Origin of the sequence: Pseudomonas sp. P7758 (assembly GCF_013386485.1) — a bacterium.
Classification (GTDB): Bacteria; Pseudomonadota; Gammaproteobacteria; order Pseudomonadales; family Pseudomonadaceae; genus Aquipseudomonas.
In genome coordinates this window covers 1-57671 of the sequence record NZ_JACARS010000066.1, presented here as the reverse complement: position 1 = coordinate 57671, position 57671 = coordinate 1, and the positions used below count along the sequence as shown (strand labels likewise).

The following is a 57671-nucleotide window of genomic DNA, read 5'->3' as shown; positions in this document are numbered from 1 at the left end:
AGGCCGTTCTCGACCGTGCCTACGCCGCCGGGGTGAGCCAATTGGTGCTCACCGGTACCAGTGTCGACGGCAGCGAACAGGCCCTGGAGCTGTGCCAGCAACTGGACGAAAGTGGCCAACGCCTGTTCGCCACCGCCGGCATTCACCCCCACTCTGCCAGTGACTGGAACGCCGAAAGCGCCAGGCGCCTGCGCGGCCTGCTCAAGGAAAGTCGCGTGCGTGCGGTGGGTGAATGCGGGCTGGATTTCAACCGGGATTTCTCCCCGCGCCCCCAGCAGGAAAAAGTCCTTGAAGAACACCTGGCCCTGGCCGTGGAGTTGAAGCTCCCGGTATTCCTCCACGAACGTGACGCCAACCAGCGCCTGCTGGAAATCCTGCGGGACTACCGCGATCACCTGTCAGCCGCCGTGGTGCACTGCTTCACCGGCGAGCAGCGGGCGCTGTTCAGCTACCTCGACCTGGACCTGCATATCGGTATCACCGGCTGGATCTGTGACGAGCGCCGTGGGACGCACCTGCATCCGCTGGTCAGGGAAATCCCCCGGGGCCGCCTGATGCTGGAAAGCGACGCGCCCTACCTGCTGCCTCGCACCCTGCGGCCCAAGCCGAAAAACGGTCGCAACGAACCCGCCTATTTGCCGGAAGTCCTGCGGGAGGTCGCGTTGCACCGCGAAGAAACCGTGGAAGACCTGGCGCAACACAGCACCGCCTGTGCCCGCGCCTTTTTTGGATTGCCTGTGCCGGATTGACGCGGCGCATTGACCCATATCAAAACCCGGCATCCCGATAGCGGCACAATAATGGCACCTTGCCAATGCTGTTTCCGCTATCAGAGAAAACCTTCCATGGGTGCCTGGCTTAGCAACATCTCGCTGAAGTACAAATTCTGGGCCGTGAACGCGGTCGCCTTCATCACTACCCTGCTGCTGGTGTTGTACGCCGTGCAGCTCGAACAACAGGCCCGCAGCCAGGCCGCGCAGGCGTCGGCGCAAGCCCAGGGGCGCTTGCTCGGTGCCTGGCCCGCCGGCCAGCCACTGCCCAAGGGCGAGCACTGGCTGACGTTTGCCAGGGGCAAAGTCCCACAACTGGGCGACGAAGATCTGTCAGCCCTGGCCAACGCCAGTGGCTGGGTGGATTTCAATCACATGCCACTGTTCGGCGAAAACCCGCTGATGGGCGCCGAAGTAATCAGCCGTGCCGACGGTCAACAGGTCGCCGTGCTGGCCTACGGGCCCAGCTTGAGCCAAGTGTTCGAAGAACGCTTCGCCAACTACGCCGTAGCGGTGATGATTCTGATGCTGGCCATGCTCGGCGCCTCACAGCTGCTGATCCGCTTTCTCCTCAGCCAGCTCAACACCTTGAAAGACGTGATGCTGCACGTCGAGAAAACCGGCGACCTCTCGGCCCGCGTCCCCCTGGCCTGCAAGGATGAAGTCGGGCAGATGGCCAGCGCCTTCAACGCGATGCAGGCGGGTTATCAACGGGTGGTCAACACGGTTGCGCGCACCGCCAGGCAACTGGACGACGGCGCCGCACGCCTGGCCAGCAGCATGAACGAGGTGCAGCACGGCATGCTCGGCCAGCAAAGCGAAACCGACCAGGCCGCCACGGCGATCAACGAGATGACCGCCACCGTCTACCACATCGCCCAGCACGCCGGCGCCACCCGCGACCTGTCCCAGACGGCCGACACTCTCGCCGGCAGCGGCCAGGAAGTGGTCAGCCGGGTACAGCGCTCGATTGCCGGGCTGTCCACCGGCGTGCAGCAGACCGCCGAAATGATCCAGAAGCTGGCCGAGGACAGCCAGAAAATCAATGGCGTGGTCGGGGTGATTCACAGCATCGCCGAACAGACCAACCTGCTGGCCCTCAACGCCGCCATCGAAGCCGCCCGCGCCGGCGAAATGGGCCGGGGTTTTGCCGTGGTCGCCGACGAAGTGCGCAACCTGGCCAAGCGGGTGCAAAGCTCCACCGATGAAATCACCCGCATGGTGTCCGCCCTGCAAGCCGGCACCCGGGACGCGGTGGATTTCATGCAGGAAAGCTCGTTCAAGGCCGACGACTGTGTGCAACAGGCTCAAGAAGCCGGGATTGCCCTCGCCGAGATCACCGGCGCGGTGGCGCAGATGCGCGAGAGCAACACGCAGATTGCCGTGGCTGCCGAGCAGCAAAGCCATGTGGCCGAGGAAATGAATCGGGCGGTGGTGAGCATTCGGGACGTCACCGAAAACACCGTGCAGCAGACGGTAGACTCGGCGACCACCAGCAATGAGCTGGCGACCCTGGCCGGGGAACTGAGCAAGGCCATCGGCCAGTTGCGGCTTTAACCCCTGAAGGGGTGGCTATGGCCCCCATAGCCATCCTTGATTCGCGGCCCCACCCTGCCCGACCTAAACTCTGCTCAAGATGTTTCAACGGACAGAGGAATCACGATCATGGGCAAACGTCATCCGAATATCCCCGCCTGGCAATGGCGCACCCACCCGCAAAATCACCAGCACGGGACCAATCAAGTGTTGCAGCTGATTGCGCTGCCACTCCTGGTCATCGGTTTTCTGTTGATGGCATCGGGCGTGTTCAGCGAGAACCTGGCGAGTGCCGCCATCGGTATCGTCGGCATTCTGGCAGCCCTTGCATTGCAGCATCACGGTCGTCGCCTGGAGGCACGCGGCAGCGACGCCTCCAGCGATCAACACTTGCTGGTCTGAGGACTCAGGCGAACACCACCACCGACTGGCGGCTGATAGCGATCAACTGGCCGTCGGGGCTCCACAACTGCGCAGCCGCATGGCCATAGCCATCGCGGGCGTGCTCGATGTGGACCAGGTATTGGCACCAGTCCAGGGTGCTCAGGTTTTGCAGCGGTTGGACAAATTCGATGGTCCAGGTCAGGGTGCTGCCGGCCGCCGGTTGTTTCAGGTGCGGCAACACCGACGGTGGCCACGCATCCACCAGCGCGAGGATGTGCGCTTCGGTCAGCGGCTCTTCTTTTACATCGCCACGCAAGCGCACCCAGCCGCCCATCTCCCGGGATGTATTGCCGGTGAACGGCAGGCCACCGACGCTCCAGCGCATCGCCAGGTGGCGCATGAACTCCGGCGTCACGCCTTTGATGTAGGGCAACTCCTGGCATTCATCCCAATGCTTGAAGGTGGGCGCCGGTTCGGCGGCGACGTCAATCTGCGAAGGCCGTGATGCGCCAAAACTGGCCTGCACCAGGGTCATCGTTTCACCGTTCTGCACCACACGTCCCAGCACTTGGCTGACGGCCTTGCCTTCGCGCAGCACTTCGACTTCGTAGCGGGCCGGCACGTCCGGCGCCACCGGGCCCACAAAGGTGATCGCCAGTGAGCGCAACGGGCGATCCGCCGGGACCTTCGCCCGCAAGGCCTCGTACTCCAACGCCGCAACCAGCCCGCCAAAGCTGGCGCGGCCCTGGGCCCATTCGGCCGGGATCGAAACGTCCAACGGGTGGCTGCGGGCAGCGTCGAGCAAATCACTAAAGCGCATGGCGGTCTCAACTTGAAAAAGGAGTTGAGGGATCTTAACCAGCCGGCCTACACCATGCAGCGCCTATTCCGGCCAAAATCCCGGACAGATAGGTCGCAGGGTCAAGCGAAGCAGTCGGCGTTCAACTTATCCAAAACCCGATCCGCCTGCCCTTCCGCCTCGGCCATGGTGCGGTGCCAACCAGGCACGCACGGCTGCAAATCGGGCTCGTGCCCGGCTTGCGCCAGCCATTGCCAGCAATCGTGCCAATCACCCAGGGCGCCCTGGGCCGCCTTGAGACGCGATATGGCTTTGGGCGGTAGCTTGTTCAGCTCGGGATAAGCCTCGGCCGCATAACGCACGCGCTTGATCAACAGGCGCAGGCGATGACGGTCGTGGTTGGGGTCGTGCAGCGCTTCGCCGAGCTTCTTCCATTGCTTGGCCAGGCGTTTTTCAATGCGCGTGCGCAGGCCCTTGAGCAATTTCTGCCGTTGGGAGGCGCGGATAAAGCGGGGGAATGCTTCGAGGATCAACAGCAGTTGCGCCAGCTCAGGCCCTTGTGCAACCGAGCGGTAGGTGGCCGGCTGTTGCCGGATACGCCGCTCGGCCGCCTCATGATGGCCGTGTTGGTGGAGGTACGCCGCCAGCACTTCGCGGTCGCGAAATGGCGTGGTCAGTTGGCCGACGGCACTGGCGGCCGCCTCGAGCTGCTCGACACCGGGCAACCCACGCAATGGCCGCAACAGGCTGCGCAAGCGCCGCACCGTGGTGCGCAGATCATGCAGGGCCTCGTCGTCCGTGACGGCGGCGAGGCGCGCCTGGCAGCTCAGTAACCCAACTTCCAGGCCGATGACCTGCGCGACTAGCTGATCGACCAAGGCTGACATCCTTTCCTCCTCAATGATTAAACCTTCGGGCTTGAGGCCGCCGACGCAACCTCGTTGCACTCGACAACTGCTACGCGGGGTTAGCGCCCGGCGCGCGACTCACGAATATAGAAGCGGGCTTTCTCGGCCTTGGTCGAGCAGCCTTCGAAGGCTTCGAACTGCTGCTGGGTCTTGGCGCCAGTCAACAACGACAGAGCCTTGGAGTAACTCACGGTGCCGGCGAAACCTTCGGCCTTGGCCAGGTCCAGCTCGTGCCACGCAGCATCCAGTTGCGTGCCGCAGCTGTCGCGATAAGCGGTTTTCCCGGCACAACCGGCCAGGGCCAACACGATCACAGGCACACACATCCAGGCTTTCATCAAATGACACCTCAAGAAAAGAAAAAACAGTCACAGGTGTAGACGTTGCCTACACCGAAAAGTGCCTTATCCGACTGCCTGAATCCGCAGTCCCGATTGCCAGAGCATACCCGAGCGTGGTGGCCCGCTCGCGAAAATAATCGGTTGTGACAGTGATGATTGAAGCGCGCCCCTCGATGGGTGCATTGTGGTCACCTGTTTTGCGAAGGATCAGGTCATGAAGAAACGTGTTGCATTGGTGCTGGGCTCCGGCGGCGCCCGGGGCTACGCCCATATCGGCGTGATCGAGGAAATCGAAAAACGCGGCTACGACATCGCCTGCATTGCCGGTTGCTCCATGGGCGCCGTGGTGGGTGGGATCTATGCCGCGGGCAAGCTGGAAGAGTACCGAAACTGGATCGAAAGCCTCGACTACCTGGACGTACTGCGCCTGGTAGACGTGAGCTTTCGCCTGGGGGCGATCCGTGGCGAGAAGGTGTTCGGGCAGATCCGCAAGATCGTCGGCGAGATCAATATCGAAGACCTGCGCATTCCCTACACCGCCGTGGCCACCGACCTGACCAACCAGCAGGAAATCTGGTTCCAGGAAGGCTGCCTGCACCAGGCCATGCGGGCCTCGGCGGCGATTCCCAGCCTGTTCACCCCGGTGATGCAGGGCAATCGCATGCTGGTGGACGGCGGCTTGCTGAACCCTCTGCCGATCGTGCCGGTGGTGTCGAGCCACTGCGACCTGATCATTGCGGTCAACCTCAACTCCACCAACCAGAAGCACTACAAGCTTCCGGTGATCCAGCGTCCGCCGGCGTTCAGGAGCCGCTTCGACAACCTGGTGCGTTCACTAGGTTCGCACTTGCCGTTTCGGCGCAAGCAGGCCGAGCAGTTGTTGATGCTGGAACAGGAAGCGCTGCTGGCCCAGGCTGCCGACATCAACCCGTGGCTGGACTCTGCCGAACCCGAGGCGCAACAACCGGCGGCGGCACCGGAAAAGGCCGGGGCGCCAAAGTCGGCGACCGGCTCGTTCATCATCGATAACGTGGGGCCTGCATCGCTGCTGGATTTGATCAACCAGAGCTTTGAGGTGATGCAGACGTCATTGGCGCAGTACAAGATCGCCGGGTATCCGCCGGATATTCTGATCAACGTGCCGAAGCGCGTGTGCCGGTTTTTCGAGTTTTACAAAGCGCCGGAGTTGATCGCGCTGGGGCGGGAAATCGCGAGCGATACGCTGGATCGTTACGAGAGCGAGCAACACTGAGGTTTGATAAGCAGGGCTTGTGTGGCGAGGGAGCTTNNTGCGAAGCGCTCCCAGGATTCTGGGGCTGCTGCGCAGCCCAGCGGGAGCAAGCTCCCTCGCCACAGGTGAGCTAACGCTTCAGGCTTCGGTGTTCAATAGCCGATACCCAACACCGGCCTCAGTCACGATAAACCGTGGCTGGGTCGGATCATCCGCCAGTTTCTGGCGCAGATGCCCCACCACAATCCGCAGGTAATGGCTGTCTTCGGTATGGGTCGGGCCCCAGATATCCTTGAGCAGTTGCTGCTGGGTGATCACCCGCCCGGGATGCCGCGCCAGTTGCGCCAGTACCGCGTATTCCTTGCGGGTCAGCGCCACTTCGACACCGTCCAGCAGCACCCGCCGATAAGCCAGGTCTACCGTCAGCGGGCCAAAGCGCAACGCCGCTTCCTGGGCCTCCCCCGCCGGCGCCTGGCGCAACAACGCCCGCACCCGTGCAAGAAACTCCTGGATGCCAAATGGCTTGGTCACATAGTCATTGGCGCCGTTGTCCAGCGCCTCGACTTTTTGCACTTCACTGGCTCGCACCGACAACACCAGTACCGGTACCGTGGACCACTCACGAAACTCGCGCAGCACCTGCTGGCCGTCCATGTCCGGCAGGCCGAGGTCGAGCACCAGCAGGTCCGGTTTACTCAAGGCGGCCTGCGCCAGGCCTTCGTTGCCGGTGCCGGCCTCGATCACTTTGTAGCCCTGGGAGGCCAGGCTGATACGCAAGAACTTGCGGATCTGCGGTTCGTCGTCAATGACCAAAATCGTCGCAGTCTGGCTCATGGTGTCCAATCAAAATCCGTGAAGAAAAGAGGGTAGCTCAAGGTTCGCTTTCCAGGCCAGGCTGGGCCTGCAATGGCAGGAATAAAGTGATGCAGGTGCCACGGCCGTCAATGCCGTCGGCCACGCTGATATGCCCGCCGTGGGCGCCGACCATGCCCTGGCAGATCGCTAGGCCGAGCCCGGTGCCCTGCCCGCCGCGATCCCCCCTGGCGGCGGTGTAGAACATATCGAAAATTTTCGCCCGCTCCTCCTCGGGAATCCCCGGTCCCTCATCGGCAACAGCAAAAAACAACTGGTTATCCTGCACGCCCGCGCTGAGTTTCAGCCGGCCTTGTGGCGGCGAGAAGCGTGCGGCATTTTCCAGTACGTTGACCAGTGCCTGCTCGATCAACGCGGCATGCACGTAGAGCAGCGGCAGCTCGGGCGGCACGTCGGTGATCACCTGCAGCGGCGCCAATACCGCACGCAAGCGGCCCAGGGAGCTGCCGACGATATCGCCGGGTGACACCCAGTCCCGCGCCAGCTTCAGCGCGCCGTGGCCCAGACGAGTCATGTCCAGCAGGTTCTGGATGTAGCGATCCAGGCGCTCAGCCTCATCGCGAGTGCCTTCCAGCAGCTCCCGGCGATCTTCCAGGGGAATCGCCTCGCCGAGGGCCAACAGGCTGTCGATGCTGCCACGCATGGAGGTCAGCGGTGTGCGCAAATCGTGAGACACCGAAGCCAGCAAGGCGCTGCGCAATTGCTCGGTTTCACCGTGCAGGCGTGCCGCTTCCAGTTCCTGGCCGAGCTGCGCACGGGCCAGGGCCTGGGCCAATGGCTGGCTCAAGGCCGTGAGCAGGCGACGGCGCTGGCCGCTCAGTTCAAGCCCGGCCTTCGGGCTGACCCCCAGCAGGCCCAACGGGCCTTCTTCGCTGGACAACGGCCACCACCACCAGCGCCCGAACGGCAAGGTGCCGGTGCCCATGCCGGCCGGCTGATCGTGCTGCCAGGCCCAGTCGGCGGCGGCGCGTTCGGCTTCGGTAAAGGTGATCGGGCCTCCGGTCTCGACCTTCCAGTCGCCCTGCCCGTCGCGGTTGAGCAGGCACAAATGCAGGTCGCTCCAGCCTTCCAGATGATGCGCGGCGGCACTGATCACTGCCTGGCGATCGGTGGCGGCGGTGAGTTTGCGGGACAGGTCGAGCAGCTCGGTGGTTTCTTCCTGGGTATCGCGCAGCGCCTGCAACTGCCGGCGCTGGCGTGCAGCGAGATTACCGGTGAGCGCCGCCATCAGCAGGAAGAACAACAGCGTCAGCACGTCTTCTTCACGCTGGATCGCGAAGGAGAAATTCGGCGGGATGAACAGGAAGTCGTAGCTCAGGAATGACAGCGCCGCACACGCCAGCGCCGGCCCCAGGCTACTGCGCACCGCCACCAGCAATACGGCGGCGAGGAACACCAGCGAGATATTCGGCAACGGCAAGGCACTGGCGACACCCCATGCGACTGCGGCCGCGATCACGGTCGCCACCACCGCCAGGGCATAGTCAAACCACACCAGCCCACGCACATCCGGCAGGCGCGGAGGGGCCGGAACTTCGTCGCTGTCGAGGACGTTGATTTCCAGGCCCCGTGCATTGCGCAGCAGGCGTGCCGCCAAGCCGCCACCAAACAGATTGCGCCGCCAGCGCGGCCGGGACTGCCCCACCAGAATCAAGCTGGCGCGACGCTCGGCGGCGTGCTGGATCAGGGTCTTGGCCACCTCCCCCGCTCGCAGCAACACCACTTCACCGCCAAGACGCTCGGCCAGTTGCTGGGCGTTTTGCAGACGCAGGCGCGATTGTTCATCCCGCACCCGGCCGTTATCCACATGCACCAGGCTCCACGGCAAATGCCGACGCTGGGCTACGCGGCTGGCATGACGCACCAGGCGTTCGGCCTGGGCATCGCCGTCCACGCCCACCAGCAAGCGGCCACGCACAGCCGGTGCGGCCTGGCCCAATTGGCGATAACCCTGGGCCAGGTCATCGTCGACATGGGCCGCCGCGGTTTGCATCGCCAGCTCGCGCAGGGCCATGAGGTTGGTCTGGGTGAAGAAGGCATCGATGGCAGCACGGGCCTGTTCCGGCACGTACACCTTGCCGTCCCGCAGGCGCTCCAGCAGTTCCCGGGATGGCAGGTCGATCAGCAGCAGTTCATCGGCTTCCTGCAAGACCCAGTCGGGCAAGGTCTCGCGCACTTGCACGCCGGTAATGCCGCGCACCTGGTCGTTGAGGCTTTCCAGGTGCTGGACGTTGACCGTGGTGAAGACGTTGATGCCCGCCGAGAGCAATTCCTGAATGTCTTGCCAGCGTTTTTCGTGGCGGCTGCCGGGGGCGTTGCTGTGGGCCAGTTCGTCCACCAGCACCAGTTTGGGCTTGGCGGCGAGCAGGCCGTCGAGGTCCATTTCCTCCAGCATCACGCCGCGGTATTCGGAGCGCAGCAACGGCTGTTGTGGCAAGCCGCTGAGCAAGGCTTCGGTCTCGGCGCGGCCGTGGGTTTCCACCACGCCGGCGATCAGCCGCACGCCCTGGCGCAGCTGGGTGTGGGCAGCCTGGAGCATGGCGTAGGTCTTGCCCACGCCGGGCGCGGCGCCGAGGAAGACTTTGAGCCGGCCACGGCCGTCCCGGGGTAGATCGGCTAACAGGGCATCGGCGCGGCCGGAGTCGCTCATGCGGGCGGTCTTCCTTCAGGTGTTGATGTGGGTTTCTTGAGTCCGCCTTCGCGAGCAAGCCCGCTCCCACATTTGACCGCATTCCAAAGGTGAAACTCAGTCGAATGTGGGAGCGGGCTTGCTCGCAAAAGCGTCGCCACGGCTTACAGTTTTTCCAAGGCCATGTTCAACGCCAGCACGTTCACCACCGGCGGCCCCACCAGCGGGCTTTCGATGTGCTCATCCATCAAGCGCTGCAGGGTCGCCACCGGCAGATTACGCGCGGCAGCTACCCGGGCCAGTTGATAGGCAATTGCCTGCGGTGGCAAGTGTGGATCAAGACCGCTGCCGGAGGTAGTCAGCAATGCCATCGGCACCGGTCCCTGGTCTGGCACCAGCATTTTCTTGGCATCGTCAAATACACGAGCGGCCAGTGCTGGGTTGCTTGGGCCGAGGTTGCTGGCGCTGCTGGAAACCGTAGCAAACGCACCAGCAGATGGCCGTGGGTGGAACCAGCCGTCACCGGTGAAATCCTGGGCAATCAGGCTCGAACCACGCACCTTGCCGCTGGCATCGTGTACCAGGCTGCCGTTGGCCTGGTCAGGGAACGCGACTTGCGCCACGCCGGTAACAACCAGGGGATAGGCCACGCCGGTGATCAGGCTCATCAACACCAGCAGGCTCAGGGCCGGGCGGATAATGTTGGACATTTCAAATTCCTCAATTCGGTCATTGCAACCTGCAGGCACCGGTTTGCCGGTACCTGCGGGCATCGAGTCAAACCAGGTGCAGCGCGGTCAACAGCATGTCGATCGCCTTGATGCCCACGAACGGCACCACGATCCCGCCCAGGCCGTAGATCAGCAGGTTGCGACGCAGCAATGCCGCCGCACTCGCCGCCTGTACGCGCACACCGCGCAGCGCCAGCGGGATCAGCACCACGATGATCAGCGCGTTGAACACGATGGCCGAGAGGATCGCGCTCTGCGGGCTTTGCAGGTGCATCACGTTGAGCACACCCAGTTGCGGGTAGATCGAGGCGAACAGCGCCGGCAGGATCGCGAAGTACTTGGCCACGTCGTTGGCAATGGAAAAGGTGGTCAGCGCACCACGGGTCACCAGCAATTCCTTGCCGATCTGCACCACGTCCAGCAGCTTGGTCGGGTCGCTGTCGAGGTCGACCATGTTGGCCGCTTCACGGGCGGCTTGCGTGCCGTCGTTCATTGCCATGCCGACGTCAGCCTGGGCCAGCGCCGGGGCGTCGTTGGCGCCGTCGCCGCACATCGCAACCAGGCGACCATCGTTCTGTTCGTGACGAATGCGCGCGAGTTTTTTCTCTGGGGTGGCTTCGGCGAGCACGTCATCCACACCGGCTTCAGCGGCAATCGCAGCAGCGGTCAGCGGGTTGTCGCCGGTCACCATCACGGTGCGGATCCCCAGCTTGCGCAGCTCGGCAAACCGTTCGCGGATGCCGGGCTTGACCACGTCCTTGAGGTGAATCGCGCCGAGCAATTTGCCGTCGGCACACACCAGCAATGGTGTGCCGCCGCTCTGGGCGATCTTGTCGATTTCCCGCGACAGCGCCGGTTGCAGGTCGCGGCGTTGCAGGCCAATGAACGCCAGCAGCGAATCCACGGCCCCCTTACGGAACACACGGCCCTGGTAGTCGACGCCGGACAGGCGGGTTTCCGCGCTGAACGGTACCGAGGTCAGCTCATCCGTCGACGGCTCGGCTTGCGGGTGCTGGCCGCGCAGGTATTCGACGATGGACTTACCTTCGGCCGTGTCGTCCGCCAGGGATGCCAGCAGCGCGCCCTCGGCCAATTCCTTGCCGCTGACACCCGGCGCGGCGATCACGTTGGTGCAACGACGGTTACCGAAAGTGATGGTGCCGGTCTTGTCCAGCAACAGCACGTGCACGTCCCCCGCCGCCTCCACCGCGCGACCGGATTTGGCGATCACGTTGAGGCGCACCAGGCGGTCCATGCCGGCAATACCGATGGCCGACAACAGGCCGCCGATGGTGGTCGGGATCAGCGTGACCAGCAGCGCCACCAGGAACACCAGCGGCAGGTTGCCATTGGCGAAGTGGGCGAACGGCTGCAGGGTCACCACCACCAGCAGGAAGATCAGCGTCAGTCCGATCAGCAGGATGTCCAGCGCGATTTCGTTGGGGGTTTTCTGGCGCTTGGCGCCTTCCACCAGGGCGATCATGCGGTCCAGGGTCGACTCGCCCGGGTTGGCGGTGATGCGAATCATCAACCAGTCCGAGACCAGGCGGGTGTTGCCGGTGACGGCCGAGCGGTCGCCGCCGGATTCACGGATAACCGGGGCCGATTCACCGGTGATGGCCGCTTCGTTGACCGCGGCAATCCCTTCGATGACTTCGCCGTCACCCGGGATCATTTCCCCGGCGACCACGCGTACCACATCACCTTTGCGCAGGCTGGTGGCCGGCACGACCTTGAAGCTGCCGTCGGCTTCCTTGCGGCGGGCGCTGAGGCCCTCGCTGCCGGCCTTGAGGCTGTCGGCGCGGGCCTTGCCGCGGCCTTCAGCCAAGGCTTCGGCGAAGTTGGCAAACAGCACGGTGAACCACAGCCACACGGCGATTTGCACGGCGACGTAGGTCGGTACGGCCACCTCCGGCACGAAGCACAGGATGGTGGTGAGGATCGCGGTCAGCTCGACCACCAGCATCACCGGCGAGCGTTGCAGCTGGCGCGGGTCCAGCTTGACGAACGCCTGGACCAGCGCCGGGCGCCACAGGGCCGACATTGCGGTTTTGGCCGGCTCCTGGGTTTTCACGGGAGCCGCGTTTTTTGCAGGCAAGTTCATTTTCATATCCCCTAGGCTCTTCATTTAAAAAGCAGCCATGCTCAAATGTTCAGCGATAGGCCCAAGTGCCAGCGTCGGCAGGAAGGTCAGGCCGCCCACCAGCAAAATGGTCACGGTCAACAGGGTCACGAACAGCGGGCCGTGGGTCGGGAAGCTGTTCTGGCCAATCGGTGCGGTCTTCTTCATCGCCAGGCTGCCGGCCAGGGCCAGTACCGGGAGGATGTAACCGAAGCGACCGAGCAACATCGACAGGCTCAACATCAGGTTGTGGAACGCGGTGTTGGCACTGAAGCCGCCGAACGCCGAACCGTTGTTGGCACTGGCCGAGGTGTAGGCGTACAGCAACTGGCTGAAACCGTGGGGGCCAGGGTTACTGATGGCACCGGCCGGGCCAGGCAGGCTGGCGGCGATGGCACCGAGTACCAGGGTGCCGACCGGCATCACCAGCAAGGTCACGACCAGCAACTGCACTTCCTTGGCCTGGAGTTTCTTGCCGAGGTATTCCGGTGTACGGCCAATCATCAAGCCGGCGAGGAACACCGCAATCAACACGTTGAGCAACATGCCGTACATGCCGGCGCCGACGCCGCCGAAGATCACTTCGCCGACCATCATGTTGACCAGCGACACCATCCCGCTCAGGGGGTTGAGGCTGTCTTGCATACCGTTGACCGAACCGTTGGACGCGGCGGTGGTCGCCACCGACCACAACACGGTGCCAGTGGTGCCGAAGCGCGCTTCCTTACCTTCCTGCGGTGCCGCCTGCTCAACCGCCGGGTTGTTCAGCGCCGGGTTGGGTTGGTACTCGGCCCACATCGCGGTAGCACCGCCGATGATGAACAAGGCCAGCATGCAACCGAGGATCGCCCGGCTCTGACGCAGGTCTTTCACGTAGTGGCCAAAGGTGAACACCAGCGCCACCGGAATCAGGATGATCGCGCCCAGTTCAAACAGGTTGGCCCAGGCAGTCGGGTCTTCGAACGGATGCGCCGAGTTGACGCCGAAGAAGCCACCACCGTTGGTGCCCAGTTGCTTGATCGCAATCTGGCTGGCAGCCGGGCCCAGTGGGATGACCTGGTCAACGCCCTGCATGGTGACCGCGTTCACATAGTGAGCGAAGGTTTGTGGCACGCCCTGCCAGACCAGGAACAACGCGAACACCAGGCACAACGGCAACAGGCCGTAGAGCGTGGCGCGAGTCATGTCGACCCAGAAGTTGCCCAAAGTCTTGGTGGATTTGCGACCGATCCCACGGCACAACGCGACCAGTACGGCGAGGCCGGTGGCGGCACTGACGAAGTTCTGCACGGTGAGGCCGATCATCTGACTGAGGTAGCTCAGGGACGCTTCACCGCTGTAGTTCTGCCAGTTGGTGTTGGTCATGAAACTGATGGCGGTGTTGAACGCCAGGGTCCATTCCTGACCCGGCAATTTCTGCGGGTTCAGCGGCAGGTATTCCTGGAACAGCAGGATCGCGAACAGCAGCACGAAACCGGCAAGGTTGAACGCCAGCAACGCCAGCGCGTATTTCTGCCAGCTCTGTTCCTGGTCCGCATCGACACCCGAAAGGCGATAGCACACGCGCTCGACCGGGCCGAACACCGGCGTGAGCCAGGTTCGCTGCCCTTCCATTACCTTGTAGTAGAACCGCCCCAGGGCCGGTGCCGGAATCAGCACCAAGGCAAAGAAGGCGATGATCAGCCAATAGTCATAACTGTGCATAGCCTGCTCCTAGTTCCGATCCGCGCGTAACAGCGCAACCAGCAGATAAATGAACAGCGCCACAGCCAACAGCAGTGACACCCCGTCCAGAACGCTCATGGAAGTTTCTCCGTCGTGCGGCGACTGCCGCGTGTAGGAGGATTGTCCGCAGGAGTGGCGTAAAGGAACGAGAGCGACGGTATGGGTGGGGCGTAAAGACGGCGTAAAGAGTGGGTTTATGCGGGGTTTACGGGGGGTATGCACTTCAAATGTGGGAGCCGGGCTTGCCCGCGATAGCGTCAGACCAGACACCAACGCCCTTATCTGGTGCAGCGCTTGAAATGATTCAAACGCCAAACCGTTCCCTCGGCGACAGTTCGGCGCCTTTACGACACGGCTTTGGTTAATGGCATGTCCGCTGCAATGCCCTGAAACATTCCAAACCGTTCAGGGAGAGCTACACGATGAACACACAACTCAAACCCACCTTGGGCACTCTGCATTTGTGGGGCATCGCAGTCGGGCTGGTGATTTCCGGAGAGTATTTCGGCTGGAGTTATGGCTGGGGCGTGGCGGGAACATTGGGCTTCCTGGTGACCTCGTTAATGGTCGCCGCCATGTACACCTGCTTTATATTCAGTTTCACCGAGCTGACCACCGCGATTCCTCACGCTGGCGGCCCGTTTGCCTACAGCCGCCGGGCGTTTGGCGAGAAAGGTGGCTTGATTGCCGGGCTGGCGACGCTGATTGAGTTCGTCTTCGCCCCGCCCGCGATCGCCCTGGCCATCGGCGCGTACCTGAACGTGCAGTTTCCGGCCCTCGATCCGAAACATGCGGCCGTCGGCGCCTACATTGTGTTCATGGGCCTGAACATCCTCGGGGTGAAGCTCGCCGCCACCTTTGAATTGGTGGTCTGCGTGCTTGCCGTGGCCGAGTTGCTGGTGTTCATGGGCGTGGTCGCTCCCGCCTTCAGCTTCAGCAACTTCGCCCTCAACGGCTGGGCCGGCTCCGACACCTTCGGCGCACCGGCGATCGCCGGAATGTTTGCGGCCATACCCTTTGCCATCTGGTTCTTCCTCGCCATCGAAGGCGCCGCCATGGCGGCCGAAGAGGCGAAAGATCCCAAGCGCACTATTCCAAAGGCCTACATCAGCGGCATCCTCACCCTGGTGATTCTGGCCATGGGCGTGATGTTCTTTGCCGGTGGCGTGGGTGACTGGCGCACCCTGTCGAACATCAACGACCCGCTGCCCCAGGCGATGAAAACCGTGGTCGGCGACAGCTCGGGCTGGCTGCACATGCTGGTGTGGATCGGCCTGTTCGGCCTGGTGGCCAGCTTCCACGGGATCATCCTGGGTTACTCCCGCCAATTCTTCGCCCTGGCGCGCGCGGGCTACCTGCCCTCCTTCCTCGCCAAACTGTCGCGCTTCCAGACGCCGCACCGGGCAATCATCGCCGGCGGCATCGTCGGCATCGCCGCCATCTACAGCGACGGGCTGATCAACCTGGGCGGCATGACCCTGACCGCCGCGATGATCACCATGGCGGTGTTCGGTGCCATCGTCATGTACATCATGAGCATGCTCAGCCTGTTCAAACTGCGCAAGACCGAACCGCTGCTGGAGCGGACCTTCCGCGCCCCGGGCTATCCAATCGTGCCGGGGATTGCGCTGGTACTGGCCGTGGTCTGCCTGGTGGCGATGGCGTGGTTCAACGCGCTGATCGGGCTGATCTTCCTGGGCTTCATGGTGGTGGGTTTTGTGTACTTCCAACTGACCGCGCAAGACCGCGCCGATGCACCGGCGGACGCTATGTTGACCGGGCTGTAAGGCTACCGGGGCAGAACGGGCCTACAATGAACTACTAAGAAAGCCCGTTACTCAAAGCAGTCATTACCGTGGGAAATTTCCCCACGGTTTGCTGCCTCAAGGAGAGCCCTATGCCGTGGTATGCCTGGTTGATTTTAGTGGTCGCGATCGGTTCGATCGTCGGTGGTTTGTTGATGCTGCGAGACAGCGCCAACAAGGTTGAATTGACTGATGAACAACGTAAGCGCGTGGCAGAACGCAATGCCCAAGCGGACGCCAAGGATGCGCAGGATCGCTGAGACTGAAGCGGCTCCCCGTTGAGCCGCACAATTTTGTAAACACCCGCGTATGCCCAGCGAAGCTTGGTTAATATGGCCTGATGTTTCGGAGGCCTTCCCATGCGCTATTCACAAGACCACAAAGCTCAAACCCACCAGCGCATCATCAAGGAGGCCTCGGTACGCTTTCGCCGCGACGGCATTGGTGCGACCGGCCTGCAGCCGCTGATGAAGTCGCTGAACCTGACGCATGGCGGGTTTTACGCGCACTTCAGGTCAAAGGACGAGTTGGTGGAAAAGGCGTTGCAAGAGGCCGCAGCTCAACTGGATGAACATTGCAAAAAGCTGTTCAGCCAACAGCGACCGTTGGACGCGTTCATTGATAGCTACCTGTCGCAATGGCATCAGACATCACCTCATGAGGGGTGCCCGCTGCCCACGATGTCTTCCGAGCTGGGGTTGCGCGGGCAGAACAGCAGGACGACGGATGAGGTGCTTAACGCCCGGCTCAAGCAGGTCGAAGCGGCCCTTGATAGCCCGAATGCCCGCGAACAGGGCCTTGTGCTGATGTCGACGCTGGTGGGAGCGTTGGTGTTGGCAAGAAGTGTGGAGAGCGCCGAATTGGCCACGCGGATTCTTGATGTGGTGCGGGGGAGCTTGAAAGCGGGGTTCTGCGGCCAGAAGAAAGCCGGTCAATGACCGGCCTCCTCGCCTGCTTTTCAGATGTTCAATTGACCTCAAGCCTGTCGCGGTTCTTCTCCAGCAATGCCTTGCCGATACCTTTTACTTCCAGCAACTCATCTATCGCAGTGAAGGGCCCGTTGGTTTCGCGGTAAGCGACGATGGCCTTGGCTTTGGCTGCGCCAATGCCGAAGAGGTCCCGGCGCAGGGTTTCGGCGTCTGCGGAGTTGAGGCTGACCTTGGTGGTGTGGTCGACCTTGGTCATTTGTGTGGAAATGGAGGTTGGCGTTTCGGGTTTGGTGGAAGGTGCGGCAGTAGTGGCTAGGGAGAGGCTGGCAAGAAAGGCAAAGACAAAGGATGAGAAATAAGCTTTACGCATAGGTGACACTCCATGACATCGATAAGGGAAAAGCAGCTTTTCCGAAGCTGCTTTTCAAACTTAGGCGATGTTTGGGGAGAGTCAAAAATGGGTGAGTTACAGGGTGTGAGCTCAGGGCTCAAGACGACGCTGCTGGTAGATCCAGTCGACGATTTCACCGTCCGGGGAATAGCCGCTGACCGTTTCGCGCAGCAACTGACGCACACGCGTGTAGTCATCCTGTTCAACGGCGCTGAGCAGCTCCGTTAATCGGCCCTTCAACACCTCCCAGGGCAAGTAGTCTTCATTGGCACTCATAATCATCGGGTGCGGCGTCGTGACTACGTTGTCGCCGATCAACAGTTCCTCATAAAGTTTTTCGCCGGGACGCAGCCCCGTAAACTCAATGGAGATGTCACCTTGAAGATTTTTATCAGAGCGAATACTCAAGCCGGAAAGGTGCACCATCTTCTCGGCCAGCTCGACGATTTTCACCGGCTCGCCCATATCCAGAACAAATACGTCACCGCCCAGCCCCATGGAGCCCGCCTGGATAACCAATTGAGCGGCTTCAGGGATGCTCATGAAATACCGGGTAATCTTGGGGTGCGTAACCGTCAGCGGGCCACCGGATTTGATTTGCTTGTGGAACAACGGGATCACTGATCCTGATGAGCCCAGCACATTGCCGAACCGCACCATGGTAAAGCGGGTCTTGTTCACACGGGAAACATTCGAAGTCTCACCGAAAAGCACCGGAGCAATTTCACTGCTGAGCGCCTGCAGTGTCATTTCTGCGAGACGCTTGGTGCTTCCCATTACATTGGTGGGACGCACCGCCTTATCAGTAGAGATCAGCACGAAGTTCGCCACATTGGCGCGTAAAGAGGCTTGCGCGGCGCTCAGCGTGCCCATCACATTATTCAGCACGCCTTCAGCAATATTATGCTCGACCATCGGTACATGCTTGTAAGCCGCCGCATGGTAGACCGTGTTCACGCGCCAGGTTTTCATGACGTCAAAGAGCTTTTCCTGATTGCGCACAGAACCCAGGATTGGCAATAACTTAACTGAAAGCGACTCACGCACGATTCGCTGCTCAAGCTCTTGCAGGATGCTGTAGAGATTGAACTCGCTATGCTCATACAACAGCAGTGTCGTGGGTTGCAGCGTGAGAATCTGCCGGCAAAGCTCAGACCCGATTGAACCGCCCGCCCCGGTTATAAGAACCGACTGCTCCTTGATGCAATGTTCAAGCAGCTCGTCCTGAGGGGGGACAGAGTCACGGCCCAACAAGTCAGCAATATCAACTTCCTGGATATCATCGACTTTCACTCGCCCGCTGGCCAAATCCATAAAACCGGGCACGCTTTGCACATGGAGTGCGAACCCCTCCAGGAAGGTCAATATCTCCCGGCGGCGCCCACGATTGGCAGACGGAATGGCGAGAAGAATCTGCTGGGCACCGGTGACGTCAACCATCTGCTGGATATGCTTTGGCTTATAGACATGCAAGCCTGAAATCACACGATCGGCAATGCTGCTGTCATCATCAATAAAGGCGACAGGACGCAACAGCCTCCCCATGCGCAATGCAGCAACCAATTGATTACCGGCTGCCCCCGCACCATAGATGGCCACCTTCGGCAGTCCATCATCTCGATTGGTAAAAGGAACATGTTGCGCAGCCGCGAACCAGTCTCCCAGGAAATACTGGCGCATCGCGAGGCGTAGCCCCCCGATCATGACCATGCTCAACCACCAGTAATTGAAGATGACCGAGCGTGGAACAAACAACTGATGGTTGCCGCTCCAGTAAACCACCAGCGCGAGAATCAACGATGACAGGCTGACGGCCTTGATAATTGCGATCAGCGCATCGTTTCCAAAATAGCGCATGACTGCACGGTACATACCAAACCGTACAAACAGCGGAATAGCGATGACCGTGGCGCTCAGGAATAGCCATAGGTATTCAGTGAAAGGATTGATCAGCTCATCAATCCCCAAACGAACGACAAAGGCCATCCAAAGGGCAAACCAGACAAGAAAAACGTCGGTCACTACCTGGAAGGCACGTTTCTGCCGCCGCGTTAAACCCAGTAATAAGGTTCTCAACTTATCCATAACGCCTTGAAACACCTCTGTTACTCCTAAAGTACATCCGCCACCACCATGGATGATTCCAAGGGACCTCATACCATGATGATGGAAAACTCCATTTGACTGGCCCGCAGCTCAAATCCTTCTGCGTTGCAAACAAAGACGGGCATTCCTGACTGTCTAACTGATTACTCTTCGGTAGCCAACTGCATAACGGCCTTGAGCACCGAGCATGTCTTGTCGATCTCATGCTGCGTCAACGTCGGGTGCACGAGAAACATTACACTTGTTTCGCCGAGCTCCCGTGCTACCGGCAACCGGCTCGCCGGACGCCAGCCAGTATTGTCAAACGCCTTCTCCAGATAGACCTCGGAGCAGGAACCGGAAAATACCGGAACGTCTCGTGCCGAAATCTCCGCCAGAATACGATCACGATCCCATCCGGCCTTGAGAGCCTGAGGCTCGACAAACACGTAGCACTTATACGCCGCGTGAACACTGCCCTCAGGCATGATTGGCACACGCAAGCCTTTGAGTTGGCTGGCGCACTCCCATATCTGCCCGGCATTCGCCAGCCGGCTGGCCTGCCAGTCGGTCATGCGCTTGAGCTGAATCCGACCGATGACGGCCTGAACCTCGAGCATTCTCCAGTTCGTACCGAAGCTTTCATGCAACCAGCGAAAACCAGGAGGATGGTTACGTTCGTAGACAGCTTCCCAGCTTTTGCCATGATCCTTGAACGACCACATGTCCGACCACAACTTACGATCGTTGGTTGTGACCATTCCGCCCTCGCCACCTGTGGTCATGATCTTGTCCTGACAAAAGGACCAGGCAGAGATATGGCCAATTGACCCCACCGGGCGCCCCTTGTAACGGGCGCCATGGGCCTGGGCACAATCTTCGATCACTTTAAGGTCGAATTCCTCGGCCAGGGCCATGATCGGATCCATATCGCAAGGCCAGCCAGCCAAATGCACACAGATTACGGCCCGGGTGCGAGGAGTCAGTACAGCGCGGATAGTCTGCGCGCTGAAGTTTTGCGAATCGCGATCCACATCGGCGAAAACCGGAACAGCCCCGGCATTCACAATGCTCGAGACGGAAGCAAGAAACGTGCGTGAGGTGACAATCACTTCATCGCCAGCACCGATACCCAACGCCTTCAAGGCAAGGTCCAGGGCAACCGTTCCGTTAGCCAGGCCGATGGCGTATTCGGTGCCCGCCCATGCAGCGAACTCCTTCTCAAACTCACGCCCCTGTGTACCGGTCCAGTAGTTGACCTTATTGGACAGAATCACATCACGTACGGCGTCAGCTTCCTCTTCAGTAAAAGAAGGCCAAGGAGAAAATGGTGAATTCAACACAACCAGTACCCGTCAGTTTTCATTCGAAAATATGAAAGACTCGTCAATACGAGCCCCGTTGCAATTCGCTCAATCCGCTGTTCGCGAGGCGCCTATATTTCAAGAACCGTCCAGGCAAGGCGGCTCATGGCTTGGAACCTGTGAACTTCGGCGCGGTAGCTTCGCCTTCGGCACTGATACCGTCACGCACCAGAACTTTCTTGATTGTCAGGAAAATCACCTTCATATCCAGCCAAAAAGACTGATTGTCGACGTACCAGGTATCCAGCTTGAACTTTTCTTCCCATTCAATTGCGTTCCGACCGTTGATCTGCGCCCAACCGCTGACGCCAGGGCGAACCTCATGACGACGATATTGCTCGACGCTGTAGAGAGGCAAGTATTCCATCAGTAACGGTCGTGGACCTACCAGGCTCATATCGCCCTTGACCACATTCCACAATTCAGGCAATTCATCCAGGCTACTGGAGCGCAGAAAGCTGCCAAAGGCTGTCATGCGCTGGGAGTCCGGTAAAGGCTCACCATTTGCATCATGAGCATCTCGCATCGTACGGAACTTGATCATTTCGAAAGGCTTGCCGTTCCGACCTGGTCGCACCTGGCGAAACAAGACGGGAGAGCCCAACTTCTTGCGAATGTTCCAGGCAATAATTGCTATGACCGGCGAAAGCAGAATTAGTCCAAGCAACGACGCAAATAAATCAAATCCACGCTTGATCATCTAACACCACCCTCCAGCCAATCTACAAACCGGTCAGCCAATTTACGCCGGTCAAACTCTCTGACCGCCAATTCTCTGCCTCGTGCGCCCTTCGCCCGCAGCTCGTCACGGTCATCTGCCGCCTGTATCAAAGCATCTGCGAAAAGCGCAGCATCATCTGCAGGTACGACAAAACCGCAGTTCTCGGTGGAAATCATCTCGGCGAGCCAGCCCGGGTAGTTATTTAAAACAGGCAACCCTGACGCGATATAGTCGAAAAACTTGTTAGGCGACGTTCCGTAGTAAAAGGCCGGTACGTTTGCCAATATCTGCAGCCCCAGGTCCGCGCTGGCCATCAAACCGGACAACCGGGCCTTGTTCACCGGGGCATGAAATATCACATTGTCCAGCTGTTCTTCCGCTGCACGCTTCTGAAGCGCGGGCTTGAGCTTGCCCTGCCCGATCAAAACCAGCCGGATATCATCGCGCTTTCGCAGTTTAAGCTCTCGAGCCGCATCGAGCACCGCGTCCAGCTTGTTGGCCACTCCATGAGTACCCGCGAAGACCGCTACCAGATGGCTTTTATCCACTCCTGCCGGCAACCATGGCTCAGCAGGCGTGTTGAAAATATCAAGGTCACAACCGTTTGGGATCATTTCGATTCGGTCACGCGCCACACCGCGGTGCGCAATGCCATCCACAATACCTGGCGACAACCCGATGAGTCGGTGAGCCGAGCGATAACTCGCCCACTCAAGAAAAGACATGGCGGCAAGGATCAATGGATTACGAATGACGCCCATCGCTTTCGGCAGTTCGGGCCAGAGATCCCGGACCTCAAATACAAACGGCTTATTACGAAACCACCGGGCGAATATCCCGGGGATACCGGCTGTCAATGGCGTGGTGGTCGCGAAAACCAGATCGTAGCGCTCGGTTAGCGCAATCCCGATACTGCGCACTGCAAACTTTAAAAAGCTGAGCGCTCGAACGAACAGGCCATCGCTGTTGGAGTACGCCAGGTCAAATTCGATGATCTCGATACCGTCGACGGTACCTTTGCGTTTTCCACCAACGAAAGGGCTCTCCAGCCCCGTTTCGCCGCCACCATAGCTGCCACAGACCATGGTTACCTGGTGCCCTCTCGCAACCAGACGACGGGCCATCTCATAGGACCGGATTCCGATTGTTCCTTTCGGAGTAGAAAAATGCTGATGAAAATAAAGGACTTTCATGTCTACCAGTGATACTCCGTAGTCAAAACGCCCGCCGAAGTCACCTCAACCTCAAGCACCGGCACTTCAGTTTTTTGTAAGTAGTAACGAGACTCCCAACCCTGGACGAGCGCTCGTCGCACGATAGGCATGCTGCCTGCAACCGACAATCGATGGGAGCCGTTGGTCAGGACGTCGCCCTCAAGCCGCCAGTCCCCCGGCTGCAAACGCCAGCGTAGAACTGCACGATCCTTGAATCCGCTAAATTCATCCCTGACCAGCATGCCGGTGTCGCTCAGGCTCACATGCCGCTTATGACGGACGCCGTTACCGTCGATATACGTGGCGCCGCAGGCGCTTGTTCCAGCCTGCTCAACCAGGCTTTCGACCTGGCGCGTACGCAACCACTCCCCGAACAGAAACCGGCTGAGCCTCGGCATCTGGTCTCGCCCATCAAATTGAAGGGTGTTGTGGCTGGCGGTACCCGGAAAATAACTCAGCCACTGGGCAGAGGTGTTGTAGCTGAAGGTACCTGCATCCCGGAGCAGGTTAATGCCTGCACGCCATAGATCCACATGCAGGGCATCGGCCTGGCTGGGGCGAAACCGGAAGCGCGGGTAGCGCAATACAGCGAAGGTTTGTTCACGCCGCAACAATGCATAACCACCCTGATCAAACAGCTGGCTACCTGGACGCTCCGCTACCGCCGATGGGCCGGGCAGCAGCAGCCATTGCAGTGGCAAATCCCATTCACCTGCCGCCTCATAGGCTCTCTTTCCGGCAAACAACGCCATGGACAACTGGACCGAAGGCCTGAAGTCGCGATAGTCCGTATCCGTCAGTGGCAGCAGCCGGGCACCATCATTTGCGCCAATGTTCGGAGCATCTCCAGTGTGCTCGTCGACCAACGAAAATAACCAATGCGCGGCTGTGCGAGCCCTGAGTTGGAACGTGGCGGAGAACGCCGGGAGCCCCAGCTTGTTTCTCCAGATTTCAACCATGGAAAATGTGTCGAGCATCACCCGATGATAATTGACGGAGTACTGGCTGAAACTGCCATCTTGCTCGATCAGCCGAGCGGCCCGGTTTTCGAGCCATTTGCGCCCCAATCGCTGCCAGCGTTCGCCCTCGGGGCAACCGCTTGAGGTCAACCAACTGCCGCCGACAAAAAGTGCAGCCGCCTCGGAAGTCCCGTGGTTATTGTCCTGAGCCATCGCATAGCTCAGCGTCGGCTCGATACGCTTGAGGTGCAGTCGGACCAGATCCACAAGCCCCGGCAACGGGTTGGCAAACTGTTCGACAATGACCGAACTCATCGCCAGGTGCAGGACACGAATGGACGCCTCCTGACCGCACTTCCAGTTCGGACCGCAATAGGGAGGATTGTTGACACACCAATCCGTCAACCAACCGTTTAACTGCGCCGTCCCTGAAGACCCGCCAACACAGGACTTCTGGGCAAAGACCAACGTCCAGTCAAATCGCGAAGCTTCCCAGATATTCTTGATATCACCGACAGCGGCATCAAAATCAGGAATCCGCCACCATTCCCGGCCGGGATCAGGCACTCGAACTCCATTCAGCGGATTCAAATGCCAGTCAGGGGGTGCGTCCGATACCGGGCACTCCCAGAACCCGAAATACCGGACCTGGGAATCCCATTGGGACGCACATGGCAACGAGCCGGCCTGCCTCGCACTTTCCGCAAAAAACGGGCCTTGAGGAATTTCAGCCCGAAGGCGTCGGACCGGGTTCAAGCCAGTCTTGACCCCGAGCCGATACGTCAATGCACGCGCCAGATTGCCAAAACCGAGAGCTATCGCAGTTTTGGCTTTAACAAGAAGAAGGCTCATTGCTCGCGCAGAATCCGGGCAACTTCAATGCTCACGCGCGCCACTTCGAAAATCTCATCGGAAGTGATCGGCGTGACCGCCCCGTTTTGCACCGCTGCCAGGAAAGCTGCAGCGCACTCGCTTTGCCCCTTGTTCTGTTTCCAGAGATTCAGCTTGCTGAAGCCCGGCCAGCCGAAACCCTTCAACTTGCGGAAGTTATCCAGTTGCAGGACGCGTCCGGCAGCGAAAACTTCAACTCGCTCTTTTGGAAAGCTTGAAGCGCCATTGGCCAGATAGAGGATGGTGCCGAAAGAGCCATCCTCAAACCCCAGGGTGATCGCCGCTTTATCTTCCGTAATGGCAACAGCAGGCGTATCGCCCATTCTGCGGGCCTGGATCGAAACAATTTTGCTGCCCGCGAGAAAACGCATCAGGTCGATGAAATGACACGCTTCGCCAATAATGCGCCCACCGCCGACTGACGGGTCCTGGGTCCAGTGATTTGCGGGAATCGCTCCGGCATTCATCGTCATGATGAAAGACTTGGGCTCTTTTACAGCCGAGAGCAACGCCTTCATCTTTTGCACCTGCGGCGAAAAGCGTCGATTGAACCCCACCATCAAATGTGGCTTGAGCCCTTGTTCGACAGCCTTTCGATAGGCCTCTTCAACCGTTGCCAGATCCTGGGCTTCAATTGCCAATGGCTTTTCGACGAACACATGTTTACCCGCCTCCAGCGCTTGCGCGACAAAACGGGCATGGCTGTCGTGCCGGGTGACAATTGCAACAGTGTTGATCGTGCTCTCGCCAAGCATCGCACTGATATCAGTCGAGGCTTGTGCAAATCCGGCCTTGCTGCCGTGTATTACACCGTTGATGCCACCGGCAGTCACAATCGTATGGAACTGAGCCCCTGCGGCCTTGAATGCCGGTATCAGCATTCTTGATGCATAGTTTCCTGCACCGATGAAGCCCACCACGGGTTTGACCGGGTCGAAACTGGCTACCGCACCAGGTGCCAGCACCACTTCCTTGATGTTTCGCTCGGTCTCTTCCGAGGTGTACTGAAGAATGATGCCCAGCGCCGAATTATCCGTCGTAAGCGTCTGATAGGCATCCGCGGCGTCTTCGAATGCAACCCGATGGGAGATCAACGAGTTGACCTCCAATTGGCCGCTGGCGAGCATGTCCAGGACGGCTTCGAAGTTGCGCTGCTCAGTCCAGCGAACGAAACCTATCGGGAAGTCGTTACCTTGATCTTCGTAACTCGGATCGTAGCGCCCGGGCCCGTAAGAACATGAAACCTGGAATGTCAGTTCCTTCTCATAGAAGTCGGCTCGACTCAACTCAAGCCCGGTTACCCCTACCAGAACAATGCGCCCACGCTTACGGCACATGTGTGCCGCCTGGGTGACCGGGTCGGACGACTTGGTCGACGCCGTAATGATGACGCCATCCACCCCTCTTCCGCGGCTGAATGTCATTCCCGCCGAAACAACATCTTCGCCCTTGCCGGGGTTGCAGGTTTCGGCGCCATAACTGCGAGCCAATGCCAGCTTTTGCTCATCGAAGTCAACGGCAAGTACCCGGCAGCCTTGAGCCCGCAGGAGCTGGACCGTCATCAGTCCGATCAGACCTACGCCGGTGACTACAAAGGTTTCCCCCAATGTCGGCTGAGCCAGACGAATGCCCTGCAAGCCGATGCTGGCAAGCACGGTAAACGAAGCGGCTTCGTCGCTGACCGAGTCCGGAATCAAGGCACACAGGTTCTTGGGAATAACAACGATATCGGCATGAGGACCATTGGAAACCACACGGTCGCCCGGCTTGAACCCGGACACATCATTGCCCACGGCCCCCACAACACCCACGTTGCAGTATCCAAGCGGCAACGGCTGCGCAAGCTTCGAGCGAACGGCTTCCACCGTTGTCGCCAAGCCATCGGTCTGGACCTTTTGCAGAACCATGCGGACCTTGTCAGGTTGCTGGCGAGCTTTTTCCAACCAGTTGGCACGGCCAAACCCTACCAGCATGCGTTCCGTGCCGGCAGAAATCAGCGTATTGGTTGTATGGATCTTTAGCGTGCCACTACGAACGGCGGGAGCGGGTGCATTAACCAATGACGTCTCACCGCTAGCCATGTTCTGAACAACCTGCTTCATGCATTCACACCAATAAAGTTAAAAATTCACTCATCACTGAGAAACTTGTATAGAGCTATGTATCCTACCATCGGATAAGGCCGTGGCGTCGCCGCCCACTCAACCGTCGAGGGCGAAATCGCCGTCCAGATACTGTTTGCACCAGAGTTCCATGCAAACGATGCCAAACAACGTATAAGCAGCGTCTATCCGGCCTGAACGATCTGCTTCGACCAGATGCGCCACCGCTTTGGGATCGAATATCCCCCTTTTCAGCAGGGATGCAGGAGAAAGCACCTCATCGACCAAAGGCTTCAGGCGTCCTTGCAACCAGTTGCGAAGCGGTACACCGAAGCCCGTCTTGGGCCGGTAGATGACGTCGTGAGGCAGATAGGGTTCCATGGCCTTCTTGAAAATCCATTTCCCTTCCCGGCCTTTTTGCTTGATATCCGATGGCAGTGAGCCAGCCAGGCGGACCAGGTCAAGATCCAGCAGCGGCACACGCACTTCAACGCCCGTCGCCATACCCATCTTGTCGGTGTAGTTGAGATTGTGATCGGTGAGAAAATGCTTGCACTCCAGGGTGAGCATTTTATCAAGGGGCGTGGCATCCGAAGGCAGCCGCGAAAGTGTTTCTCGCATCGGCGCAAACAGATCATCGGCCGCCAGCTGGCGTCGCAAGTCTGGCGCCAACAGGCCATACGCCTGTTCAGGTTCAAGCCAGAGGAAATAACTGATCAAGCGATCATCAGCAGGCAAGTCCGCATAGCGAAAAGCCTTCCCGAGACGACGAGACAGCGGAGAGGATGCAGGAAGCAGGTTTGAACTGCTGGCCAAAACCGAACGCAGCGGTCGAGGCATTCCGCCCCACCAACGCTCTTGCGCCAACGCGAAATGACGACGATAGCCCGTGAAAATATCATCTCCCCCGGCACCCGACAGCAGAACCTTGATGCCGTTCTGGCTTGCCAGTTCCGAGATGAACAACGCATTCAGCGCCGCCGGATCCGGCGTAGGTTCATCGAGCAGATAAACCATTTCAGGCAAACGATCCATCATCTCATCGCCGACGCCTACGACATGCAGGTCGACATCCAGATGCTTGGCAACGCGCTGTGCGTACGGAAGGTCATCGGCGAACCCCTCGTTCGCAGTGGAGCCGTTGTCTACACGGATACTGAAGCACTGCAACCGCCCCTTATCGCGCATTTCCTGCGCTGCAAACGCGACGATGGCACTGGAGTCCAAGCCGCCTGACAAGAATGAACCCAAGGGTACGTCAGACACCAACTGACGCTGGACGGCAGTCCTGACGGCATCGGCGACATCAACAGCGACATCAGCAACCGTTTTCGTCAGGGGTTTCTCGGAAATCGGCAGTTCGTAGTAAAACCAGCTCTTCTCGATATGCCCATTACGGACGCATAACGCTTGGCCAGGTAGAACCTTTTTGATATCCCGCACGATCGTCCGATCACCCGGCGACCAGAGAAAACCAAGGTGCGCGAGTACGGCTTGCGGGTCGATTTCAGTTTTACTGAAGCCGCCTCGGATCAAGCCCTTCATTTCACTTGAAAATGCAAAACAACCATCACTGGAATGGATATAGAGGGGTTTGACGCCCATCTGATCTCGAGCCACCCAAAGCGTTTCAGTGTCGCGTTCCCAGAATACGACCGCGAAAATCCCGTTCAAGCGGTTTAAACACTCAATCCCATAACGACAGAACAGTGCGAGCAATACTTCGGAGTCGGACTGGCTGGAAAAATGATCCCCCGCCGCTTCGAGATGAGCCCTTAACTCCCGAAAGTTATAGATTTCACCGTTAAACACCATGACCACTCGCCCATCGGCAGAGACCATGGGTTGGTGACCGGCGGAAGTGGTATCGAGAATGGAAAGGCGCACCTGGCCCAACCATACACCAACGTCGGTATCGGCCCAGACGCCTTGATCATCAGGCCCACGACGTCGAATAAACGAAAGCGCTGAAGAGAAGTCAATAGATTCCCGCGTTCCGTTGTGAATGTAGCCCAAAATTCCGCACATATCAGTTTCTCTAGATTGGGTTATTGACTGGCTCTTCGCGCTTTGAGCTCAAGAATAAAAAAGGAAGCGATATAGACGCCATGAGAAGAACGACCGAAGCCAGTTCCCCACGAAAAAAATGAAGCATGGATGCGACTGCCAATGCATAGATACCCAATGCTCTATCACTTTTAGGGTTATAGACGACTGCGCCATAAAGCCGCCCACCTATAAGCCCGATAAAAAAGCCGCCGAACAATACGCCTAAGGTGCCAAAATTCATATAAATCTCGCCAAATATGCCCGGCGGCAATGTCGTTCCTTCCGTGAGCCATTTATCTGGCCAAAAAGCACTTGTAAATACGCCGGCAGTGGTGAGCGGCTTGTCAGGAAAAAGCCCCGAAGGTAACAAGATCAATACGACCATCAGCAGCATTGAACCGTTTTGCCACTCTAGCTTCTGTGGCATAGCGTCTATGAGCACGGTCATTGTTTGCAACTGCATCAAATTACCCGTGAACTGTATCGCTAAAAAATGAACAAACGATAAAAAGACACCTTGATTTTCATCGACAAAATAAAACTTACCTGTTGCGAGATACTCTTGCTTAAACAAGTGGTAAGCCATCAGAGAAACAAACATTACTGCGCCGAGCACAGCACCTTTTACGAGGTTGACACGTTTGACACGATAGTGCCGGACTATAATCAACGACAATATGATAATGAAGATTGTTGACTTCTGCCCTTGAAGCGCGCAAATAAATAACCCGCCCAAAAAGTACAGCCAGAAACAAAAACGCTCGGCACGTGATTTTTTTCCACTACGCGTCAAACGTATGAACCAGGCAAGCGAGACAGAAAGCATCAGGTTTTCCAGAAGAAACAGGCCGTTTAACCCTGCAAACGCCCTTATCCGATCACTGGCGCCCTGAAGCAAACCGGATATCCCCCCCAGAATAAAAAGGATAGTTAAAAATCCTAGCAACGCCACCAAGGTAAATATAACTGCCCTTTGAAAAAAAATCCTTGAGCTTACGATGTTGCGAGTTCTACCGGGAAAACTAAGATAAGTTTTTCGCCCCAGCCAGCACCCCATCAAAACGAAAATCAACGTCCCGGCATACAGTAAAACTGCATAACCTATAGAGCTGTCCTTATCGAAAAAAGGATACTCCCAATATTGAGTAAACCCGTCAAACCCCATGATAAAGGGATACAGAGGGACGATGACACCTGCGAACCATATAACCAGAAAGAAAAAACCAAAACTAAAACAATCGAAAACCCCTTTCCCTGGTTTGGGTAACAAGCCCTCTTGCTCTGTATATTTATTTTCCAACGTTTTCACCTCTTGGATCATAATTCAGCGAGGCGGGCTCTCACCGCAACCAGGAGAAGTACTGAGGACAACGCAGCACCAACGAAATATCCCAGGACTCCAGACCAAGCACCCAAAATGGGGATACCTACGTATAGAATCAAAAAAACAAACAAGCCTTCGACGATATTGGTTTTGAGGCTCAAACCAAAAATACGCAACGCGACCAGTAGCGTACCGCTCGTAAGTGCAACGGCCTTCAAGGGCAGGGTCAATGCCAGCACAATTACATAGATCGCGGTCTGCTTATAAGCACCACCAACAAACAACGCCCACACTGTAGAGACTGAAATTAGCAACAGTGCAACCGTAGACGAAATCTTCAACATGCTTTTGGAAAGTGCGTGATACCTGTCGCGGAGCTCACTTTTATTATTGATTACTTCTACCAAGTCTGGCAGCGCCCTTTGCGCAATTATTGCCAACGGAAGTAAACCAAGTATGAGACTCAATATGGCAATACCAAAAAATCCAATTTCATCAGCTTTTACATGATAGGCGGTCAACATCAAAACAGGCAAACTGTCCACTAACAAACGAACAAATAGACCTGCATTGTTAATCGCCCCGGACTTGGCGCTAGCCACCAATGCGCTGCGATTCACACAACGAAAATCCAACGCCAGCACAATATGAGCTCGTAGCTTCCACCATATCGCAGCAAGACAGGAAAACTCTCCAATGTAACGAGCGACCATCCACCCTTTGATGCCAAACAGTTTCGTCAATACAACATGCATAATAACGCCAATGGACGTAACCAGCATCAGCACGAAATAGATTTCGCGCATTGCCTTCGCACCTTGGGCAAATCCCGTAGTCACACGAAGCAGATTAGTTAGCAGGACCAGGCCACAGGCATTAAAAACATATGAACTGATCACTGAAGTGAATAAAAACTCATGCGCTATATATACCCCTGAGATCACTACACCTGAAGCCATCGCAACTAACAAAAAAACCTGGCGAAGCACTTCACTTTGGTGAAAAACACCATTGCTCGCCGCGGTGTCGCGGATAGCGATACTCTGCATGCCCAAACTGCCCGCAAGTACCACCAGTGCGATAATTGTTTCCAGCGAGCGCACCGTACCGACCACTGAAGGATCAACCCAAGGCGTGATTAAAAACTGACTTATTATTACGCCACCCTGAATACAGGCCGTAATAACAATAAGCTGCAAAAGCTTTGAGTTCTCAAACATGCCGATCAGACGATTCAACACACGGTACCGCCATCTACCTTTATAAATATTCTCAACGACGCTCTCATTTATTTCACCGGTGATAAGGAATCCAGAACACTCTTAAGCGCCACACGACGGGCCGCGATGGAATAATTCGAGGAAATCCACTGATGCCTGGCTTTGGCGTCTTCAGCACAAACCGGTGTCGCCACAACTGCCGCCATGGCCGCTGCAATTTCCTCCTGGCTATCTGGCTGAACCCAGTAAGCGAAGTCGCCTGCGACTTCCGGCACCGCGCCCCGTGGCGAGGTGATTACCCGCGCGCCACACGCCAGCGCTTCGCCGATCGCATGTCCAAAACCTTCATAGAGTGTCGGTTGAACATAAGCTAGGCAATTCCTGTAATGATGCAATTTCTCCTCATCGGAAATCATCCCGACAAACTCCACCTTGTCTGCTACACCCAGGCGCTGCGCCAAATCTTTTAGTTCCTGCAGGTAATCGCCGTGCTTACCAGCAACGACAAGTCGAAGATGACTTGAATGAGACGAAACTTTTGCGAACGCTTCTATCGTCGGAATGAGTCCCTTACGAATGGCGTTTGTACGACTTGTCCAGGTCACTGTAAAAAAATAATCCGATTCGACCGCTGAAAGCTCGCCAGGAGAATAGTAATCCGTATCAATCGCCAGCGTCGCGTACACCGGGTTCCTAACCGGCAGGTTAGATGTAACCTCTTCACACTCAGAGCGTGAGATAAACAAGTTTCGATCGGCTAATAACAACGAGGTGCGCAGTACCGCCTTCTGCCATAACGGGCGATCCAGATAGCAAAGACCCGGAATTTCCTTCCGGCAGGTGGAGTAGTCAAAAGCGCCAGTTACGATCACCGGACGACGACGTAGCTTTCCGGCGAGCAACGGAAATGGTGAATGCCCCCACCACCAGCAAAAATAGAGATCAGCCTTCCAATCTAGAGTGCCCGGCGTCCCAGACAGAACGACTTCGTGTCCGAGCTCCTTGAGAATTCGAATATCAACCCGATAAAACTCAACTTTATCAAACATCTCGCGCCAATTAGCGTGAGCGGACATATTAGCAAAAAAACATATACGCACAGTGCACCAACCCGTTACTTGCCAACCGTATTAAACACGTGCCTTCTGCTGATACATTGACAACAATGTATCGTGCAAACTAGGCACATTAATTTCGCCTACCACATCAAAGAGCTTGGCCGGACTACCATAAAGCTCTTTAACTTCATCTTCCCTGACAAAGGCAGGATCAACTGTTATCGTTGGCCGATAACCTGCAATCTGTTCCATTTCATCAATCACGCTCAGTAAGGAAATGCTGCGCCCCGAGCAGATATTTATAAACTCACCACGTTGATTGGACGTCAACAGCCTTGAATAGGCCTCCACCACAAAACCGACATCAGACAAGTCGCGGGATACATCCAGATTGCCCAATCTGAGTTCCTTTTCTCCACGGGCAAATGCGCCCACGATCTTGGAGAAAACGAATGACTCCGACTGGCCGGGTCCAGTGTAATTGAATGGCCGTACCACCAATATAGGCATACGAGAGAACCACTTGCGAACGAGGGCCTCCATCGTCAGCTTGCTCAGTGCGTAATGATTAACGGGCTGCGGTTCACTGCTTTCTGAAATGGGCGATGAAATAGCGTTCCCGTAAATGTTTGCACTGCTCGCAATGATGATTTTTTCAACGACCACCTCAGCCTCCTTAATCGCATTAAGAAGGCTTTCTGTACCCAATACATTGACTCGGTAATATGACAAGGCATCGCTGCTGGTGACATGCGCCAGCGCGGCCAAGTGAATAACATGGGTGGGCTGAACCTGCTTTATCCAACCACTGAGTCGCGCCGTGTCATTCAGGTCCGCATCCAAGTGGTCAAACTCACAGGCCAGGCGCTCCCCACCAAGGCCGGCAACCCGCCAGCCGGCCTTGGTGAGGCTTTGCGCCAAATGCTTTCCAGTAAAACCCGAGAGCCCTGTAATCAGTACTGTCCGATCTTTACTTTGAAGTGCCATTGCGAACCCTTCTCAAGTCAGCTTCAACCATCAGCTGGCACAGTTGCTCCAGCGTCGTTTCTGGTTTCCAGCCTAACCGCTCTTTTGCAAACGAAGCGTCGCCAATCAACAACTCGACTTCCGCGGGTCGATAGAAGCGTGGGTTAACTTTTACCCGGGTGATGCCGGTACGACGGTCAACGCCGAATTCGTTCTCGCCACTTCCAGACCAATCGATATCAACCCCTACGGCCTTGAAGCTCATGGCAACAAAATCACGAACGGTTTCAGTGCGGTTGGTAGCAAGCACAAATGTTTCCGGTGTGTCGATCTGCAACATCCGGTGCATGCCATCTACATACTCTTTAGCGAAACCCCAGTCGCGCTTGGCATCCATGTTTCCGAGTTCCAGCACTTGCTGCTCGCCCATTTCGATACTGGCGACAGCATCGGTAATTTTACGAGTAACAAACTCTTTTCCTCGCAGCGGAGACTCATGATTGAACAGAATGCCGCTGGTGGCAAAAATATCATATGATTCGCGATAGTTGATGGTTGTCCAATGCGCAAACAACTTCGCAACACCGTAAGGGCTGCGTGGGTAGAAAGGCGTGCTTTCAGATTGAGGAACAGCCTGTACCAGCCCGAACATTTCAGATGTCGAAGCTTGATAGAAACGAATCTTCGGATTTACTATTCGGATCGCTTCGAGCAAATTAAGCGCACCGACTCCGGTAATCTGCGCGGTTGTAATTGGCTGATCGAAGGAAACGCCTACGAAGCTTTGAGCCGCCAGGTTATAAACCTCGTCCGGGGCGCAATTCTGAATTAAACGAATAGTTCCGGAGAGATCAGTCAAATCAAATTCGACAAGATGAAGATCATCATGCCCAAAAACACCAAGTTCCTCTAATCGCCAGAAACTTACAGAACTTGTGCGGCGATAGGCGCCATAGACCTTATAACCCTTGGACAGCAGCAGTTCGACAAGGTAAGCCCCATCCTGACCTGTAACACCAGTAACCAGCGCATGCTTCTGCATCTGTACAACTCCTAAAAATTTAAGCCTTAAACACGTCCATAGGTATCGTCAAATCGAACAATATCATCCTCACCCAAGTACGTTCCCGACTGCACCTCTATGATCTCAAGAGGAATGGTGCCAGGATTGGAAAGGCGATGAACATGGCCAATAGGGATATAAGTACTCTGGTTTTCGTTCAGCTGAAAAACACGATCTTCACAGGTGACTTCAGCGGTGCCAGACACAACAATCCAATGCTCCGCCCGATGGTAATGCTTCTGCAAACTCAAGGTTGCTTTCGGCTTCACCAATATCCGCTTCACCTGAAAGCGCGAGCCCGAATCTATGCTGTCGTACCAGCCCCATGGGCGATGAACACGACGATGAAGCTTTGATTCTGGCCTGGCCTTGATATTCAACGCTTCGACAATAGCCTTCACACCCTGGCTACGATCTTTATCCGCAACCAATACGGCATCAGGCGTCTCGACGATAACAATATTTTCAAGCCCCACGGCCGTTACCAAACGGTGAGAGGCGTAAACCAATGTATTGGAGCTGGAGTCTATTATTACGTCGCCATGGGTAGCGTTTTGTTTTTCGTCCTTTTCACTCGAACGCCAAACAGCATCCCATGCTCCAAGGTCAGACCAACCGGCATCCATCGTGAGCATTTTCAACGTCAGGCCAGCTGAAGGCGTTTTCGCGCAATGCTCGATCACGGCATAGTCAATCGACTCAGGCGGTATCAGGGAAAACGCGTCAAGTTGTGGTCGAATAAACCCATTATCTTCAACTCGGCCCTTCCACGCGGCCTCAGTGGCATCGAAGATGTCACTTCTGAACGCGCCCAGTGCTTTCAACCAGACTGACGCGCGCAGCACAAAAATACCGCTATTCCAGAAATAGCTTCCATCTTCCAGGTATTTTTCTGCGGTTGTCCGCTCAGGCTTTTCAACAAACGCATCCACCCTCTTGACGGTAGAGGGATCTGCCGAGTGGATATAACCATAACCCGTCTCAGGGCGATCAGGCGTAATCCCCAAGATCACAATGCTGCCGTCTTTCGCAACATCGACCGCTTTACTGACCGTGTCAGTAAAAGCTTGAATATCGAGAATCATCTGGTCGGCCGGGACAACGACCAGAACCGGGTCAATCTCCTCTCCCACCTCATCGCGCGCATAAAGCGCCGCCAACGTAAGCGCAGGGGCCGTATTGCGTCCTACCGGTTCAAGAATGACAACAGCTTTAGAAACGTTCATTTCCCGGATCTGGTCGAGACACAGGAAACGATGCTCATCGTTGGCAACGATGCATGGAGCCAATAAATCCGAGCCTTGACCGTCAATCTTCAACAGTCGGGCAATCGCCTGCTGAAACAACGTCTCCCGCCCCGAAATTGCCAGAAACTGCTTCGGGTAAAGAGTTCTGCTAAGCGGCCAGAGTCTCGTTCCCGAGCCTCCAGACATAATAACCGGAAGAATTTTCATACAAGCCAGATTCCCCGGGTATCAACAATCCGGCGACCCTCGAGAAGTGAAGAAGAAACACTTTTGAATGGCTTGTGATCCACCAGTAACAACAAGACATCCGCGCGCTCAAACGCTTCTTCTATTGTGCACAACTCAGCGTTCGGCAACGTCGCAGGCAGAGAATCAATATTAGGTTCTACGACAATAACCTTCCCGGCGTGCCGGCTTGAGATATTTTTCGTAATTTCCAGAGATGGACTTTCCCGCAGGTCGTCAATATCAGGTTTGAATGCCAGGCCGAAGCACGCGATAACAATGTCTTTTTCCGACTTCCCGGGGTGACTCGACAGATGATCGGCCACAGCAGCATCAACTTTCTCCATAACCCACGACGGTTTTGAGTCATTGACTTCGCGTGCAGTTTGGATCAGTTTCGCCTGGCCTTCAGCCTGACTAACGATGAACCAAGGGTCGACGGCGATGCAATGCCCACCCACGCCAGGTCCTGGTTGGAGGATATTGACGCGAGGGTGCCGGTTGGCGAGCTTGATAAGCTCCCACACATCGACATCGAACTTATCGCATATCATCGACAATTCGTTCGCGAAGGCAATATTCACATCGCGAAAGCTGTTCTCGGTCAACTTGCACATTTCTGCTGTTCGGGCGTTGGTGATAATGCACTCGCCCTCTACAAACAATTTGTACAGACGTGTGGCGGCTTCTGAGCACCTGGGTGTCATCCCGCCGATGACGCGATCATTCTGTACCAACTCGCGCAACACGTGACCGGGAAGCACGCGCTCAGGGCAGTGAGCCACGCGAATGTCCGACGCCTCGCCATGGGTCTGCGGGAACGTCAGGTCAGGGCGTGCTTCAGCCAGCCATGCCGACATCTTTTCAGTCGCACCCACGGGAGAAGTGGACTCGAGGATGACCAGATCACCCTTTTTCAATACTGGCGCAATGGATTTGCTTGCGGACTCAATGTAAGAAAGGTCCGGAGCATGACCATCCTTGAAAGGAGTGGGCACCGCAATCAAGAAGGCGTCCGCCGGCTCAGGTCGTGTACTGGCGCGCAGATACCCCTCGGTCACGGCCGCGTGCACGACTATGTCCAAATCAGGCTCAACGATATGAATCTGTCCGCCGTTGATCGTATCGACGGCCTTTTGATTAACGTCGACACCAATGACCTTTAACTTTCGCGCAGCAAAAACGGCTGCGGTTGGCAAACCGATATAGCCCAAACCAATTACAGAAATAGTGGAAAAATCCATGACCAAACCTTAATTTTTGAAAGTGGCTAGAGCATTAACAATACGCATGCAGGCGTGACCGTCACCATAAGGATTATGAGCAACGCTCATCTCCTCGTAAGCCTTCTGATCAAGTAAAAGCTCACGCAAGTGGTGAACTATCTTGTCCTTCTCTGTACCGACCAATCTAACGGTACCCGCCTCAATCGCCTCAGGCCGCTCGGTAGTGTCCCGCATGACCAGCACGGGCTTGCCCAAAGAAGGTGCCTCTTCCTGCACACCACCGGAGTCCGTCAGAATCAAGTACGACCGATTCATCAAATAGACAAAAGGTAGATAATCCAATGGTTCGATGAGGTGAATATTTTTTATACCAGCCAACAAACGGTTGACCGGTTCACGGACATTTGGATTCAAATGAACGGGGTACACGATCTCCACATCATCAAACTCATGGGCAATCGAAGCCAACGAACTGCAGATCCTTTCGAATCCATCGCCGAAGCTTTCACGCCGATGCCCTGTCACAAGGATGACGCGGCGTTGAGCAGGTAAAAATGCGAACTGCTTGGAGAACTTCTGTTTTAACTGGTCATTGGTCTCGAGCTTCTGTACGACCTCAAGCAGAGCGTCGATTACAGTATTCCCAGTCACATGAATCGCGTCAGGTGACACCCCTTCACGCAGTAAATTCTGTTGCGATCGTTCAGTAGGAGCGAAGTGAAGAAGCGCGAGTGCTCCCGTCAACTTTCGATTGGCCTCTTCCGGCCAGGGAGAATATAAATTTCCGGTGCGAAGCCCAGCTTCGATATGAGCCACAGGAATTTGCTGATAGTACGCCGCCAATGTAGTTGCAAAGGTCGTAGCGGTATCACCATGCACCAAGACAATATCCGGCCGATAAGTCCGGAAGACCTCTTTCATTCCCTGAAGAATACCAGTTGTCACGTCGGTAAGGTCTTGACCCGACTTCATGATATTAAGATCAAAGTCAGGTTCAAGTTTAAATAACTCTAACACTTGATCCAGCATTTCACGGTGTTGACCCGTGACGCAGATTTTGGCCTCAAAACGCTCATCTGCATTCAACGCTAAAGCTAATGGAGCCATTTTTATAGCTTCCGGTCGCGTACCGAAAACACTCAAGATCTTTAAAGTCATTAGATTACCAACGATTCCATATCATTATTTAGTCAGAGAATCAGTCTGGAAACCAGCAACGCTGCCATGCCCCTGCCTGACCTACCGATTACGCGCAAGCGAGTTTTCGCCGCTCCAACTGCAACCGCCTCTGCTTTGCAGCGCAGCATATCATCAACAAGCGTGCCAACATAACGCCTGGCTGGCTCAACCACACGCCCCATGAGACCCCATCATCCCCCACTCAGTTCAGGACAGGACAACGTTTTACCGCACCATTGCGGTGAGTCGCTTCACCGCAATGGTGCGTCGCAACCTCTCATTGAAATTGGGCTTTTGGTTATTGCCCCACAGGAACCCGACCTATCCGAGATCGCAATTGGGCCCACGCCCGACTGTGCCATGCAGCTCGTTACTAATCGCCAGCGCACTCTGCACGACCGACCTGGCCGAACGGGACGCCCTTATCAAATTCCGAACCAATACTAGCCATAAGCCATTAACCTGGAGACCGCACATAAAAATCCACATCAAACCGTATTAGGCGGTGCACCATCAACTATTAAACCAACAATACAAACCTGTGCAGGACGCTTGACGCCCGCACAAGTAAACAAAGATCAAATGCCGAAACGCCATGAAGACTCGACGCAAAGCTTAGTAACTTTTGATAGCCGAGAAACCACCCAGGAATGCCCCTCGGCGGTTCACAGTTGCGCAAGCACGTAATGCAGGTTCCGTATGAAAGCAAGAAATACGGCCCCGAGGGGAAAACGCGTGAAGCCAAAAGCTTCACGGCCTTGGAGTTATTTTCGGTTTAACTTATTGCCAGGCTCTTGTTGCCGATCCAACTGAGCGACCGAATGGAGAAGTGAGCCTGCCGGCTCGTGCCCATCGCGTTCTGCATTGTCGCGAACAGCACGTAACCCCTGCCTGACCAACGCAATACCAATCGCGACAATCGCCCCCAGGAGCAGGCCAAGAAAAATGATCAATGGACGATTCGGACTCGACGGAACCAACGGCTCAAGGGCCTGCTGGTCAATACTCACCAGCCGCAGCTTCGCCAGGTCGATATTCAGGCTACTCAAACGGAAAATCTCTGTTCTCAACGGTTGAACGCCCGCAAGAAAGATATCTTCATTTTTTCGAGCATCCAGGACCTCAATCTCTCGGTTGGATGCGAGCAACTGAAGTTCCTTGGCGATTTGAGCGATGCGCGACTCGGTAAAATCATCCGACTTGCGTGACTGCAATGCAGCAAGCTCAGCCTTAAGCGCATCTACCCCCATAAAATAAAGTGGGATCTGCTGGTTGTTCACCTCCGTACGCATCACGCTACCAGCGTTCGTCACGGCCGATTCACCAAGTGAAGAAGGCGTAGCCGGCTTTTGAATGCCCAGGGAACGGGCAATCCCTATAGCCTCATTCAGCTGAGCAATACGGTCGCTACGCAAGGTTTTCAACTGAGAACGCAGCGCCTTCAACTCATCCTGCAATTGCGCGCGTTTCAACGAGTCAGCTTCTCGCAATGACGCTATTTTGGCTTCTTTTTCAATATCGTAGTTTGAGCGAGCCGAATCGAGCTTGCCTTTAAGCTCCCTCAAACGGTTTTTAACGATCACATTCAAATCAGCCGTGACGCGTTCGCGCTCACTTTCGATAGCGTAGTCGACAAAGCCATTAAGAATAGAGACGCCGTCGACGCCTTTCGGATACATCATCTCGAGCTTGATGTAAGAACTCAGCGAGTTTTTCTTATCTGCATCAGGAAGAATCAAACGAATAGAGTCATGATTGAACTCCTGAAAACTCTGCTCCAGAGTCTGCCCAGGACGAACAAATTTCTCGAAAAGCTTCTGGTTTTTCTTGAAATAGCTCAGGCGCGTATCATAAGAGTCGAGCGCTGCGCCCACTTTGAGGAGCGCGTCAGCCGGAGGAAGCTGATATATCTCTGATCGATTTAGCGCATCCAAATCATTAATCGCCGCAGGCCGCAAAACCGTGCTGACCTTATATACAGGGGCAGCTAAAAATGCGTAGGACGCCGCAATCAATCCCGCCCCGAGAGTGACGAAAAGCAGAAGTTTTTTTTGTTGCCAGACAGACGCGAAAAGTCGCACAAAATCAATTTCGTCGGACGATCGAACCGGGGGAGCACGGAAGCTACTACTCACAACAAAAACCTGCCTTCAAAGAGAAACTGCGGGCTCGTTATGCAGACAAGATTGTGTATTTTTATTTTAGTTATATGGCCGAAAAAACCCAGCGTCGCTGCCGGACTTTAGCGCACAAAATGCCTGTTATCGAGAACAGATTCCATTTTGCCATCTCACTGACATATTACAAGTCTTGACATATCTGTAGGAGTCTTCCTGCACAGATAGGGGCAACCCTTATATAGGCCGTCCGAAAAGGGCAGAAAAGCAAATTTCGTAGCCGCGAAACAATAGTCAGTGGTATCGCCGGACTTACCACATACCGATCACTCGACGTAACCGATGCGCACCGCACCAGAAAAATCCGACGAACGGCTCGCGAGTGACACAATAACCATGGAAGCTCTACCCACGCCTTGCGGGCATGGACTTTTGACGTCGGCCCCACCCAACGATGACACTAAACAGCGGTCCCAGCAGCATTCCAATTATCAAGGCCACGACCACAAACACCGACACCGGCATCTGCCCGGTCACCCAGCCCAGGAATGAAAGAGACGCGCCCTGCTGGTTTTCCAGCACGAACCCCAACACTGCCAGCACGACAATTAGCATAGCCAGCACCAGAACAACGCGCTTAACCCCACGCATAACCTTCTCCTACCCCAAAAACACTCAGACGCTTTCTTCTTCGTCTTCGTTCACCCGATCGCGCAATTCCTTGCCCGGCTTGAAATGAGGCACGAACTTGCCGTCAAGGCTGACGGACTGCCCGGTTTTTGGGTTGCGCCCCACACGAGGCGCACGATAGTGCAGCGAGAAGCTACCAAACCCACGAATTTCAATCCGATCGCCGGTAGCCAGACATTGGGACATCTGCTCAAGCATGGTCTTGATGGCCAGCTCCACATCCTTGGATGAGAGCAGCCCTTGATGGGTGACAATTCGTTCGATCAACTCCGACTTCGTCATATTTTTCCCTTCTTTTTCAAGCAGCTAGGAAAAGCGCTTCGAAGGTTTTAGCATGACCGGAGGAATTTGAACAGCCCATGTATTGACTTATATTCAAAGACTTGGGGTGCAACTCGAAGAGAGTTGGCATTGCGCACCACGACAGCCAGCTCTCGCTCAGTCTCACTGGAGGCACTCCAGCGCGATCGCTGCCAGATAGAGCCTGTAAGCGCGAACGCGCTGCCAGCGCGACGACGGCGCTCCAGCCACAGAACGCCAAGGCGACGCTGCACACAACACCAAATCCCAGGCACAAAAAAGGGCGACCGAAGTCGCCCTTTTTCTATGGTCTGACAGAACTTAGTTCTGCTTTTCCATTTGTGCACGCAGCAGGTCGCCCAGAGTGGTAGGACCAGCAGAAGGCTCAGAGGTAGCTGGCTTGTCGCGCAGGCTCTGGATGGCTTCTTTCTCTTCAGCATCGTCTTTCGACTTGATGGAGAGCTGGATTACGCGGCTCTTGCGGTCAACGCTGATGATCTTGGCTTCTACTTCTTCGCCTTCTTTCAGAACGTTGCGCGCGTCTTCAACGCGGTCACGGCTGATTTCGGAGGCTTTCAGAGTCGCTTCGATATCGTCGGCCAGAGTGATGATGGCGCCTTTAGCGTCAACTTCCTTCACGATGCCTTTAACGATTGCGCCTTTGTCGTTCTCTTGAACGTACTCGGAGAACGGATCGCTTTCCAGTTGCTTGATACCCAGGGAGATGCGCTCGCGCTCTGGGTCAACCGACAGGATAACGGTGTCCAGCTCGTCGCCCTTCTTGAAACGACGAACAGCTTCTTCGCCAACTTCGTTCCAGGAGATGTCGGACAGGTGAACCAGACCGTCGATGCCGCCGTCCAGACCAATGAAGATACCGAAATCGGTGATCGACTTGATGGTGCCGGAGATTTTATCGCCCTTGTTGAACTGGCCAGAGAAATCTTCCCATGGGTTAGATTTGCACTGCTTGATGCCGAGGGAGATACGACGACGCTCTTCGTCGATGTCCAGAACCATAACTTCCACTTCGTCGCCGACTTGTACGACTTTCGAAGGGTGGATGTTCTTGTTGGTCCAGTCCATTTCGGAAACGTGTACCAGGCCTTCCACGCCTTCTTCCAGCTCTGCGAAGCAGCCGTAGTCGGTCAGGTTGGTAACACGCGCGGTGACGCGAGTGCTTTCTGGGTAACGAGCCTTGATAGCGACCCATGGATCTTCGCCCAGCTGCTTCAAGCCCAGGGAGACACGGTTGCGCTCACGATCGTACTTCAGAACCTTGACATCGATCTCGTCGCCAACGTTGACGATTTCCGATGGATGCTTGATACGCTTCCAAGCCATGTCGGTAATGTGCAGCAGGCCATCGACGCCACCCAGATCGACGAATGCGCCGTAATCGGTGAGGTTCTTGACGATACCTTTGACTTGTTGGCCTTCCTGCAGGGATTCCAGCAGAGCTTCACGCTCGGCGGAGTTCTCTGCTTCCAGGACGCTGCGACGGGAAACGACAACGTTGTTGCGCTTCTGGTCGAGCTTGATGACCTTGAATTCGAGTTCCTTGCCTTCCAGGTGCGTGGTGTCGCGCACAGGACGAACGTCGACCAAAGAACCTGGCAGGAACGCACGGATGCCGTTAACGTCGACAGTGAAGCCGCCCTTAACCTTACCGTTGATAACGCCCTTGACCACTTCTTCAGCTGCGAAGGCTGCTTCGAGAACAATCCAGCATTCAGCGCGCTTGGCTTTTTCACGGGACAGCTTGGTTTCACCGAAACCGTCTTCAACCGAGTCCAGAGCAACGTGAACTTCGTCACCGACATTGATAGTCAGGTCACCAGCATCGTTGTAGAACTGTTCCAGCGGGATCAGAGCTTCAGACTTCAGACCAGCGTGAACGGTTACCCAGCGAGCTTGGTAATCGATATCAACGATAACACCGGTGATGATGGAGCCTGCCTGAAGGTTCAGGGTTTTTAGGCTTTCTTCAAAGAGTTCCGCAAAGCTTTCGCTCATTTTAATTCCTGTTGATAAGGGCGAAGAATACGCCCATCTCCACACCCCAGACGGTGTGGGTCAGTTTCAATTAAAAGAAGCACCACAGGACTATGACTGGTCCCCTGCGGCCTTCTTGGTCACCCGGCGATATCGCGAATGGCGATCTCACTCAAGATGCGTTCCAGCACCTGCTCGATGGACAACTCCGTGGAATCCAGCTGTATGGCGTCAGCCGCCGGCTTGAGCGGGGCTACCGCACGCTGGGTATCACGCTCATCGCGTGCACGGATCTCATCTAGCAGACTCGACAGACTAACACCATCGACTTTGCCCTTCAACTGCAAGTAACGGCGACGGGCCCGTTCCTCGGCGCTGGCTGTGAGGAAAATCTTCAGCGGCGCCTCGGGGAAGACCACCGTGCCCATGTCGCGGCCATCGGCCACCAGACCCGGCGGTTCCTGGAAAGCCCGCTGGCGCTGCAGCAAAGCATCGCGCACCGCCGGCAATGCGGCGACCTGGGAAGCCCAGGAGCCGACCTGCTCGTTGCGCAGGTCGTCGGTCACATCGTCCCCTTCCAGGATGATGCGCTGGGGATGACCTTCGGTCGCCCCGACGAACTGCACGTCAAGATGCGCAGCCAGCAGCTTCAGCGATTCTTCGTTGGTCAGGTCGACACCATGGTTGCGGGCGGCAAAGGCCAGCAAGCGGTATAGCGCCCCGGAATCCAGCAGGCACCAGCCCAGGCGCTTGGCCAGGATGCCGGCGATCGTGCCCTTGCCCGAGCCACTTGGCCCGTCGATGGTAATCACCGGTGCTTTGATATTCACAATTGAGCCTCTTGGGCAACACGGATGCCGACTTGGGCACACAGTGTAAGAAAATTCGGAAAAGACGTAGCCACGTTGGCACAGTCATGGATACGAATCGGCGCAGCCGCTCGCAGGGAAGCCACGCTGAAGGCCATGGCAATCCGGTGATCGCCATGGGCGTGAACTTCACCACCGCCGATCACGCCACCATCGATAATAATCCCATCAGGTGTCGGTTCACACTTCACGCCCAGCGCAAGCAGACCGTCGGCCATGACCTGGATCCGGTCGGACTCCTTGACCCGCAGCTCCTCTGCCCCACGCAATACCGTCCGGCCTTCGGCGCACGCCGCAGCCACGAACAACACCGGGAACTCATCGATAGCCAGCGGGACCAGGGCTTCAGGAATCTCGATCCCCTTCAACGGCGCCGCACGAACACGCAAATCAGCGACCGGCTCACCCCCCACTTCCCGTTGGTTTTCCAGGGTGATGTCAGCGCCCATCAGTCGCAGGATATCGATCACGCCGGTACGGGTCGGATTGATACCCACATGTTCAAGCAACAGCTCGGAGCCTTCGGCAATCGACGCCGCCACCAGGAAGAACGCCGAAGAGGAAATATCCCCAGGCACCTCAATATGGGTCGCGGTCAACGCATGGCCCGACTCGACCGCAGCCGTAGCGCCCGCCACTTCCACCGGATACCCAAAACCGCGCAACATCCGCTCGGTATGGTCGCGGGTCGGCGCCGGTTCGGTAATCGAGGTTTTACCCTCGGCATACAACCCGGCTAACAACAGGCAGGACTTGACCTGAGCGCTGGCCATCGGTAATGCGTAGGTCAGCCCCTTAAGTGCCTGGCCACCGCGAATGGTCAGCGGCGGACGCCCTTCCGGCCCGGTCTCGATCACCGCACCCATTGCGCGCAATGGCTTGGCCACGCGATTCATCGGGCGCTTGGACAGCGAGGCGTCCCCCGTCAACACACTGTCGAAGCGCTGGGCCGCCAGCAAACCGGACAACAACCGCATGGAGGTGCCGGAGTTACCGAGATAGATCGGACCTGGCGCCGGCTTCAAGCCATGCAGGCCAACCCCGTGGATGGTGACGCGCCCATGGTGCGGGCCTTCAATCACCACGCCCATGTCGCGGAACGCCTGCAAGGTCGCCAGGGCGTCCTCACCCTCCAGAAAACCTTCGACTTCAGTGACACCGTCCGCCAGAGAACCGAGCATGATCGAGCGATGGGAGATCGACTTATCCCCAGGCACGCGGATCTGCCCGCTCAAGCGGCCACCGGGACTGGCGAGAAACACCAGGTCATCCGCGTTTACTGCAGCATCCATATAGGCCCGACGCGCCAGAATCTTGCTGAAATGCTCCCGTGCCACCCGCGCACGGGTGAACACGCCCAACAACTGGTGCCCGTCGCCAGCATCGACCGCGTCGCGCAAGGCGTCGAGGTCGCTGCGGAACGTGTCCAGGGTGCGCAACACCGCATCGCGGTTGGCAAGGAAGATGTCGTGCCACATCACCGGATCACTACCGGCGATCCGGGTAAAGTCGCGGAAACCACCGGCGGCGTAGCGGAAAATCTCGAGGTTCTCGTTGCGCTTGGCCAACGAATCCACCAGGCCAAATGCGAGCAAATGCGGCAGATGGCTGGTCGCTGCCAGCACTTCATCGTGGCGCTCGACCTGCATATGCTCGACATCCGCCCCCAGCTCGCGCCAGAGCCGATCCACCACGGCCAGTGCCGCAGGATCGGTTTCATCCAGTGGTGTCAGAATCACTTTATGGCGACGGAACAGCTGCGCATTGGACGCCTCCACCCCGCTCTGCTCGGACCCGGCAATCGGATGCCCGGGCACAAACCGCGCAGGCATGCCACCAAAGGCCAGCCGCGCCGCACGCACCACATTGCCCTTGGCACTGCCGACATCGGTCAGGATTGCCTGGCCCAGATCCATGCCGGCCAACAGCGCCAGCAACTTCTCCATGGCCAGGATCGGCACCGCCAGCTGAATGACATCCGCGCCCTGGCAGGCTACAGCGAGCTCAGCCTCGCAACGGTCCACCACACCCAACTCCACCGCCAACTTGCGCGATTGCGGGTCCAGGTCCACACCGACCACTTCGCCACACAGGCCGCTTTCCCGCAGGCCCTTCGCAAAGGAGCCGCCGATCAATCCCAGACCGACCACCACCAGGCGACCGATCATAGGTACAGCAGGTTGCAATGCAGTGACATCAACCACGAGCCAGAACCTTGGCCAGCGCTTCGAGGAAGCGGCTGTTTTCAGCAGGGAGACCGATGGTGATGCGCAGGTGGTTCGGCATGCCGTAGTTGGCCACCGGACGCACGATCACACCCTCGCGCAGCAAGCCCTGGAACACAGGAGCCGCCACTTGGCCGAGGTCGACGCAGATGAAGTTGCCCTTGGACGGAATCCAGCCCAGGCCCAGCTCACGGAAGCCTTCCTGCAATTGCAGCATGCCGCTTTCGTTGAGGCGACGGCCTTCTTCCAGGTACTCGGCGTCCTGCACCGCAGCGCAAGCCGCCGCCAGTGCGAGGCTGTTGACGTTGAATGGCTGGCGCACACGGTTCAACACATCGGCTACCACCGCAGTGGACAAGCCGTAACCGACCCGCAGCGACGCCAGGCCATAAGCCTTGGAGAAGGTGCGCGAGACCAGCAGGTTCGGATAAGCCGCGAGGAAGTCCAGGCCGTCCGGCAAGTCGCTGCCTTCGGCGTACTCGATGTACGCCTCGTCCAGCACCACCAGTACATGCTCCGGCACGTCCTGCAGGAAGTTATCCAGCACCTCGGCGCTGAACCAGGTGCCGGTCGGGTTGTTCGGGTTGGCGATAAACACAACACGAGTATTGCCATCGATGGCCGCCAGCATGGCTGGCAGGTCATGACCCCAGTCTTTCGCAGGAATCACACGCGCCTCGGCGCCAACGGCCTGAGTGACGATCGGATAGACCGCAAACGCGTGCTCGCTGAATACCGCGTTCAGGCCCGGCGCCAGATAGGCGCGGCCGACCAGCTCCAGAATATCGTTGGAGCCGTTACCCAGGGTCACCTGGTTGATATCAACGCGGCAGTTTTTCGCCAGCAGGGACTTGAGTTCAAAGCCGTTACCATCAGGATAACGGGTCAGTTCGGCCAGCGCCTCACGAATCGCGGCCAGTACCTTGGGGCTTGGGCCCATCGGGTTTTCGTTACTGGCCAGCTTTACGATCTTCGACGGATCCAGATTCAACTCACGCGCCAGCTCGTCCACAGGCTTGCCCGGAACGTAAGGCGACAGTTGTTGCACGCCCGGCTGCGCCAGGGCGAGGAAGTTGCCACTCATGTTAAAGCCTCACAAAACCGCTTTCGGGTAAGAGCCCAGCACCTTGAGTGCCACGGCTTCCTGACTGATTTTCTCGAGCACACCCTTGACCAGTGGGTCGCGGTGATGGCCGACGAAGTCGATAAAGAACACATAAGTCCATTTACCGCTGCGCGAAGGACGAGTCTCGATTCGCGTCAGGTCAATCCCGTTGTCGTGGAACGGCACCAGCAGCTCATGCAGCGCGCCGGGCTTGTTGCTCATCGAGACGATGATCGATGTCTTGTCGTCGCCGGTCGGCGGCACTTCCTGGCTGCCGATCATCAGGAAGCGCGTGGAGTTATCCGGGCGATCCTCGATTTTCTCGGCCAGGCGCGTCAGCCCATACAGGCCGGCAGCCATGTCGCCGGCAATCGCCGCCGAGTTCCACTCACCCTTGACCCGCTTCGCCGCTTCGGCGTTGCTGGACACCGCCACGCGCTCCACATTCGGGTAGTGCGCGTCCAGCCACTTGCGGCACTGGGCCAGGGACTGGGCGTGGGAGTAGATGCGGCTGATGCTGTCGGTCTTGGTGTTTTCGCCCACCAGCAAGTGGTGGTGAATACGCAACTCGACTTCGCCGCAGATCACCATGTCGTGCTCAAGGAAGCTGTCGAGGGTGTGGTTGACGGCACCTTCGGTGGAGTTTTCCACCGGCACCACGCCAAAATTCACCGCCCCGGCGGCCACTTCACGGAACACTTCGTCGATCGCAGCCATCGGCTTGCTGATCACCGCGTGACCGAAGTGCTTCATGGCCGCGGCTTGAGTGAAGGTGCCTTCCGGGCCCAGGTAAGCCACTTTCAGCGGCTGCTCCAGTGCCAGGCACGAAGACATGATTTCACGGAACAACCGCGCCATCTCTTCGTTGCCCAACGGGCCCTTGTTGCGTTCCATCACGCGCTTGAGTACCTGGGCTTCACGCTCCGGACGGTAGAATACCGGCACTTCGCCTTCAGCCAGGGAAGCCATCTTCACCCGTGCAACTTCCTGGGCGCACCGCGCGCGCTCACTGATCAGTTCCAGGACTTTCTCGTCCAGGCTGTCAATGCGTACGCGCAGGGCCTTGAGTTCTTGCTCAGACATTAGCCGTGTTCCTTTTCGAACTCTGCCATGTAAGCCACCAGCGCCTTGACGGCGTGGATATCGACAGCGTTATAGATGGAGGCGCGCATGCCACCTACCGAACGGTGGCCCTTGAGGTTCAACAGGCCGCGCTCGTCGGCGCCGGCGAGGAAAGGCTTGTCCAGGCGGTCATCCGCCAGGCGGAACGGCACGTTCATCCACGAACGGTCGGTCAGGTTGATCGGGTTGCTGTACAGGCCGCTGGCGTCGATGAAGTCGTACAGGGTACGTTTCTTCTCTTCGTTGAGCTTGCCCATGGCAGCCACGCCGCCCTGCTCTTTCAGCCATTCGAACACCAGGCCCGACAAGTACCAGGCGAAGGCTGGCGGGGTGTTGTACATCGAGCCGTTATCGGCCGCGACCTTGTAGTTGAGCATGGTCGGGCACAGCGAACGCGCACGACCCAACAGGTCTTCACGGACGATGTTGACCAGGATGCCGCTCGGGCCGATGTTCTTCTGTGCACCGGCGTAGATCATGCCGTACTTGGACACATCGATCGGGCGCGAGAGGATGTCCGAGGACATGTCGCAGACCAGCGGGACATCACCCACTTCCGGCACCCAATCGAACTCCAGGCCGCCGATGGTTTCGTTCGCCACGTAGTGAACGTAGGCCGCGTCTTTCGACAGTTTCCACTCGTTCTGACCGGGGATGGCGAAGTAGTCGTAGGGCTTGGCCGTGCCTGCCACATTGACGTGACCGTAACGGGAGGCCTCTTCAATGGCCTTCTGCCCCCAGATACCGGTGTCGATATAGTCCGCAGTGCCGTCTTCCGGCAGCAGGTTCAGCGGGATCTGGGCGAACTGCTGGCTCGCACCACCCTGCAGGAACAGCACTTTGTAATCGGACGGGATGTCCAGCAAGTCGCGCATATCCTGCTCGGCCTTGGTGGCAATGGACACGAACTCATCGCTGCGATGGCTCATTTCCATCACAGAGAGGCCTTTTCCATGCCAGTCGAGGAGTTCACCCTGCGCGCGCTGCAGGACTGCTTCAGGAAGCGCCGCGGGACCGGCACAGAAGTTATAGGCTCTCTTGCTCACATCCAATCTCTCTGATCTGGTGGGACTGCAATCAACATCCCGCAACGCGGAACCCTGTAGGAGCTGGCTTGCCAGCGATGCAAACGACTCGGCGCTTCACTTGAATCGAGTTTATGCCATCGCCGGCAAGCCGGCTCCTACAAGAGCGGCGCGGCGTCGTATTTCAAACGGGACAAACAACAAGGGGGCGAATCTTCATCCGCCCCCTGTGTGTCCGCTTATTCCTGCGGTTCTTCTTCGTCTGCGGCAGCGTCGAGTGTTGGCTCGTCGACGCCGTCATCGGCATCGCCGATCACTTGCCCCTCGAGTGCAATCCCCTCTTCACCTTCCAGCTCCTCGCCTTCGACTTCCGATGGCTCCTGGACACGCTCCAGGCCTACCAACGTTTCGTCGCTGGCCAGCTTGATCAAGGTCACGCCCTGGGTGTTACGCCCCAGGCTCGACACTTCATCAACCCGGGTACGTACCAGAGTGCCCTGGTCGGAAATCAGCATGATTTCCTCACCATCCAGCACCTGGACCGCGCCGACCAGGCGGCCGTTGCGATCGTTGCTGACCATGGCGATAACGCCCTGGCCGCCACGCTTGTACTCGGGGAACTCGCTGATGGCCGTACGCTTGCCGTAGCCGCGGGCCGATGCCGTGAGGATCTCGCTGCCTTCTTCCGGGATCAGCATCGAAATCAGCTTCTGCCCTTCCGGCAGGCGCATGCCGCGCACACCGCGGGCGGTACGGCCCATGGCACGAACGTCGGACTCCTTGAAGCGCGTAACCTTGCCGCCGTCGGAGAACAGCATGACTTCACGCTCGCCGTCAGTGATGGCCGCGCTGATCAATACGTCGCCTTCGTCCAGTTCGAGGGCGATCAGGCCCACGCTGCGTTGACGGCTGAAGGATTCCAGCGGGGTCTTCTTCACGGTGCCTTTCGCAGTGGCCATGAAGATGAAGTGACCTTCGGTGTACTCGTCTACCGGCAGCATGGTGGTGATGTATTCATCACTGTCCAGCGGCAGCAGGTTGACCAGCGGACGACCACGGGCAGCGCGGGACGCTTCCGGGATTTCGTAGGTTTTCAGCCAGTACACCTTGCCCTTGCTGGAGAACAGCAGCAGCGTGGTGTGGCTGTTGGCAACCAGCAGGTGAGCGATGTAGTCCTCATCCTTGACGCCGGTAGCCGATTTGCCTTTACCGCCACGACGCTGGGCCTGGTACGCCGCCAGAGGCTGGGTCTTGGCATAGCCACCGTGGGAAATGGTCACGACGCGATCCTCTTCCGGGATCATGTCACCCAGGGTCAGGTCGAGACGGGCGTCGAGAATCTCGGTGCGGCGCACATCGCCGTATTCGGCGCGGATCACTTCCAGTTCTTCGCGGATCACTTCCATCAGGCGCACGGCGCTGTTGAGGATGCGGATCAGCTCGCCGATCTGGTTGAGGATCTCCTGGTACTCGGCCAGCAGTTTCTCGTGTTCCAGGCCGGTCAGACGGTGCAGACGCAGTTCCAGAATGGCCTGGGCCTGTTCCGGGGACAGGAAATACTTGCCGTCGCGCAGGCCGTATTGTGGGTCCAGGGTCTCCGGACGGCACGAATCGGCACCGGCACGTTCCACCATCGCTACTACGGCGCTGGATTCCCACGGCATCTTGATCAGCGCTTCCTTGGCTTCCGACGGCGTCGGCGAAGCCTTGATCAGGGCGATGACCGGGTCGATGTTCGACAGCGCAACAGCCTGGCCTTCCAGGATGTGGCCGCGTTCACGGGCCTTGCGCAGTTCGAATACGGTACGGCGGGTTACCACTTCGCGGCGGTGACGCACGAAGGCTTCCAGCAGATCCTTGAGGTTCAGGATGCGCGGGCGGCCGTCGATCAGCGCTACCACGTTGATACCGAATACGCTTTGCAGCTGGGTCTGGGCGTAGAGGTTGTTGAGGATCACCTCAGGCACTTCGCCACGACGCAGCTCGATCACCACGCGCATACCGTCCTTGTCAGACTCGTCGCGCAGCTCGGTGATGCCTTCCAGCTTCTTCTCTTTAACCAGCTCGGCGATCTTCTCGATCAGACGCGCCTTGTTCAACTGGTAAGGGAGTTCGGTGATGACGATCTGCTGGCGGCCACCGACCTTGTCGATGTCTTCGATGATCGAGCGGGCACGCATGTAAATGCGGCCGCGACCGGTACGGTAGGCTTCGATGATGCCGGCGCGACCGTTGATGATCGCGGCGGTCGGGAAGTCCGGACCCGGGATGTACTGCATCAGCTCATCGACGGTCAGCTCGGGGTTGTCGATGAGGGCCAGGCAACCGTCGATGACTTCACCGAGGTTGTGTGGCGGGATGTTGGTGGCCATGCCCACGGCGATACCGCTGGAGCCGTTGACCAACAGGTTGGGAATACGGGTCGGCATGACCGCCGGGATCATTTCGGTGCCGTCGTAGTTCGGCACCCAGTCCACGGTTTCCTTGTGCAGGTCAGCCAGCAGCTCGTGCGCCAGCTTGGTCATGCGCACTTCGGTGTATCGCATGGCCGCAGCGTTGTCGCCGTCGACCGAACCGAAGTTGCCCTGGCCGTCTACCAGCAGGTAGCGCAGGGAAAACGGCTGGGCCATCCGAACGATGGTGTCGTACACCGCAGTGTCGCCGTGAGGGTGATACTTACCGATCACGTCACCGACAACACGGGCAGATTTCTTGTACGGCTTGTTCCAGTCGTTACCCAGCTCGCTCATCGCGAACAACACACGCCTGTGCACGGGCTTCAAGCCATCGCGCGCATCAGGCAGTGCCCGACCGACAATTACGCTCATCGCGTAGTCGAGGTAGGACTGTTTCAGCTCGTCTTCGATATTGACCGGGAGGATTTCTTTGGCCAGTTCGCCCATGAGAAGCCTGATTCCTTTTTCGGGTGAAACCTCGTCACATCCTATGGGACGAACGAAGCTCGCCGCTGCCGGCATGATGCCTGGCAACGACTTACGACAAATCAACGAGTTATGACACGGATCTGCGCATTAAAGGTTACCCCTTGGGGTGACCCTGGAAACCGCCGGATGTTATCACAATCGCCGCCACGCACCTATCCCCCTGATGCGCATGGAGCATAGTAAGTTGACGGATGACAGGCTTGACGGCGACGAGAGGGCCTTAGAGCTGGATCCAAGGGGATTTTTGCGGGCAAATTGCCTCAATGCAGGCGTTTACGACACATCAGTTGCGCCAACTTCGCCGTGTCGGGGCGTTCGACGATGCCTTTTTCAGTGACGATCACATCAATCAGGTCCGCCGGCGTCACGTCAAACACCGGGTTGAAGGCGTCTACATCAGCGGCTACGCGGGTGCCGCCGACTTCCAGCAGCTCACGGGCGTCGCGCTCTTCAAGCGGCACGTCATCGCCGCTGGCCGCCATCAGGTCGATGGTGGAGCTGGGCGCCACCACCATGAAACGCACGCCGTGATGCATGGCGCACACCGCCAGCTGATAGGTGCCGATCTTGCTGACCACGTCACCGTTGGCCGCAATGCAGTCGGCACCGACGATCACCCAGGTCACGCCCTTGGTCTTGAGAATATGCGCGCCAGCCGAATCGGCATTCACGGTGACCGGAATGCCTTCATTGGCCAATTCCCAGGCCGTCAGCCGCGAGCCTTGCAGCCAGGGCCGGGTTTCGTTGGCGTAGACCCGTTCCACCATGCCTTCCAGGAACGCACCGCGAATCACCCCGAGCGCGGTACCGACGCCGCCGGTAGCCAGCGCACCCGCATTGCCATGGGTCAGGATCGCCTGAACATTGCCCTGGTGCTTGCGGATCAGCTCAACACCCAGCTGCGCCATGGTCAGGTTGGCTTCACGATCACTTTGGTGAATCGCCACCGCCTCGGCCTCCAGCACCTTCAACGGATCGGCGTGTTTCTTGAGGCGATCGAGGCAATCGCGCATGCGCTTCATGGCCCAGAAAAGATTCGACGCGGTCGGGCGGGTATCCGCCAGCAGCGCGTAGTCCTCTTCCAAGGAGGCCTGCCAGTCATCGCCCTCGGCGATGTGGGCACGAGCGGCCAGCACCAGGCCATACGCCGCACTGATGCCAATGGCCGGCGCACCGCGCACCACCATTGTGCGAATGGCCTCGGCCACCTCGGCAGCACTGGTGCAGGCGACCCAGGTTTCTGCAGACGGCAAAATACGCTGATCGAGCAGGTACAGTGCGCCATCACGCCAGTCGATGGCCTTCACTTTCTCCGCAGCCAACAGTCGATCGCGCATCCCTCACCCCGCACTCATGAACAAAAGCCGCCGATTATAGCGATCCGCCAGCCAGGACGCTCGGGTATACTTCGCCGTTCTTTATAGATGCCTGGGAAACTGCCCTCGATGACACCGACTGCCGCCCCGCTCGACTTATTGCTGCTGCCCACCTGGCTGGTACCTGTCGAGCCTGCCGGCGTAGTGCTCAAGGAGCACGCCCTGGGCATTCGTGACGGGTGCATTGCGTTTATCGGCCCACGCGCCGCGGCCTTGAAGCTCGCAGCGAGCGAAGTGCGTGAACTGCCGGGCATGCTGCTCAGCCCCGGCCTGATCAACGCCCACGGCCACGCGGCCATGACGCTGTTTCGCGGCCTGGCCGACGACCTGCCGCTGATGACCTGGCTGGAAAACCACATCTGGCCCGCCGAGGCCAAGTGGGTCGACGAAGCCTTCGTCCGCGACGGCACTGACCTGGCCATTGCCGAGCAGATCAAGGGCGGCATCACGTGTTTCTCGGACATGTACTTCTTCCCGAAAGTCGCCAGCGAACGGGTGCACAACAGCGGCATGCGTGCGCAAATCGCCATCCCGATCCTGGATTTCCCGATTCCCGGCGCTGCTGACGCCGATGAGGCGATTCGCCAGGGCGTCGAGCTGTTCGGCGACCTCAAGCATCACCCACGGATCAAAATCACCTTCGGCCCGCACGCGCCGTACACCGTCTGCGATGAAAACCTGGAAAAAATCCGGGTGATCGCCGAGGAACTGGACGCCTCGATCCACATGCACGTGCATGAAACCGCCTTCGAAGTGCAGCAGTCCGTTGAACAGCGTGGTGAACGCCCGCTGGCACGGCTTGGCCGCCTGGGTTTGCTGGGGCCGCGCTTCCAGGCCGTTCACATGACCCAAATCAGCGATGACGACCTGACTTTGCTGGTAGAAAGCAACACCAGCGTGATCCATTGCCCGGAATCCAACCTGAAACTGGCCAGCGGCTTCTGCCCGGTGGAACGCCTGTGGCAAGCCGGCGTCAATGTGGCAGTAGGCACCGACGGCGCGGCCAGCAACAATGACCTCGACCTGCTGGGCGAGACCCGCACCGCCGCGCTGCTGGCCAAGGCCGTCGCCGGCTCGGCCACCGCCCTGGATGCCCACCGCGCCCTGCGCATGGCCACCCTCAACGGCGCCCGGGCCATGGGCCTGGAAAGTCAAATCGGCTCGCTGGAAGTCGGCAAGGCCGCTGACATCGTGGCCTTCGACCTGTCGGGCCTGGCGCAACAACCGATCTACGATCCGGTCTCACAGCTTATATATGCCACCGGACGCGATTGTGTGAAACACCTTTGGGTCGGCGGCAAGCAATTGCTCGACGACCGGCAACTGACCCGCCTGGATGAACAACAGGTGTGCGCCACGGCCATCGCCTGGGGCCAGCGCATCAGCGGACACAGCGAATAACACCCGCCCTGGCAACGCATGCCAGGGCCGGCAAAACGTTTTATCAGATTTAGAGGATTCCCCATGAGCAACGTCGACCACGCTGAAATCGCCAAATTCGAAGCCCTCGCCCATCGCTGGTGGGACCGCGAAAGCGAGTTCAAACCCCTGCACGACATCAACCCGCTGCGGGTCAACTGGATTGACGAGCGCGTCAACCTGGCCGGCAAGAAGGTACTGGATGTGGGTTGCGGCGGCGGGATCCTCAGTGAATCCATGGCCCAGCGCGGCGCCACCGTGATGGGTATCGACATGGGAGAAGCGCCATTGGCCGTGGCCCAGCTGCACCAACTGGAGTCGGGCGTGAACGTCGAATACCGGCAGATCACCGCCGAAGAGCTGGCCGAAGAGATGCCCGGGCAGTTCGACGTGGTCACTTGCCTGGAAATGCTCGAGCACGTGCCGGACCCGTCCTCGGTGATCCGCGCCTGCTTCCGCATGGTCAAGCCCGGTGGCCAGGTATTCTTCTCCACCATCAACCGCAATCCGAAGGCGTACCTGTTCGCGATCATCGGTGCCGAATACATCATGAAGCTGCTGCCCCGCGGCACCCATGACTTCAAGAAATTCATCCGCCCTTCCGAGCTGGGCGCCTGGAGCCGACAGGCCGGGCTGACCGTCAAGGACATCATCGGCTTGACCTACAACCCGCTGACCAAGCACTACAAGCTGGCCAGCGACGTTGACGTCAACTACATGATCCAGACCCTGCGCGAGGAGTAAGCCTGTGAAGTTGCGAGCGGTTCTTTTCGACATGGACGGTACCCTGCTGGACACCGCGCCAGACTTTATCGCCATCTGCCAGGCCATGCGCGCTGACCGCGGCCTGGCACCGATCAACGACCAGCACATCCGCGATGAAATCTCCGGCGGCGCCCGGGCGATGGTCGCCGTGACCTTTTCCATGGACCCCGAGTCCCCGGGCTTTGAAGAGCTGCGCCAGGAATTCCTCGAGCGTTACCTCAAGGGCTGCGCGATCCACAGCAAGCTGTTCGAGGGCATGGAGGAGCTGCTGGTGGATATCGAGAAATCCAGGCTGATCTGGGGCGTGGTCACCAACAAGCCACTGCGCTTTGCCGAACCGATCATGCAGCAGCTGGGCCTGGCCGAGCGCTCGGCGCTGCTGATCTGCCCGGACCACGTGAAGAACAGCAAGCCGGACCCGGAACCGTTGATCCTGGCGTGCAAGATGCTCGACCTGGACCCGGCCAGCGTGCTGTTCGTGGGGGATGACCTGCGGGACATCGAGTCGGGCCGCGACGCCGGCACTCGTACTGCAGCGGTCACCTACGGCTATATCCACCCGGACGACAACCCGCGCAACTGGGGTGCCGACGTGGTGGTGGATCACCCGCTGGAATTGCGCAAAGTACTGGACAGCGCGCTGTGCAGCTGCTGATCGGGACTGCCTGAGGTTGCTGCAACTTTGTGGCGAGGGAGCTTGCTCCCGTTCGACTGCGCAGCAGTCGCGAAAAGCTGGGGCTGCTTCGCAACCCAACGGGAGCAAGCTCCCTCGCCACAGAAGCCTTGGCCAGCCTTAGCCGCAATCAATCACATGGATTTTCTGTGAACTTTGTCGAGGTTGTTTATGTTTGATTACTCCGCACGTCCAGAACTGCTCAAGGGCCGGGTCATCCTGGTCACCGGCGCCGGTCGCGGGATTGGCGCAGCGGCGGCCAAAACCTATGCGGCCCACGGCGCCACCGTGCTGCTGCTGGGCAAGACCGAAGCCAACCTGGCCCAGGTCTACGACGAAATCGAAGCCGCCGGCCAACCGCAGCCGGTGGTGATCCCGTTCAACCTGGAGACCGCCCTGCCCCATCAATACGATGAGCTGGCAGCGATGATCGAAAAGGAGTTCGGCCACCTCGACGGTTTGCTGCACAACGCCTCGATCATTGGCCCGCGTACACCGATCGAGCAGTTGTCCGGCGAGAACTTCATGCGGGTGATGCATGTGAACGTCAACGCGATGTTCATGCTGACCAGCACGCTGTTGCCGCTGCTCAAGCTGTCCCAGGATGCGTCGGTGGTGTTCACCTCAAGCAGCGTGGGCCGCAAGGGCCGTGCCTATTGGGGGGCGTACGGGGTGTCGAAGTTTGCCACCGAAGGCCTGATGCAAACCCTGGCGGACGAGCTGGATAACGTCGCACCGGTGCGCGCCAACAGCATCAACCCAGGCGCCACCCGCACCAGCATGCGGGCCCAGGCGTATCCAGGGGAGAACCCGACCGATAACCCGACACCGGAGGAAATCATGCCGGTGTACCTGTACCTGATGGGGCCGGACAGTACCGGCATCAATGGGCAGGCGTTTGACGCGCAATAACTATCAGGAACACAGTACAACCTAATGTGGGAGCGGGCTTGCTCGCGAAGGCGGAGTGTCAGTCAA

At 57.8% G+C, this 57671-nt stretch carries 46 protein-coding genes and 1 pseudogene (1 of these 47 running past the window's edge); 11 read left to right on the top strand and 36 right to left on the bottom strand.

Features of this window, described 5'->3' with window-relative positions; all coding sequences use genetic code 11:
• The 3 genes and pseudogenes from HX873_RS14380 to HX873_RS14370 all read left to right on the top strand — a co-directional run.
• A protein-coding gene (locus tag HX873_RS14380; protein ID WP_003218739.1) for a TatD family hydrolase crosses the window boundary here: on the top strand, positions 1-749 show its 3' portion. Its footprint begins 58 nt before the window's first position; only the last 749 of its 807 coding nucleotides appear in the window; its start codon lies off the left edge, out of view; the stop codon is at positions 747-749.
• Positions 750-845: 96 nt separating this feature from the next.
• Entirely contained in the window at positions 846-2327 is a 1482-nt protein-coding gene (locus HX873_RS14375; protein WP_177068723.1) for a methyl-accepting chemotaxis protein, read from the top strand.
• 108 nt (positions 2328-2435) lie between these two features.
• A pseudogene (locus tag HX873_RS14370) lies at positions 2436-2693 on the top strand (terminase); the annotation flags it as partial.
• A 19-nt stretch (positions 2694-2712) separates the two neighbouring features.
• Here the strand turns inward: HX873_RS14370 and HX873_RS14365 are convergent.
• The 3 genes from HX873_RS14365 to HX873_RS14355 form a co-directional block, all read right to left on the bottom strand.
• Positions 2713-3510 (bottom strand): acyl-CoA thioesterase II, encoded by a 798-nt coding sequence (locus HX873_RS14365; RefSeq protein ID WP_008437738.1) that lies wholly within the window; start codon positions 3508-3510, stop codon positions 2713-2715.
• A 101-nt stretch (positions 3511-3611) separates the two neighbouring features.
• A complete protein-coding gene (locus tag HX873_RS14360) occupies positions 3612-4376 on the bottom strand; it encodes a CHAD domain-containing protein (protein ID WP_134325986.1) in 765 nt (254 codons plus the stop codon).
• A gap of 80 nt (positions 4377-4456) precedes the next feature.
• The gene (locus tag HX873_RS14355; protein ID WP_003218744.1) at positions 4457-4735 is read right to left on the bottom strand and encodes a hypothetical protein; all 279 of its coding nucleotides are present in this window, start codon (positions 4733-4735) and stop codon (positions 4457-4459) included.
• A gap of 217 nt (positions 4736-4952) precedes the next feature.
• On the opposite strand from HX873_RS14355, the gene HX873_RS14350 reads away from it, so the two are divergent.
• Complete coding sequence (locus HX873_RS14350; RefSeq protein WP_087693690.1) at positions 4953-5990, top strand: patatin-like phospholipase family protein; 1038 nt, start codon at positions 4953-4955, stop codon at positions 5988-5990.
• A gap of 117 nt (positions 5991-6107) precedes the next feature.
• Here HX873_RS14350 and HX873_RS14345 read toward each other — a convergent pair whose 3' ends face one another.
• The 6 genes from HX873_RS14345 to kdpF form a co-directional block, all read right to left on the bottom strand.
• A complete protein-coding gene (locus tag HX873_RS14345) occupies positions 6108-6803 on the bottom strand; it encodes a response regulator (protein WP_003218747.1) in 696 nt (231 codons plus the stop codon).
• 37 nt (positions 6804-6840) lie between these two features.
• Positions 6841-9492, bottom strand: a complete 2652-nt coding sequence (locus tag HX873_RS14340; RefSeq protein WP_177122833.1) for a sensor histidine kinase KdpD — start codon at positions 9490-9492, stop codon at positions 6841-6843.
• Between the two features lie 143 nt (positions 9493-9635).
• Positions 9636-10181 carry a potassium-transporting ATPase subunit KdpC gene (gene kdpC / locus HX873_RS14335; protein ID WP_102368432.1) on the bottom strand — a complete coding sequence of 182 codons (546 nt, stop codon included), beginning with the start codon at positions 10179-10181 and terminating at the stop codon, positions 9636-9638.
• Between the two features lie 67 nt (positions 10182-10248).
• Positions 10249-12306, bottom strand: coding sequence for a potassium-transporting ATPase subunit KdpB (kdpB, locus tag HX873_RS14330; RefSeq protein ID WP_177008081.1), 2058 nt, complete (start codon positions 12304-12306; stop codon positions 10249-10251).
• Between the two features lie 24 nt (positions 12307-12330).
• Complete coding sequence (gene kdpA, locus HX873_RS14325; RefSeq protein ID WP_177122832.1) at positions 12331-14028, bottom strand: potassium-transporting ATPase subunit KdpA; 1698 nt, start codon at positions 14026-14028, stop codon at positions 12331-12333.
• Between the two features lie 9 nt (positions 14029-14037).
• Positions 14038-14127, bottom strand: a complete 90-nt coding sequence (gene kdpF, locus HX873_RS14320) for a K(+)-transporting ATPase subunit F (RefSeq protein ID WP_003218754.1) — start codon at positions 14125-14127, stop codon at positions 14038-14040.
• 344 nt (positions 14128-14471) lie between these two features.
• Here kdpF and eat point away from each other — a divergent pair, with 344 nt between their 5' ends.
• From eat to HX873_RS14305, 3 genes are all read left to right on the top strand, one after another.
• Positions 14472-15836 (top strand): ethanolamine permease, encoded by a 1365-nt coding sequence (eat, locus tag HX873_RS14315; protein ID WP_003218757.1) that lies wholly within the window; start codon positions 14472-14474, stop codon positions 15834-15836.
• 110 nt (positions 15837-15946) lie between these two features.
• Entirely contained in the window at positions 15947-16114 is a 168-nt protein-coding gene (locus tag HX873_RS14310) for a DUF2897 family protein (RefSeq protein WP_008437727.1), read from the top strand.
• Positions 16115-16213: 99 nt separating this feature from the next.
• Positions 16214-16792 (top strand): TetR/AcrR family transcriptional regulator, encoded by a 579-nt coding sequence (locus HX873_RS14305; RefSeq protein WP_008437726.1) that lies wholly within the window; start codon positions 16214-16216, stop codon positions 16790-16792.
• A 28-nt stretch (positions 16793-16820) separates the two neighbouring features.
• Here HX873_RS14305 and HX873_RS14300 read toward each other — a convergent pair whose 3' ends face one another.
• The 27 genes from HX873_RS14300 to mtnA form a co-directional block, all read right to left on the bottom strand.
• The gene (locus tag HX873_RS14300) at positions 16821-17153 is read right to left on the bottom strand and encodes a ComEA family DNA-binding protein (RefSeq protein WP_008437725.1); all 333 of its coding nucleotides are present in this window, start codon (positions 17151-17153) and stop codon (positions 16821-16823) included.
• A 111-nt stretch (positions 17154-17264) separates the two neighbouring features.
• Positions 17265-19259 carry a nucleoside-diphosphate sugar epimerase/dehydratase gene (locus tag HX873_RS14295; RefSeq protein WP_008437723.1) on the bottom strand — a complete coding sequence of 665 codons (1995 nt, stop codon included), beginning with the start codon at positions 19257-19259 and terminating at the stop codon, positions 17265-17267.
• Positions 19260-19423: 164 nt separating this feature from the next.
• The gene (locus HX873_RS14290) at positions 19424-20602 is read right to left on the bottom strand and encodes a DegT/DnrJ/EryC1/StrS aminotransferase family protein (protein WP_177122831.1); all 1179 of its coding nucleotides are present in this window, start codon (positions 20600-20602) and stop codon (positions 19424-19426) included.
• Between the two features lie 124 nt (positions 20603-20726).
• Positions 20727-21323 carry a sugar transferase gene (locus HX873_RS14285; protein ID WP_032899673.1) on the bottom strand — a complete coding sequence of 199 codons (597 nt, stop codon included), beginning with the start codon at positions 21321-21323 and terminating at the stop codon, positions 20727-20729.
• Positions 21320-22537, bottom strand: coding sequence for a glycosyltransferase family 4 protein (locus HX873_RS14280; RefSeq protein WP_087693685.1), 1218 nt, complete (start codon positions 22535-22537; stop codon positions 21320-21322). Before HX873_RS14280 ends, HX873_RS14285 begins: the two co-directional genes overlap by 4 nt.
• 2 nt (positions 22538-22539) lie before the next feature.
• Positions 22540-24084 (bottom strand): heparinase II/III-family protein, encoded by a 1545-nt coding sequence (locus HX873_RS14275; RefSeq protein ID WP_371136004.1) that lies wholly within the window; start codon positions 24082-24084, stop codon positions 22540-22542.
• A gap of 281 nt (positions 24085-24365) precedes the next feature.
• Entirely contained in the window at positions 24366-26510 is a 2145-nt protein-coding gene (locus HX873_RS14270) for a bi-domain-containing oxidoreductase (RefSeq protein WP_177122830.1), read from the bottom strand.
• A gap of 99 nt (positions 26511-26609) precedes the next feature.
• Positions 26610-28538 carry an asparagine synthase (glutamine-hydrolyzing) gene (gene asnB, locus HX873_RS14265; RefSeq protein ID WP_102368426.1) on the bottom strand — a complete coding sequence of 643 codons (1929 nt, stop codon included), beginning with the start codon at positions 28536-28538 and terminating at the stop codon, positions 26610-26612.
• Between the two features lie 10 nt (positions 28539-28548).
• Complete coding sequence (locus HX873_RS14260) at positions 28549-29868, bottom strand: oligosaccharide repeat unit polymerase (RefSeq protein WP_238544258.1); 1320 nt, start codon at positions 29866-29868, stop codon at positions 28549-28551.
• An 8-nt stretch (positions 29869-29876) separates the two neighbouring features.
• A complete protein-coding gene (locus HX873_RS14255; protein WP_008437701.1) occupies positions 29877-31124 on the bottom strand; it encodes a lipopolysaccharide biosynthesis protein in 1248 nt (415 codons plus the stop codon).
• 47 nt (positions 31125-31171) lie between these two features.
• Positions 31172-32152, bottom strand: coding sequence for a glycosyltransferase (locus tag HX873_RS31795; RefSeq protein ID WP_238544257.1), 981 nt, complete (start codon positions 32150-32152; stop codon positions 31172-31174).
• Positions 32153-32233: 81 nt separating this feature from the next.
• Positions 32234-33148 carry a GDP-mannose 4,6-dehydratase gene (locus HX873_RS14245; protein ID WP_008437699.1) on the bottom strand — a complete coding sequence of 305 codons (915 nt, stop codon included), beginning with the start codon at positions 33146-33148 and terminating at the stop codon, positions 32234-32236.
• Positions 33132-34169 (bottom strand): GDP-mannose 4,6-dehydratase, encoded by a 1038-nt coding sequence (gmd, locus tag HX873_RS14240; RefSeq protein ID WP_008437698.1) that lies wholly within the window; start codon positions 34167-34169, stop codon positions 33132-33134. Before gmd ends, HX873_RS14245 begins: the two co-directional genes overlap by 17 nt.
• Positions 34170-34195: 26 nt before the next feature.
• Positions 34196-35644, bottom strand: coding sequence for a mannose-1-phosphate guanylyltransferase/mannose-6-phosphate isomerase (locus HX873_RS14235; RefSeq protein WP_008437697.1), 1449 nt, complete (start codon positions 35642-35644; stop codon positions 34196-34198).
• Positions 35641-36906, bottom strand: a complete 1266-nt coding sequence (gene wecC, locus HX873_RS14230; protein WP_177122829.1) for a UDP-N-acetyl-D-mannosamine dehydrogenase — start codon at positions 36904-36906, stop codon at positions 35641-35643. The genes HX873_RS14235 and wecC overlap by 4 nt, the downstream gene beginning before the upstream one ends.
• Positions 36907-36915: 9 nt before the next feature.
• Positions 36916-38046 (bottom strand): non-hydrolyzing UDP-N-acetylglucosamine 2-epimerase, encoded by a 1131-nt coding sequence (gene wecB / locus HX873_RS14225; RefSeq protein ID WP_177122828.1) that lies wholly within the window; start codon positions 38044-38046, stop codon positions 36916-36918.
• Positions 38047-38831: 785 nt separating this feature from the next.
• Positions 38832-40202: a Wzz/FepE/Etk N-terminal domain-containing protein gene (locus tag HX873_RS14220; protein ID WP_174717776.1), complete on the bottom strand. Its 1371-nt coding sequence runs from the start codon at positions 40200-40202 to the stop codon at positions 38832-38834.
• 387 nt (positions 40203-40589) lie between these two features.
• Positions 40590-40835: a lipopolysaccharide assembly protein LapA domain-containing protein gene (locus HX873_RS14215; RefSeq protein ID WP_008437692.1), complete on the bottom strand. Its 246-nt coding sequence runs from the start codon at positions 40833-40835 to the stop codon at positions 40590-40592.
• A 24-nt stretch (positions 40836-40859) separates the two neighbouring features.
• Complete coding sequence (gene ihfB / locus HX873_RS14210) at positions 40860-41156, bottom strand: integration host factor subunit beta (protein ID WP_008437689.1); 297 nt, start codon at positions 41154-41156, stop codon at positions 40860-40862.
• A gap of 339 nt (positions 41157-41495) precedes the next feature.
• Positions 41496-43190, bottom strand: coding sequence for a 30S ribosomal protein S1 (rpsA, locus tag HX873_RS14205; RefSeq protein ID WP_003218806.1), 1695 nt, complete (start codon positions 43188-43190; stop codon positions 41496-41498).
• Between the two features lie 119 nt (positions 43191-43309).
• Positions 43310-43999, bottom strand: a complete 690-nt coding sequence (gene cmk / locus HX873_RS14200) for a (d)CMP kinase (RefSeq protein WP_003172653.1) — start codon at positions 43997-43999, stop codon at positions 43310-43312.
• Entirely contained in the window at positions 43996-46206 is a 2211-nt protein-coding gene (locus tag HX873_RS14195) for a bifunctional prephenate dehydrogenase/3-phosphoshikimate 1-carboxyvinyltransferase (RefSeq protein WP_256344545.1), read from the bottom strand. The genes cmk and HX873_RS14195 overlap by 4 nt, the downstream gene beginning before the upstream one ends.
• Before the next feature lie 28 nt (positions 46207-46234).
• Positions 46235-47347: a histidinol-phosphate transaminase gene (gene hisC / locus HX873_RS14190; protein WP_003218810.1), complete on the bottom strand. Its 1113-nt coding sequence runs from the start codon at positions 47345-47347 to the stop codon at positions 46235-46237.
• Between the two features lie 9 nt (positions 47348-47356).
• Complete coding sequence (gene pheA / locus HX873_RS14185; protein ID WP_003218812.1) at positions 47357-48451, bottom strand: prephenate dehydratase; 1095 nt, start codon at positions 48449-48451, stop codon at positions 47357-47359.
• Positions 48451-49536 (bottom strand): 3-phosphoserine/phosphohydroxythreonine transaminase, encoded by a 1086-nt coding sequence (gene serC / locus HX873_RS14180; RefSeq protein WP_003218814.1) that lies wholly within the window; start codon positions 49534-49536, stop codon positions 48451-48453. Before serC ends, pheA begins: the two co-directional genes overlap by 1 nt.
• Positions 49537-49754: 218 nt before the next feature.
• Positions 49755-52418, bottom strand: coding sequence for a DNA gyrase subunit A (gene gyrA / locus HX873_RS14175; protein WP_003218817.1), 2664 nt, complete (start codon positions 52416-52418; stop codon positions 49755-49757).
• Positions 52419-52720: 302 nt separating this feature from the next.
• Positions 52721-53797 carry an S-methyl-5-thioribose-1-phosphate isomerase gene (gene mtnA / locus HX873_RS14170; RefSeq protein ID WP_177122827.1) on the bottom strand — a complete coding sequence of 359 codons (1077 nt, stop codon included), beginning with the start codon at positions 53795-53797 and terminating at the stop codon, positions 52721-52723.
• Between the two features lie 108 nt (positions 53798-53905).
• Here mtnA and HX873_RS14165 point away from each other — a divergent pair, with 108 nt between their 5' ends.
• From HX873_RS14165 to HX873_RS14150, 4 genes are all read left to right on the top strand, one after another.
• The gene (locus HX873_RS14165; RefSeq protein ID WP_177122826.1) at positions 53906-55237 is read left to right on the top strand and encodes a TRZ/ATZ family hydrolase; all 1332 of its coding nucleotides are present in this window, start codon (positions 53906-53908) and stop codon (positions 55235-55237) included.
• Positions 55238-55300: 63 nt separating this feature from the next.
• Positions 55301-55999 carry a bifunctional 2-polyprenyl-6-hydroxyphenol methylase/3-demethylubiquinol 3-O-methyltransferase UbiG gene (ubiG, locus tag HX873_RS14160; protein ID WP_003218825.1) on the top strand — a complete coding sequence of 233 codons (699 nt, stop codon included), beginning with the start codon at positions 55301-55303 and terminating at the stop codon, positions 55997-55999.
• Positions 56000-56003: 4 nt separating this feature from the next.
• Positions 56004-56675, top strand: a complete 672-nt coding sequence (mupP, locus tag HX873_RS14155; RefSeq protein WP_003218827.1) for an N-acetylmuramic acid 6-phosphate phosphatase MupP — start codon at positions 56004-56006, stop codon at positions 56673-56675.
• Positions 56676-56864: 189 nt separating this feature from the next.
• Positions 56865-57605, top strand: a complete 741-nt coding sequence (locus HX873_RS14150) for a YciK family oxidoreductase (RefSeq protein WP_003218829.1) — start codon at positions 56865-56867, stop codon at positions 57603-57605.
• Positions 57606-57671 lie beyond the last annotated feature (66 nt).

Bases quoted from the DNA above. Each gene is read 5' to 3' on its own strand.
- HX873_RS14375 (WP_177068723.1), top strand. From the start codon at position 846: ATGGGTGCCTGGCTTAGCAACATCTCGCTGAAGTACAAATTCTGGGCC.
- HX873_RS14365 (WP_008437738.1), bottom strand. From the start codon at position 3,510: ATGCGCTTTAGTGATTTGCTCGACGCTGCCCGCAGCCACCCGTTGGAC.
- HX873_RS14360 (WP_134325986.1), bottom strand. From the start codon at position 4,376: ATGTCAGCCTTGGTCGATCAGCTAGTCGCGCAGGTCATCGGCCTGGAA.
- HX873_RS14355 (WP_003218744.1), bottom strand. From the start codon at position 4,735: ATGAAAGCCTGGATGTGTGTGCCTGTGATCGTGTTGGCCCTGGCCGGT.
- HX873_RS14350 (WP_087693690.1), top strand. From the start codon at position 4,953: ATGAAGAAACGTGTTGCATTGGTGCTGGGCTCCGGCGGCGCCCGGGGC.
- HX873_RS14345 (WP_003218747.1), bottom strand. From the start codon at position 6,803: ATGAGCCAGACTGCGACGATTTTGGTCATTGACGACGAACCGCAGATC.
- HX873_RS14340 (WP_177122833.1), bottom strand. From the start codon at position 9,492: ATGAGCGACTCCGGCCGCGCCGATGCCCTGTTAGCCGATCTACCCCGG.
- kdpC (WP_102368432.1), bottom strand. From the start codon at position 10,181: ATGTCCAACATTATCCGCCCGGCCCTGAGCCTGCTGGTGTTGATGAGC.
- kdpB (WP_177008081.1), bottom strand. From the start codon at position 12,306: ATGAACTTGCCTGCAAAAAACGCGGCTCCCGTGAAAACCCAGGAGCCG.
- kdpA (WP_177122832.1), bottom strand. From the start codon at position 14,028: ATGCACAGTTATGACTATTGGCTGATCATCGCCTTCTTTGCCTTGGTG.
- kdpF (WP_003218754.1), bottom strand. From the start codon at position 14,127: ATGAGCGTTCTGGACGGGGTGTCACTGCTGTTGGCTGTGGCGCTGTTC.
- eat (WP_003218757.1), top strand. From the start codon at position 14,472: ATGAACACACAACTCAAACCCACCTTGGGCACTCTGCATTTGTGGGGC.
- HX873_RS14310 (WP_008437727.1), top strand. From the start codon at position 15,947: ATGCCGTGGTATGCCTGGTTGATTTTAGTGGTCGCGATCGGTTCGATC.
- HX873_RS14305 (WP_008437726.1), top strand. From the start codon at position 16,214: ATGCGCTATTCACAAGACCACAAAGCTCAAACCCACCAGCGCATCATC.
- HX873_RS14300 (WP_008437725.1), bottom strand. From the start codon at position 17,153: ATGCGTAAAGCTTATTTCTCATCCTTTGTCTTTGCCTTTCTTGCCAGC.
- HX873_RS14295 (WP_008437723.1), bottom strand. From the start codon at position 19,259: ATGGATAAGTTGAGAACCTTATTACTGGGTTTAACGCGGCGGCAGAAA.
- HX873_RS14285 (WP_032899673.1), bottom strand. From the start codon at position 21,323: ATGATCAAGCGTGGATTTGATTTATTTGCGTCGTTGCTTGGACTAATT.
- HX873_RS14280 (WP_087693685.1), bottom strand. From the start codon at position 22,537: ATGAAAGTCCTTTATTTTCATCAGCATTTTTCTACTCCGAAAGGAACA.
- HX873_RS14270 (WP_177122830.1), bottom strand. From the start codon at position 26,510: ATGAAGCAGGTTGTTCAGAACATGGCTAGCGGTGAGACGTCATTGGTT.
- asnB (WP_102368426.1), bottom strand. From the start codon at position 28,538: ATGTGCGGAATTTTGGGCTACATTCACAACGGAACGCGGGAATCTATT.
- HX873_RS31795 (WP_238544257.1), bottom strand. From the start codon at position 32,152: ATGTTTGATAAAGTTGAGTTTTATCGGGTTGATATTCGAATTCTCAAG.
- HX873_RS14245 (WP_008437699.1), bottom strand. From the start codon at position 33,148: ATGGCACTTCAAAGTAAAGATCGGACAGTACTGATTACAGGGCTCTCG.
- gmd (WP_008437698.1), bottom strand. From the start codon at position 34,169: ATGCAGAAGCATGCGCTGGTTACTGGTGTTACAGGTCAGGATGGGGCT.
- HX873_RS14235 (WP_008437697.1), bottom strand. From the start codon at position 35,644: ATGAAAATTCTTCCGGTTATTATGTCTGGAGGCTCGGGAACGAGACTC.
- wecC (WP_177122829.1), bottom strand. From the start codon at position 36,906: ATGGATTTTTCCACTATTTCTGTAATTGGTTTGGGCTATATCGGTTTG.
- wecB (WP_177122828.1), bottom strand. From the start codon at position 38,046: ATGACTTTAAAGATCTTGAGTGTTTTCGGTACGCGACCGGAAGCTATA.
- HX873_RS14215 (WP_008437692.1), bottom strand. From the start codon at position 40,835: ATGCGTGGGGTTAAGCGCGTTGTTCTGGTGCTGGCTATGCTAATTGTC.
- ihfB (WP_008437689.1), bottom strand. From the start codon at position 41,156: ATGACGAAGTCGGAGTTGATCGAACGAATTGTCACCCATCAAGGGCTG.
- rpsA (WP_003218806.1), bottom strand. From the start codon at position 43,190: ATGAGCGAAAGCTTTGCGGAACTCTTTGAAGAAAGCCTAAAAACCCTG.
- HX873_RS14195 (WP_256344545.1), bottom strand. From the start codon at position 46,206: ATGATCGGTCGCCTGGTGGTGGTCGGTCTGGGATTGATCGGCGGCTCC.
- hisC (WP_003218810.1), bottom strand. From the start codon at position 47,347: ATGAGTGGCAACTTCCTCGCCCTGGCGCAGCCGGGCGTGCAACAACTG.
- pheA (WP_003218812.1), bottom strand. From the start codon at position 48,451: ATGTCTGAGCAAGAACTCAAGGCCCTGCGCGTACGCATTGACAGCCTG.
- gyrA (WP_003218817.1), bottom strand. From the start codon at position 52,418: ATGGGCGAACTGGCCAAAGAAATCCTCCCGGTCAATATCGAAGACGAG.
- mtnA (WP_177122827.1), bottom strand. From the start codon at position 53,797: ATGCGCGATCGACTGTTGGCTGCGGAGAAAGTGAAGGCCATCGACTGG.
- HX873_RS14165 (WP_177122826.1), top strand. From the start codon at position 53,906: ATGACACCGACTGCCGCCCCGCTCGACTTATTGCTGCTGCCCACCTGG.
- ubiG (WP_003218825.1), top strand. From the start codon at position 55,301: ATGAGCAACGTCGACCACGCTGAAATCGCCAAATTCGAAGCCCTCGCC.
- HX873_RS14150 (WP_003218829.1), top strand. From the start codon at position 56,865: ATGTTTGATTACTCCGCACGTCCAGAACTGCTCAAGGGCCGGGTCATC.